50 protein-coding genes, 1 tRNA gene, 1 other RNA gene and 1 riboswitch are annotated in these 55,364 nt (G+C 35.4%); of the genes, 48 read left to right on the forward strand and 4 right to left on the reverse strand.

Annotated features, from left to right (window positions below):
• The first annotated feature begins 258 nt into the window (after positions 1-258).
• The 23 genes from KBI38_01340 to KBI38_01450 all read left to right on the forward strand — a co-directional run bounded on the left by KBI38_01340 (position 259) and on the right by KBI38_01450 (position 23,203).
• Entirely contained in the window at positions 259-2,193 is a 1,935-nt protein-coding gene (locus KBI38_01340; protein ID MBP8628705.1) for a [FeFe] hydrogenase, group A, read from the forward strand.
• Positions 2,194-2,205: 12 nt separating this feature from the next.
• Positions 2,206-2,841 (forward strand): DUF3298 and DUF4163 domain-containing protein, encoded by a 636-nt coding sequence (locus KBI38_01345; protein MBP8628706.1) that lies wholly within the window; start codon positions 2,206-2,208, stop codon positions 2,839-2,841.
• Between the two features lie 121 nt (positions 2,842-2,962).
• Positions 2,963-3,385 (forward strand): transcriptional repressor, encoded by a 423-nt coding sequence (locus KBI38_01350; protein ID MBP8628707.1) that lies wholly within the window; start codon positions 2,963-2,965, stop codon positions 3,383-3,385.
• Positions 3,386-3,400: 15 nt separating this feature from the next.
• Positions 3,401-4,348 (forward strand): zinc ABC transporter substrate-binding protein, encoded by a 948-nt coding sequence (locus tag KBI38_01355; protein ID MBP8628708.1) that lies wholly within the window; start codon positions 3,401-3,403, stop codon positions 4,346-4,348.
• On the forward strand, positions 4,345-5,133 hold the full coding sequence (locus tag KBI38_01360) for a metal ABC transporter ATP-binding protein (protein ID MBP8628709.1): 789 nt from the start codon (positions 4,345-4,347) through the stop codon (positions 5,131-5,133). Before KBI38_01355 ends, KBI38_01360 begins: the two co-directional genes overlap by 4 nt.
• Before the next feature lie 59 nt (positions 5,134-5,192).
• Entirely contained in the window at positions 5,193-5,957 is a 765-nt protein-coding gene (locus KBI38_01365; protein ID MBP8628710.1) for a metal ABC transporter permease, read from the forward strand.
• Between the two features lie 66 nt (positions 5,958-6,023).
• Positions 6,024-6,106: transfer RNA gene (locus KBI38_01370), tRNA-Leu, on the forward strand.
• Positions 6,107-6,304: 198 nt separating this feature from the next.
• The gene (locus tag KBI38_01375) at positions 6,305-7,420 is read left to right on the forward strand and encodes an efflux RND transporter periplasmic adaptor subunit (protein ID MBP8628711.1); all 1,116 of its coding nucleotides are present in this window, start codon (positions 6,305-6,307) and stop codon (positions 7,418-7,420) included.
• On the forward strand, positions 7,417-10,602 hold the full coding sequence (locus KBI38_01380; protein MBP8628712.1) for an efflux RND transporter permease subunit: 3,186 nt from the start codon (positions 7,417-7,419) through the stop codon (positions 10,600-10,602). Before KBI38_01375 ends, KBI38_01380 begins: the two co-directional genes overlap by 4 nt.
• A 5-nt stretch (positions 10,603-10,607) precedes the next feature.
• Positions 10,608-10,832, forward strand: a complete 225-nt coding sequence (locus KBI38_01385) for a DUF2892 domain-containing protein (protein ID MBP8628713.1) — start codon at positions 10,608-10,610, stop codon at positions 10,830-10,832.
• Positions 10,833-10,987: 155 nt separating this feature from the next.
• Positions 10,988-13,240 carry an EAL domain-containing protein gene (locus KBI38_01390; GenBank protein MBP8628714.1) on the forward strand — a complete coding sequence of 751 codons (2,253 nt, stop codon included), beginning with the start codon at positions 10,988-10,990 and terminating at the stop codon, positions 13,238-13,240.
• Between the two features lie 108 nt (positions 13,241-13,348).
• A riboswitch (cobalamin riboswitch) is annotated at positions 13,349-13,525 on the forward strand.
• 189 nt (positions 13,526-13,714) lie between these two features.
• Positions 13,715-13,951: an HD domain-containing protein gene (locus tag KBI38_01395; GenBank protein ID MBP8628715.1), complete on the forward strand. Its 237-nt coding sequence runs from the start codon at positions 13,715-13,717 to the stop codon at positions 13,949-13,951.
• A 113-nt stretch (positions 13,952-14,064) separates the two neighbouring features.
• A complete protein-coding gene (locus tag KBI38_01400) occupies positions 14,065-14,952 on the forward strand; it encodes a sirohydrochlorin cobaltochelatase (GenBank protein ID MBP8628716.1) in 888 nt (295 codons plus the stop codon).
• Between the two features lie 153 nt (positions 14,953-15,105).
• Positions 15,106-15,807: a precorrin-2 C(20)-methyltransferase gene (cobI, locus tag KBI38_01405; protein MBP8628717.1), complete on the forward strand. Its 702-nt coding sequence runs from the start codon at positions 15,106-15,108 to the stop codon at positions 15,805-15,807.
• 25 nt (positions 15,808-15,832) lie between these two features.
• Positions 15,833-16,792, forward strand: coding sequence for an ABC transporter substrate-binding protein (locus KBI38_01410; protein MBP8628718.1), 960 nt, complete (start codon positions 15,833-15,835; stop codon positions 16,790-16,792).
• Positions 16,782-17,786 (forward strand): iron ABC transporter permease, encoded by a 1,005-nt coding sequence (locus tag KBI38_01415; protein MBP8628719.1) that lies wholly within the window; start codon positions 16,782-16,784, stop codon positions 17,784-17,786. Before KBI38_01410 ends, KBI38_01415 begins: the two co-directional genes overlap by 11 nt.
• A complete protein-coding gene (locus tag KBI38_01420; protein ID MBP8628720.1) occupies positions 17,786-18,586 on the forward strand; it encodes an ABC transporter ATP-binding protein in 801 nt (266 codons plus the stop codon). Before KBI38_01415 ends, KBI38_01420 begins: the two co-directional genes overlap by 1 nt.
• Before the next feature lie 53 nt (positions 18,587-18,639).
• Positions 18,640-18,870 (forward strand): hypothetical protein, encoded by a 231-nt coding sequence (locus KBI38_01425; protein ID MBP8628721.1) that lies wholly within the window; start codon positions 18,640-18,642, stop codon positions 18,868-18,870.
• 32 nt (positions 18,871-18,902) lie between these two features.
• Positions 18,903-19,433: a hypothetical protein gene (locus KBI38_01430; GenBank protein ID MBP8628722.1), complete on the forward strand. Its 531-nt coding sequence runs from the start codon at positions 18,903-18,905 to the stop codon at positions 19,431-19,433.
• A 68-nt stretch (positions 19,434-19,501) separates the two neighbouring features.
• Positions 19,502-20,338, forward strand: a complete 837-nt coding sequence (locus tag KBI38_01435; protein ID MBP8628723.1) for an ABC transporter ATP-binding protein — start codon at positions 19,502-19,504, stop codon at positions 20,336-20,338.
• A 1-nt stretch (position 20,339) separates the two neighbouring features.
• Positions 20,340-21,080: an ABC transporter permease gene (locus KBI38_01440; protein MBP8628724.1), complete on the forward strand. Its 741-nt coding sequence runs from the start codon at positions 20,340-20,342 to the stop codon at positions 21,078-21,080.
• Positions 21,081-21,236: 156 nt separating this feature from the next.
• The gene (mdh, locus tag KBI38_01445; GenBank protein MBP8628725.1) at positions 21,237-22,175 is read left to right on the forward strand and encodes a malate dehydrogenase; all 939 of its coding nucleotides are present in this window, start codon (positions 21,237-21,239) and stop codon (positions 22,173-22,175) included.
• Between the two features lie 224 nt (positions 22,176-22,399).
• Entirely contained in the window at positions 22,400-23,203 is an 804-nt protein-coding gene (locus KBI38_01450) for an HAD family phosphatase (GenBank protein MBP8628726.1), read from the forward strand.
• 38 nt (positions 23,204-23,241) lie between these two features.
• On the opposite strand, the gene KBI38_01455 is transcribed toward KBI38_01450, so the two are convergent.
• Genes KBI38_01455 through KBI38_01470 form a run of 4 tightly spaced genes read right to left on the reverse strand, consistent with a single transcriptional unit; the run spans position 23,242 to position 25,995 of the window.
• Complete coding sequence (locus KBI38_01455) at positions 23,242-24,528, reverse strand: hypothetical protein (protein ID MBP8628727.1); 1,287 nt, start codon at positions 24,526-24,528, stop codon at positions 23,242-23,244.
• 3 nt (positions 24,529-24,531) lie between these two features.
• Positions 24,532-25,038 (reverse strand): hypothetical protein, encoded by a 507-nt coding sequence (locus KBI38_01460; protein ID MBP8628728.1) that lies wholly within the window; start codon positions 25,036-25,038, stop codon positions 24,532-24,534.
• Between the two features lie 14 nt (positions 25,039-25,052).
• Positions 25,053-25,532 (reverse strand): hypothetical protein, encoded by a 480-nt coding sequence (locus KBI38_01465; GenBank protein ID MBP8628729.1) that lies wholly within the window; start codon positions 25,530-25,532, stop codon positions 25,053-25,055.
• Between the two features lie 10 nt (positions 25,533-25,542).
• Positions 25,543-25,995 carry a prepilin-type N-terminal cleavage/methylation domain-containing protein gene (locus KBI38_01470; GenBank protein MBP8628730.1) on the reverse strand — a complete coding sequence of 151 codons (453 nt, stop codon included), beginning with the start codon at positions 25,993-25,995 and terminating at the stop codon, positions 25,543-25,545.
• 290 nt (positions 25,996-26,285) lie between these two features.
• Between KBI38_01470 and rapZ the strand changes: the two genes are divergently transcribed.
• The 25 genes from rapZ to ssrA all read left to right on the forward strand — a co-directional run bounded on the left by rapZ (position 26,286) and on the right by ssrA (position 55,364).
• Positions 26,286-27,191 carry an RNase adapter RapZ gene (gene rapZ / locus KBI38_01475; protein MBP8628731.1) on the forward strand — a complete coding sequence of 302 codons (906 nt, stop codon included), beginning with the start codon at positions 26,286-26,288 and terminating at the stop codon, positions 27,189-27,191.
• Positions 27,192-27,193: 2 nt separating this feature from the next.
• Positions 27,194-28,552: a YvcK family protein gene (locus KBI38_01480; protein ID MBP8628732.1), complete on the forward strand. Its 1,359-nt coding sequence runs from the start codon at positions 27,194-27,196 to the stop codon at positions 28,550-28,552.
• A gap of 2 nt (positions 28,553-28,554) precedes the next feature.
• Positions 28,555-29,520, forward strand: a complete 966-nt coding sequence (gene whiA, locus KBI38_01485) for a DNA-binding protein WhiA (GenBank protein MBP8628733.1) — start codon at positions 28,555-28,557, stop codon at positions 29,518-29,520.
• Complete coding sequence (locus KBI38_01490; GenBank protein ID MBP8628734.1) at positions 29,498-30,286, forward strand: polysaccharide deacetylase family protein; 789 nt, start codon at positions 29,498-29,500, stop codon at positions 30,284-30,286. The genes whiA and KBI38_01490 overlap by 23 nt, the downstream gene beginning before the upstream one ends.
• A 13-nt stretch (positions 30,287-30,299) precedes the next feature.
• The gene (locus KBI38_01495) at positions 30,300-31,361 is read left to right on the forward strand and encodes a copper amine oxidase (protein MBP8628735.1); all 1,062 of its coding nucleotides are present in this window, start codon (positions 30,300-30,302) and stop codon (positions 31,359-31,361) included.
• 118 nt (positions 31,362-31,479) lie between these two features.
• Positions 31,480-31,620 carry a six-cysteine ranthipeptide SCIFF gene (gene scfA / locus KBI38_01500; GenBank protein ID MBP8628736.1) on the forward strand — a complete coding sequence of 47 codons (141 nt, stop codon included), beginning with the start codon at positions 31,480-31,482 and terminating at the stop codon, positions 31,618-31,620.
• Entirely contained in the window at positions 31,587-33,053 is a 1,467-nt protein-coding gene (gene scfB / locus KBI38_01505) for a thioether cross-link-forming SCIFF peptide maturase (GenBank protein MBP8628737.1), read from the forward strand. Before scfA ends, scfB begins: the two co-directional genes overlap by 34 nt.
• Positions 33,054-33,303: 250 nt before the next feature.
• A complete protein-coding gene (locus KBI38_01510) occupies positions 33,304-33,957 on the forward strand; it encodes an MgtC/SapB family protein (protein MBP8628738.1) in 654 nt (217 codons plus the stop codon).
• A 222-nt stretch (positions 33,958-34,179) separates the two neighbouring features.
• Positions 34,180-35,193: a type I glyceraldehyde-3-phosphate dehydrogenase gene (gene gap, locus KBI38_01515; GenBank protein ID MBP8628739.1), complete on the forward strand. Its 1,014-nt coding sequence runs from the start codon at positions 34,180-34,182 to the stop codon at positions 35,191-35,193.
• Positions 35,194-35,253: 60 nt separating this feature from the next.
• Positions 35,254-36,441, forward strand: a complete 1,188-nt coding sequence (locus KBI38_01520) for a phosphoglycerate kinase (GenBank protein MBP8628740.1) — start codon at positions 35,254-35,256, stop codon at positions 36,439-36,441.
• Positions 36,442-36,521: 80 nt separating this feature from the next.
• On the forward strand, positions 36,522-37,268 hold the full coding sequence (locus tag KBI38_01525; GenBank protein MBP8628741.1) for a triose-phosphate isomerase: 747 nt from the start codon (positions 36,522-36,524) through the stop codon (positions 37,266-37,268).
• 17 nt (positions 37,269-37,285) lie between these two features.
• Positions 37,286-38,818 carry a 2,3-bisphosphoglycerate-independent phosphoglycerate mutase gene (locus tag KBI38_01530; GenBank protein ID MBP8628742.1) on the forward strand — a complete coding sequence of 511 codons (1,533 nt, stop codon included), beginning with the start codon at positions 37,286-37,288 and terminating at the stop codon, positions 38,816-38,818.
• 137 nt (positions 38,819-38,955) lie between these two features.
• A complete protein-coding gene (eno, locus tag KBI38_01535; GenBank protein MBP8628743.1) occupies positions 38,956-40,245 on the forward strand; it encodes a phosphopyruvate hydratase in 1,290 nt (429 codons plus the stop codon).
• Positions 40,246-40,502: 257 nt separating this feature from the next.
• Complete coding sequence (gene phnD / locus KBI38_01540) at positions 40,503-42,422, forward strand: phosphate/phosphite/phosphonate ABC transporter substrate-binding protein (GenBank protein MBP8628744.1); 1,920 nt, start codon at positions 40,503-40,505, stop codon at positions 42,420-42,422.
• 382 nt (positions 42,423-42,804) lie between these two features.
• Positions 42,805-44,430, forward strand: coding sequence for an anaerobic glycerol-3-phosphate dehydrogenase subunit A (glpA, locus tag KBI38_01545; protein ID MBP8628745.1), 1,626 nt, complete (start codon positions 42,805-42,807; stop codon positions 44,428-44,430).
• A complete protein-coding gene (gene glpB / locus KBI38_01550) occupies positions 44,420-45,664 on the forward strand; it encodes an anaerobic glycerol-3-phosphate dehydrogenase subunit B (protein ID MBP8628746.1) in 1,245 nt (414 codons plus the stop codon). Before glpA ends, glpB begins: the two co-directional genes overlap by 11 nt.
• Positions 45,665-45,680: 16 nt before the next feature.
• A complete protein-coding gene (locus KBI38_01555; GenBank protein ID MBP8628747.1) occupies positions 45,681-46,880 on the forward strand; it encodes an anaerobic glycerol-3-phosphate dehydrogenase subunit C in 1,200 nt (399 codons plus the stop codon).
• Positions 46,881-46,958: 78 nt separating this feature from the next.
• Entirely contained in the window at positions 46,959-48,377 is a 1,419-nt protein-coding gene (gene pyk, locus KBI38_01560; protein ID MBP8628748.1) for a pyruvate kinase, read from the forward strand.
• Positions 48,378-48,484: 107 nt separating this feature from the next.
• The gene (gene secG, locus KBI38_01565) at positions 48,485-48,709 is read left to right on the forward strand and encodes a preprotein translocase subunit SecG (protein MBP8628749.1); all 225 of its coding nucleotides are present in this window, start codon (positions 48,485-48,487) and stop codon (positions 48,707-48,709) included.
• A gap of 76 nt (positions 48,710-48,785) precedes the next feature.
• Positions 48,786-50,786, forward strand: a complete 2,001-nt coding sequence (locus tag KBI38_01570; protein ID MBP8628750.1) for a sodium-translocating pyrophosphatase — start codon at positions 48,786-48,788, stop codon at positions 50,784-50,786.
• Between the two features lie 115 nt (positions 50,787-50,901).
• Positions 50,902-51,627 (forward strand): alpha/beta fold hydrolase, encoded by a 726-nt coding sequence (locus KBI38_01575; GenBank protein MBP8628751.1) that lies wholly within the window; start codon positions 50,902-50,904, stop codon positions 51,625-51,627.
• Between the two features lie 15 nt (positions 51,628-51,642).
• Positions 51,643-52,038 carry a PaaI family thioesterase gene (locus KBI38_01580; protein ID MBP8628752.1) on the forward strand — a complete coding sequence of 132 codons (396 nt, stop codon included), beginning with the start codon at positions 51,643-51,645 and terminating at the stop codon, positions 52,036-52,038.
• Between the two features lie 33 nt (positions 52,039-52,071).
• Positions 52,072-54,456, forward strand: a complete 2,385-nt coding sequence (gene rnr / locus KBI38_01585) for a ribonuclease R (GenBank protein MBP8628753.1) — start codon at positions 52,072-52,074, stop codon at positions 54,454-54,456.
• A 17-nt stretch (positions 54,457-54,473) separates the two neighbouring features.
• Positions 54,474-54,950, forward strand: a complete 477-nt coding sequence (gene smpB, locus KBI38_01590; GenBank protein MBP8628754.1) for an SsrA-binding protein SmpB — start codon at positions 54,474-54,476, stop codon at positions 54,948-54,950.
• A 63-nt stretch (positions 54,951-55,013) separates the two neighbouring features.
• Positions 55,014-55,364, forward strand: a transfer-messenger RNA (tmRNA) gene (gene ssrA, locus KBI38_01595).

Genomic DNA, 55,364 nt, shown 5'->3' on the forward strand with positions numbered 1-55,364 from the left:
GACTTCGTTAATCTTTCCCGGGGTGTTAAAGGTTGATCAGAATTGTTACTGGATTGGACTGCTTGGTTGTGTTGTTGCAATAGTTTTAAGTTGGCTAAGATTACCATTAACAATGGTTATTTTAGGGGCAGTTTTAGCAGATGTAATTTTATATTGTTTGATGTAGTACTAAATATTCACCTTTTGCGGTTGTTATGGTACAATGCTATTAAATGTAAGTTTTATGACATTTAATAGCATTGATAGAAGGTGGATGAAGTGGAAGATCGAAAACATATTATTGCACAAGATTCAAAAATAACTATTTTTAGTGCGTTTAATGACAGTGAATTTGAGAAATATGCTCAAATTAGTGATAGATATGTTGCTGTTCAAGGAAAGGTTAACAACAAAGGATTTATTGATGTTCCCGAAAATGCCACGTTAAGAGATATTATTGATTTAGCTGGTGGGATGTATAACAAAGCCGCTTTTAAATTAGCACAGATTGGTGTTCCTTATGGTAGAGTCTTAACGGAAAGTGATTTGGACCAAGTTTTTGATTTTACATTATTTTTCAATGGTGTTAATAAAAACTTAATCATAATGTCGGAAGAAGATTGTATTGTTCAATATGCAAAATTTTATTTAGAATATTTATCAGGAAAAGTTCAAGAAGGTGTTTTGGAGCGATATCAAAACGTAAGCAAGGAAGTTGAGAAGATCGCGACAATTTTTGATCGAATTTCTAAAGGTAAGGCTAATTTGCGAGATGTTTATTTTACGCGAATTTTAGCAGATAAGATTAAAGATAAGATTAGTTCTGATTATAGTGTTATTTTAGAAATTATTGATAAATTTTACGATGAAGTTGTTGCTCATATTGAAGATCATCGGTGTTATACTGGCTCTTGTCCGCAACTAGTTAAACTAAGAATTACGAAAAAATGTATTGGCTGTGGCGCTTGTGTTAGAGTTTGCCCGGTAGATTGTATTGATGGAGTCTTGAAGGAACGGCATTATTTACATTTTAAGCGTTGTACTCATTGTGGTCAGTGCATAACGGTTTGCCCAGTTGGTGCAATTCATGAAGGTGACAATACTTTAAAATTTTTACGTGATATTGTTGTTTCTCATAAAACTGTAATAACACAAATTGCACCGGCGGTCAGAGTTACTATTGGCGAAGCGTTTGGTTTTGAACCGGGGACAAATGTTGAACGTAAATTAGCGACAGCATTAAGAATGCTCGGAGTTGATTATGTTTTTGATACAACTTGGGCGGCTGATTTAACGATTAGAGAAGAAGCGGCGGAACTTAAAGAACGCTTGATGGCCTTTTTAGATGGTGATAAAAATGTTAAATTACCTTTGTTGACTTCGTGTTGTCCGGCTTGGGTTAAATTTATCGAACAAAGTTATCCTGATATGCTGGATGTCCCATCTTCAGTAAAATCGCCAATGCAGATTTTTGCTACTATTGCTAAAGATATTTGGGCAAAATATCGTGGTATTAATAGAGAAGATATTATTTCTGTGGCGATTATGCCTTGTATTGCCAAAAAGTATGAAGCCTCTCGCGAAGAATTTTCTCGTGATGATAATTATGATACGGACTATGTTATAACGACCAAAGAATTAATCCAAATTTTTAAAGATGCCAATATCGATTTAAAAACTATCGAAGGGCAGGAGTTTGACAGTCCGCTAGGGGAGTATACTGGTGCCGGAATAATTTTTGGTCGAACCGGTGGGGTTATTGAAGCGGTAGCCAGAAGCGCGGTTGAAGAAATTACCGGCAGACCTGTTGAAGAAATGGAGTTTCATTGTCTACGAGGATGGGAAGGGTTCCGTTCTTGTGATATAAAAATCGGAGATTTAGATTTTAAAGTCGGCATTGCCCATGGTCTAAAAGAGGCTGGAAAAATGCTTGATAAAATTAGAGCCGGTGAAGAATTTTATCATGCGATTGAAATTATGGCCTGCACCGGTGGTTGTATTGGTGGTGGTGGCCAGCCCAAGACGCAAGGGCGTAAAATTGCCTTGGAAAAAAGAGCGGAAGGTTTAAATAAAATTGATGCAAAATTACGCCATCGCGTATCGCAACAAAATCAATCGGTGCAAGCGATCTATGATAAATATTTAGAATATCCAATGAGCCGCAAAGCTAAAGAATTAGTGCACACTAAATATTTTCCTAAGTTTAGAAAATAAAGGGGTGTCAAAGTGAAAATATTATGTAAACTATTGCTGTTTTGTAGTGCTATTTTTTTGATAAACTTTGTGAATCTAACTGAGGCTAAGGGTATGGATGATACTGACAAGGTTATTGAACGGTATTATATTAATGATAAATTTAATGTTAAATATCCTGAATTTATTATTGATGACCAAAAAATTGGTTTAGAGAAGGTTAATAATAAAGTTCGTAGCGTGGCTGATAAATTTATTAAGGATTTGACCAAGGAAGATAATCTTGTTACTGCTCAATTAGGATATGATATTCATTATTTTGCTAATGATATTTGTAGTTTTACCATTAATACTTATGTTTATACTGGTGGTGCACATGGGGTGTCTGAACTGAAAGGTTATAACTATAATATTAAAACTGGCGAAGCGTTGAGTTTTATAAAAATGTTTGATTTTAGGCCATCGCAAATTAATAAAAATATCTTTGCTAAAGCCAAAGGTGATAATTTGCTGTTGTTTGATCATTTTAAAGGAATAGAGGAATATCCGGAAAACTTCTATTTGTTAGATGCTAAAACGCCGATTATTATTTTTCAGCAATATGAAATTGCGCCTTACTCTTCTGGAATTATTAAAGTCCCAATTGTTGAAGAAACTGAACATATCTAAAAAACTGCCTTAGGGCGGTTTTTTTATTGTGTATAATAGTGTTAGGAAAATATAATTTGCTATTATCTGGTTATTGGCGTATAATACTAAATAAGAAAATTATTATTTAGGAGGTTTCTTAGTGGATGATATTTTGCTAACCTTGAAAGCGAAAGGCTATAAAATAACATCACAGCGACGAGCGGTTGTTAATGCGTTACTACAATATGAACACTTTGCAACAGCGCAACAGTTGTTAGAAGATGTCAAGGAAAGTAACCCGGATATCAGCCTTGATACAATTTATCGTATTTTAGGTTTATTAATGAAGCTTGATAAAGTGCATAAGGTTGATATGAAAAATTCTGAAGGGGCAGTTTTTGAATTGATTAAGGATGGACATCATCATCATTTAATTTGTTTAGAATGTGGTCAAACGCAGTGTGTTGAAATATGTCCGATTAATAAAGAGGTTATCGGAGTGTTGGAAGATAATCAATTTGAAATGTCAGGTCATACTTTTGAAATTTATGGACACTGTAAAAGTTGTCGTCAAAAAATATAATGAGGAGTTGATTTAATGAAAAAAATAGTTCTGTTATTTTTAATGGTGTTTAGTGTTACAGCCTTGGTAGGGTGCGGTAATACTAAAGAGCAAAGTAATGTACAAAGTAAAAAGTTTACGATTGTAACATCTTTTTATCCGTTGTACCTTTCAACGATTAATATTACGAAAGATATCCCTAATGTGGAAGTTATAAATATGACTAAAAGTCAAACCGGCTGTTTGCATGATTATCAATTGACGCCGGAGGACATGATTTTATTGGAAAAAGCTGATGTCTTTGTTATTAATGGTGGTGGGATGGAGAGTTTTCTGGAAAAAGTCATAACGGCCAATCCTAATTTAAAAATTGTAGAATCAGGGAAAAATATTCCCTTACTCAAAAGTATGGGACATAATCATGAAGAACACGAACATCATGGTGAGGCTGAAGTTAACAATGCTGAAGTTGATCCGCATTTATGGGTGAGTGTTTCTAATAATATTTTACAGGTTCGTAATATTGCTGAACAATTAGCAAGTATAAATCAAGAAAATGCTGTTAAATTTCAAGGTAATGCTAATCTTTATATTAATAAATTAGAACTGTTACGGGATGAAATGAAGAAGAAGTTAGCGCCGTTTAAAGGCAGTAATATTTTCACATTCCACGAAGCCTTTGGTTATTTTGCTAAAGAATTTGAATTTAATATTGTAGGTGTTATTGAAAGAGAGCCTGGCACAGAGCCAAGCCCGAAAGAATTAGAAGAGACTATTGAAAAAGTTAAGCAAACAAAAGTAAAAGCACTATTCACCGAACCACAATATCCGGCAAAGGCGGCAACCGTGATTTCACAAGAAACCGGAGTGAAGGTATATAGCCTTGATCCGGTGGTAACAGGTGAAAGTAATGCTCAAGCTTATGATGATTATCTTAACAAAATGAACGCTAATTTAAAGATATTACAAGAGGCGCTGCAATGAAAATAAATCATGTTATTGATAATAAAGGAATTGTCTGCGGTAAAATTTGTTGTACAAAGATTGAAAATTTTGGAGTGAATTATAACGGCAATCAGGTTTTTGAGAATGTGAATTTACATATTCATTGTGGCGAATTAACAGCTATCATCGGCCCTAATGGTGCGGGAAAAAGTACGTTGTTAAAAGCTGTTTTAGGTGAAGTTAAGCATAGTGGTAATTTAGCGTATGTTGATGCCAAAGGTGAGCGAACCGGCAATCCGCTAATCGGTTATGTTCCTCAACACTTGAATTTTGATATCACAATGCCAATCACTGTGTTGGATTTATTTAATGTTTGTTTAAGTAATGAACCAACGTGGTTGAATGTTAGTAAAAACATAAAAACTAAGGTGAATGAATTATTGATAAAAGTGAAGGCGGAGCATTTAATTAACCGCAAATTAGGGGCGCTTTCTGGGGGTGAATTACAGCGAGTGTTATTAGCTTTAGCGCTACAGCCTGTTCCGGACTTATTGTTATTAGATGAACCTGTTTCCGGTATTGATAAAAATGGGCTGGACTTATTTTATAATATTGTTTCTGATTTGCGGATGAAACATGATTTATCAATAATTCTAGTTTCTCATGATTTTAATTTAGTATCAAAATATGCTGATAGAGTTATTTTGCTTAATAAAACGATTGTTGCTAATGATTCCCCTCAGGTAGTCTTTGCCTCAACGGCAGTTCAAGAAACCTTTGGGCTATATGTTGAAAAAAAAGCTGAGGAGGAAAGTTTTTGTTAGATTTTTGTTATGGAATAATTGATTTGCTATTACCGTTTCCTTGGCTGGGTTATAATTTTATGAAAAATGCCTTTTTAGCTATTTTATTGGTAATGCCGTTGTTTGGCTTGCTAGGAACAATGGTTGTTAATAATAAAATGGCTTTTTTCTCTGATTCTTTGGGACACGGTGCTTTCGCTGGTATTGCTATTGGCACCTTGTTAGGTACCGCTAATCCTTTAATTGGGGTGGTATTATTTTCAGTTGTTTTTGCGATTGCGATTATTTTTATTAAAGATAAAAGTAAAGCGGCTACTGATACTGTCATTGGAGTGTTTTCTTCTACTGCAATTGCTTTAGGGATTATGATGATGTCGCGTGGCGGTAGTTTCAATAAGTATACCGGGTACCTAATTGGAGATTTATTAAGTATTAAAGTTAGTGACCTAGGGGTATTAATTGGTGTTTTTATTGTGATTGTTACGTTGTGGTATTTTTTGTTTAATAAACTTTTGTTAATCAGTGTTAATACTTCTTTAGCTAGTAGTAGGGGGTTAGCACCACTGAGAATTGAAATCTGTTTTGCGGTAGCGTTGGCGATTATCGTGGCAGTTAGTATTCAATGGGTGGGCTTGCTGATTATAAATTCGATGTTGGTTTTACCGGCAGCGGCGGCGAGAAATCTTGCTGTTAACATTAGACAATATCATTGTTACGCTGTTGGGATAGCGTTGCTCTCCGGCATATTGGGCTTGATGTTATCATATTATTTAAATACTGCTACCGGAGCAACAATTGTAATTATTGCAGCCTTTATCTTTTTTCTCAGCTTATTTAAAAAATAAGTATTGACACTATACAATCTCTATGATATTATATACAAGTAACGTGATGATATCGCTGTTGCTGACGCGGGAGTGGCGGAATTGGCAGACGCACCAGACTTAGGATCTGGCGGGTAACCGTGGGGGTTCAAGTCCCTTCTCCCGCACCATTTGTAACGTAAACACTGTAATTTATTACAGTGTTTTTTTTATTTTAAATAAAAGCAACAAAAAGACGCGGCTTAAGGCTGCGTCTTTTTGTACTCTTATATTGGGATTTTTTTATTTTTATTGACAAATACAAGGGTTTGAAATTGTTTTAGCGAAATATATAACTAATATATTTATCTTAGGGTGGAGGGGTTAAGATGAAGATTTTTTCTTACAATAGAAATTTCGCAATTTTCACAATATTAGCAATGGTATTGTTGGTTTTAGGCTGTGGAAAAGAAGCTGTACAAGAAAATATTACAACAATCAGTACGCCACTAGTAGCAAAAAATATCAAAGAAGAAAATCTACCGAAATACTATGAAACATCAGGCACTGTTAAAGCCAACATTATTAGTAAAGTTGCCCCAAAACTACTGGGGACCGTTTCAAGCTTATATATTAAGTCGGGTGATTATGTTCAAGCGGGTGCTATTTTAGCAGAAATTAAAGATGAAGATATTGTGGCGCAAATTAATATGGCGAAGGCTACTTATTTTGAAGCACAAACTGGCTTGGAGTTAGCTCGGCAAAATTTGACGCTGCAAAGTAGTACTTATAACCGTTATGAAAAATTATATCAAGAAGAAGCGATTTCCAGTCAACAAGTTGATGAAGTTAGAAATCAGTTTGAAATTGCTAAACTAGGTTATGAACAAGCTCAATTTTCTTATGATAAAGCCAGAGCCGGTTTTAATGCAATTAATACTAACAGTAGCTTAATTGCACCGATTAGCGGTGTAATTACCGAAAAAAATATTGAACTGGGTAATATGCTACAACCGGGAGTACCGGTTATTACAATTGAAGATAATACCTCCTTTTTGGTAGAGTGCAATATTGAAGAAAGCTTTCAGGCAAAGATTAATATTGGTTTAAAAGCAGACTTTATATTAGATAATGGAGTGAAAATTGCCGGTACGGTAGTTGAGGTTGTACCGGCGATAGATACTTTTTCTCGCAGTTTTTTAGTTAAAGTAAGGTTGCAGGGTGATAATTTAAAAACAGGGCAATATGGAAAATTATTATTGCCGATTGGCTATGAAAACAAATTAGCAGTACCTAAAACAGCAATTGTTACTAAGGGGCAACTGACCGGAGTATATGTTATTGATGCAAATAAAAAAGTTTGGTATAGATTAGTACGATTAGGCAGTGAATATAATAATTTAGTGGAAATAACTACCGGACTAAAAAATGGTGAAATGGTAATTATTGAGGGTTTGAGTAGTGTTGTGGATGGTGGTATCGCTCAGGAGGTGACTTTCCAATGAAAGTCTTAGGGCTAGCTGGGAAAATTGCCAAAGCTTTTATTGATTCTAAATTGACCGCCATTTTAGTTATAGCTTTTTTATTGCTAGGTGGCTTTGCCATTACTTTAACACCACGCGAAGAAGAACCACAAATTATTGTACCAATGATGGATGTGATGGTCAGTTATCCTGGAGCCAGTGCGGCTGAGGTTGAAAATGTAGTGACCAAGCCGATGGAACAATTGTTGTGGGAAATTCCGGGCGTAGAATATGTTTATTCCATAGCCAAACCGCAAAGTAATTTAACAATAGTTAGATTTAAAGTTGGAGAAGATAGTGAAGATAGTTTAGTTAAAATTTACAATAAGTTAATGTCTAATTATGATAAGATTCCTAATGGTGTATCGCAACCGTTGGTTAAAGCCCGGTCAATTGATGATGTTTCGATTTTAGCCTTAACGCTTTGGAATGGGGAAAATAATTATTCTGGCTATGAATTGCGACGGATTGCGACGGAGGTAGCAGAGCAACTGAAAAAAGATAATTTTGTCGCTGAAATTAATGTTATTGGTGGACAAAAAAGACAAATGCGAGTGGAACCTGATCTAACGAAATTAAAGGCGTTTAACATATCATTAGATCACCTTACTAACAGTATTAACCAAAACAATGTATTGTTAGAGAATGGGAAAATTCAACAAAACAATCAAGAATTAAAAGTGAAAACGGGACAGTTTTTAAGTGGAAAGAAAGATTTGGAAAATATAATTATTGGAGTTTACAATAATAAGCCGATTTATTTGAAACAAATTGCCAAAATCATAGATGGGCCGGCTGAATATAGTCAATATGTTTTTAACGATATTGCTAAAGGTAGTACTAACTTTCAAGAAGGATTTAATGCGGGTCCGTATGAAGCGGTGACGATTTCGGTTGCAAAGCAACAAGGGGCGAATGCTACTGACATCGCTACTAGAGCTTTAGCTAAGGTTGAAGCTTTACGCGGTGATATTTTACCGCAAGATATTAAGGTTGAAGTTACCAGAAATTATGGTGCAACAGCCAAAGAAAAGTCGGATGAATTACTGGATCATATGTTGATTGCTACTATTTCGGTAGTTATTTTGATTATGATTACTCTGGGGTGGCGTGAAGCCGGAGTCGTTGGTGTTGCAGTACCGGTAACATTGGCGATGACTTTATTAATAACGTATTTATTAGATTATACGCTAAACAGAGTAACGCTCTTTGCTTTGATTTTTTCAATCGGGATTTTAGTTGATGATGCGATTGTAGTTGTGGAAAATATTCATCGACATTTTATTTTAGCCGGTAAAGCTAGCAAAGAAATTGCGATTGAGGCAGTAAATGAGGTTGGTAATCCTACAATTTTAGCAACTTTTACGGTTATTGCTGCGTTACTACCGATGGCGTTTGTTTCAGGGTTGATGGGACCATATATGAAGCCAATTCCAATTGGCGCCTCAGCTGCAATGTTATTTTCTTTAATTGTGGCATTTGTAGTTAGTCCGTGGCTAGGTTATATTTTACTAAAATCAGCAAAACATAATGCAGTAGAAAAAAATAGTGAAAATAAATTTTATAAAAAAATATTGACGCCACTATTACAATCAAAGCAAAACCGCAGAAAGGTCATTGGTGGTATTGTTTTATTGTTGTTGGTATCGATGTTGACACTGCCTTTAAAATTAGTAGAAGTAAAAATGTTGCCGTTTGATAATAAAAGTGAATTGCAAGTAATTATTGATATGCCGGAAGATAGTACCTTAGAACAAACGGCAGCATTGACCAAAGAAATAGGAAATTATTTAAAACAAGTGCCAGAGATAATGAATTTTCAAACGTACGTCGGTACTTCTTCGCCATATAATTTTAATGGTTTGGTTAGACATTATTTTCAAAGATCCGGTAGTAGTAGTGCTGATATTCAAGTTAATTTTTTACCGAAAGCAGAGCGGAGTTTACAAAGTCATGATTTAGCAAAAATGTTGAGACCGGAAATAGAGAAAATAAGTAAACCTTATCAAGCGCGGATTAAAATTGCGGAAGTTCCGCCGGGGCCACCTGTTTTAAGCACAATCGTAGCAGAAGTATACGGCCCGAAGCAAAGTGGGCAAATTGAATTAGCACAGCAAATAAAAAATGTCTTCCAGACTACACCAGGAGTGGTTGATGTTGATTGGTATGTTGAAACTAATCAAGAGCAGATAACTTTAACAGTTGATAGTGAAAAAGCGGCATATCACGGTATTAGCCCGGCGCTAATTAGTACCACGTTACAAACGGCGATTAGTGGTAGTAATCTTGGGTTGGTACATTTACCGCAAGATAAAGAGCCGGTGGAAATATTATTGCGACTACCTTTTGAACAACGCAATAAGGTGCCGGAACTTGAATTGCAACAAATTTATTTGCAATCCAAGACCGGTCAGCAAATTGCGTTGAGTGAATTGGTGAAAAAGAATAATAATGCGGAAGAAAAAACTATTTATCATAAAAATTTAAAACCGGTAACTTATGTCATTGGTGATGTTGCTGGTGTGTTAGAAAGCCCGGTTTATGCAATTATGGAGATGAAAGAGAAAATAGCACAGCTAAAAACTTCGGAAGGTTACAGTATTGAACAGTTTTCTGCAGTGCAACCTTGGTTAGAGCATAATTACAGTATGAAATGGGATGGCGAATGGCATATTACTTATGAAGTCTTTCGCGATATGGGGATTGCCTTCTTAGCGGTCTTAATTTTGATATATGTCTTAGTGGTGGCTTGGTTTAAAAGTTTTCTTACACCGATAGTAATTATGGCACCAATTCCTTTAACCTTAGTCGGTATTTTGCCAGGACATTGGTTATTTGGTGCATTTTTCACCGCTACTTCGATGATTGGATTTATTGCGCTAGCTGGAATTATTGTCCGCAATTCTATTTTATTAATTGATTTTGTGGAAGGTGAATTAAAGAAAGGGTGTGATTTAAAAGAAGCATTAATTGATGCTGGGAGTGTGCGATTTCGTCCGATTGTGTTAACGGCAGCGGCCGTAGTAGTAGGATCATTTGTGATGTTATTTGATCCTATTTTTCAAGGCTTGGCAATAGCGATGATGTTCGGCGCAGTAGTGGCAACTGGATTGACGCTATTGATTGTACCATTATTGTATTTTGAATTTTTTGGACGGGAGTGATTTATATGTATTTAGCTAATACGAAGAAATGGTATTTGGAACGAGTTATTTGGTTAGTAGCGGGGTTTTTTACATTGCTAAGTGCGGTGCTGGTCCATTTTTTTGGCAAAGGCTGGCTTATTTTAACCGCGATTATTGGCTTCAATCTAATGTTTTTTGCAATAACCGGTTATTGTACAATGGCTAATATTTTGTATAAACTAGGGTTTCGTTCAATAAAAGATGAATAGTAAAAGGGCAGCTTTAGCTAATTGAGCTAAAGCTGCTTTAATATGAGAAAAGTCAATGTGGAAAAAAAACCATATTGTAATATAATGATGTTATAAGAAGTTTTGAAACTTTGCATTAAGGCTGTAAATTAATTTATAAATTAGGTTGTGATATTATGTTACCAACGAAAAAAACAATCTATCCCATAATATTGGCGGCAATAATTTTGGTAAGTTTTTTTGTAATGGGTATTTTCTATATCAACAATACGGCACGAGTGTTAAACGAGAATATGCAAAGGCAATTATTAGAGATAGCCGATCAAGGGAAACGGAGATTAGAGGATAATATTAATAATAATTTATCGTTACTCCATACTTTTACTACTGAATTGACTCAAGAAAACTTAATAGAAGAAGATGTTACGATTAGTCGACAGCTACAAATTATTAAAGAGCAAACAAAAAAAACTGGGTTTGTAAGGTTTACTTATATTGAACCGAGTGGTAAAGGTGTTAACACAGATAATAACAGTATTTATTTAGCAGAAGAAGAATATTTCAAACACTCTATTAAGGGTGAAGAATATATTTCTATCGATATAAATGAGAGAATGGGTTATGAAGGTAATACAGTAATCGTTTTTAGCGTTCCGGTAAAAAAACATGGTGTGGTGGAAGGTGTTTTGGCAGGAACATACTTATTAAATCGTTTAACTGACAATTTGAATATTAAATTTTCTGAAGGTTTAGGTTATTCTTATGTTATTAATAATGAAGGGAAAATAATCATTCATCCGAACAAAGAATATGTCGGTAAAAATCTTTATGCGTTACTTAAAATAGATAATGAAGATAGCATCATTGATGGGCTTAAGGCCAATTTACTAAATAACCAAAATTGTCTGGCAAATGTTAAAATAAATGGATTGAATAAGACCATTGCCTATTCTAATATTAGTATTTTAAATAACTGGAAATTTATATCGACTTTGCCAACGGGGGCGGCGTTAGAAGAATTAAGTAGCTTCAAAAAAATTGCTAGTTATTTGACGATGTTATTGGGTGCTTTATTTGTTATGTTGGTGTACTATGTCATCGTTAGTACTTATAAAAATAAAGAGATAATTTACAACTTGGCTTATGTTGATAATATCACTAATATTTATAATCTTAATAAGTTTAAGTTGGAGACTTATACTTTACTTAGTAAGCGGGGCGATAAAAAATATGCCTTAATATGTTTTGATATAGATATCTTTAAATTGATAAATGAAACTTTCGGCTATGATTTTGGTGATTGTATTTTGAAAATAATTGCTGAAACGTTAAAAAGTGAATTTAAAGATAATATTTATGCCAGAATTCAAAGCGATCACTTTGTCGTATTATTTAAATACGAAGAAGAAGATGAGGTAGCGCAAGCTGTAAATAACTTCTTCGAAGACTTTTATCGTCGTAAAGTTACTAATGATATTAGAATTGATGTGGTATTATCATCAGGAATTTATTTGATTCCTAATGATGAAACGCTACCGGATGTCAGAACAATGATTAGTTATGCTTATACTGCTGCTAATACGATAAAAGGTATTAATACCGAATTTAAGTATGCCTTCTTTGACTCTAATATCAGAAATAAAATGGTTGAAGAAGTTAAAATAGAAAAAGAAATTAAACTGGCATTAGAAAAAAATCAGTTTAGAGTTTTTTATCAACCGAAAATTTCGTTATTAAATAATAATAAAATTTCTGGTGCGGAAGCGTTGATTAGGTGGATTCATCCGGAACGGGGCATTATCAGTCCGATGGAATTTATTCCGGTAGCAGAAAAGACGCAATTGATTGTAATGATCGGTCGCTTTGTTTTTGAAGAAGTTTGTAAAACTTTAAGTTTTTGGAGTAAAGAGTATAAAGAAATTTATCCGATTTCAGTTAACTTTTCGATGGTTGAGTTATATCAAAGTGATTTGATTGATTTTATCAAGTATATGATTGCTAAGTATGATTTAAATCCGAAGTATTTGGAAATTGAAATAACGGAATCATCTGCACTGGGTGATTTAAAATATGTAGTGCAGGTCATTAACGAGTTAAAAGGGATAGGGATTAAAGTATCAATGGATGATTTTGGTACAGGCTTTTCCTCCTTGAGCTATTTGAAAAATATTCCGATTAGTATTGTTAAGTTGGATAAATCATTTTTTAATGAATTTGAAACTGATAATCGTAGTAAAAACATCATGAAATCAGTTATTGAGTTATCTAAATCTTTAAATTTAGTAGTTGTTTCCGAAGGTGTTGAAACAAAAGAGCATGTTGAATTTTTAATTGAATGCGGTTGTCACCTGGCACAAGGGTTTTATTTTTCTAGACCAATACCGCAAAATGAGTTTGAACAATTGTTATTTAATAATCAGGAAGCTTAACTTTATAGAAAAAGACCTAAAGGCAAATAGTTATAGTTGCTTTTAGGTCTTTTTCTTACGGTAAGACGGTTTGACAAAAAAGATAATAAGTTATAAAATTAACAAAGAATTAAATATTGCGGAATAGGTGTCCTACGGACTTAATAGGGAAGATCGGTTAGAAGCCGACGCGGTCCCGCCACTGTAAAAGGGAATGAACCCACGATATGCCACTGAGAGATTGGGAAGGTGTGGAAGTAATTATGATCTTGAGCCAGGAGAACTGCCTATTTGACAATCACTGTTTGACCTGCGAGCGATGGGGAGGGGATTTATGTAAGTATGTTAATACAATTATTAAACATTACGATTAAATAAATCCTTTTCTATATAGTGTATAGAAAAGGATTTTTGTTTTATCACTTAAAATAGTCCATAGATTATAATATTTATTAGAAATTTACTTTAGAAAAAGCAATGAGATGAGGTGGACTTTTGTTTAATAAGGAATCACTAAATGATACTTTAGAAATGGTTAATGCGTTAAGCGTGGCGTTGGACTTGAAAAGTGAGTATACTTGTAATCACTCGGCAAGAGTGGCGGAATTATCAGTATTATTGGCAAAAGCATTGCATTTACCGCTAGAAGAACAAATAAGAATTAATTTAGGGGCACATCTTCATGATATTGGTAAAGTTGGAATTAAAAGAGTTGAAAAGGTGTGCCGGTAAGCAGTTTGAAGAAGGGTTAGTCGATGTTTTCATAAAATTAGCATACGCTGATTTATATAGAGAAATTTTAAATTAGTAGGAGGTTTATCGTGAAAAATTTATTAGTAGGAGCTATGATGATGATGACAACAATAGGTATGATATTAGGTAGTAGCAATGATGTCTTAGCTTGTGGTAAATGTGGTAATGAAAAAAATCATCAAGCTATTGTAGTAGTGAGTTTTGGGACAACATTTGATGATGCTAGAGAAAAATGTATTGAAAGCGTAGAAAATAAGATTACGGAAATGTTTCCGTTTTATGAAGTTAGAAGAGCCTTTACTTCTAATATTGTGATGAAGAGGTTGGCGGAAAAAGGAATTATGGTTGATAATCTGGAACAAGCTTTGACAAAATTGAAAAATGAAGAATATACCGATGTTATTATTCAATCAACACATTTAATTCCGGGAGAGGAGTACAATACTAAAATTTTAGAAGTTGCTGCAAAACATAAAAATGATTTTCAAACAATTAAAATTGGCAGACCGGTTTTAACTTATAGTGGTGATAATAATACTAATGATTACAAAGAATTTGTCAAAGCCTTGAAGAAACAATTGCCGCAAAATCAAGGTAAGGATACACAAATTATTTTTATGGGTCATGGTTCTAACCATGAAAATGGAACAGTTTATAGCAAATTGCAACTGGAGCTTGATAAGCAAGGGGTTAAAGGTTATGTGGCGGTTGTTGAAGACGGAGCAGAACCAAGCTTTGATAGTGTTTTAAAGAAATTGGCTAATAATAAAGAAACTAAAAAGGTTTTATTAATGCCGTTAATGTTAGTAGCTGGTGATCATGCTAATAATGATATGGCCGGTGAAGAAGAAGATTCCTGGAAAAGCATTTTAACAGCCAAAGGTTATGCTGTGGAAATTTATATGCATGGCTTAGGGGAAAATAAAGCTTTTCAAGATATTTATGTAGAGCATATTAAAGATGCAATAGCGGGAAAATAAAATTTCAAGATAACATTCTCTGAGGTTGCATTATTAATTTTATAAATGATAGAATAATTAAGCAGTCTATATAGACTGCTTAAAGTAATTTTTGCTATTGGCATAAAAATATAGTAGACTACTTAAGTAAGAATTTTTGAGGGGGATATTTAAATGTCAGGTATTTTTTATGGAATTGGTGTAGGACCGGGAGATCCGGAACTATTAACGTTAAAAGCAATAAACATCATTAAAGAAGTGGATGTAATTATTGCACCGAAAACTGAGAAAAAAGAAGATAGTGTCGCTTTATCAATTGCCAGACCTTATTTGAAAAGTGATGTTAATATAGTAAAACAAGTTTTTCCGATGGTTGTTGATTTTGAAAAATCACCGGAAAGTTGGGAAGCTAATAAACAAGAAATTTTAACTTATTTGGAACAAGGGAAAAAAGTTGCATTTTTAACTTTAGGTGATCCAATGTTCTACAGTACTTATATTTATATTTATCGTCTATTAGAAAATACCGGGATTAATATTGAAACTATTCCAGGGGTTAATTCTTTTTGTGCAATTGGCAGTAAATTAGGCTATCCATTAGTCGAAGGTAATGATATTTTAACGATTATTCCTGCGACAGCACCACAAGAAAAAATAGAGCAAGCGATTGCTTTATCCGATAATGTCGTTTTAATGAAGGTTTACAAAAATTTTGCGGAAGTAGTCGACAGTTTAGAAAAGCATGGCTTAGTTGATAATTCAGTGATGATTAGCCGTTGTGGGTTACCGGAAGAAGAGATAATTTCAGATATTAAATTGGCAAAGGATAAGAAAGTTAATTATCTTTCTACTATCTTGGCGCGTCGTAAAAAATAACTTCTGTTAAGATTGGAGTATCATTATGACGAACTTACAATACAATAAAATTAAAGTTATTTTAATGATAATGTGCATTTTTGCACTGGTCGGATCAGGGTGCGGTGTTAATAAGCCGGCAGAGAGCCTAAGTAGCAGAACTTTTCAAGATGATGTCGGACGAAGAGTTCAGATTGAAAAAACTGATAAAATTGTTGCATTATCAAATTCGTTTTTAGATATTTTACATGGTCTTGATGCTAAAGTTATTGGAATCCCTAATACCAAAGAAACAGACTTAAATCAGTATTTTTCAACAGCTGAAAAGGTTGGATTTGTTTATAATATTAATATTGAAAAAGTTGTAGCATTACAACCGGACTTAGTAATTGCCTATCAAGGGATTCATGATAAATTTATTCCGATATTAGAAGCTAATAATATTCCGGTGCTAGTTATAAAAATGAAAACCTATGATGAGGTTTTGACGAAAATTAAACTATTAGCTGAAATTTTAAACAATAAAGAGAAAGGTCAAACCTTGATTGAAAATTTGACTAATAGTGTGGCGACGATAAAAAGTAAATTGCCAAGTCAGAGTAAAAGCATAGTGATACTACATAGTACTGCTCGTGATGTTACCGTAGAACTAGAAAGTAGTATTGCCGGCTGTAGCGCACAGACTTTAGGATTAAAAAACTTAGCAAATAATCAAGAAGCTTTAAGTAATAATCCAGAAATGACTCCGTATAGTTTGGAAAAAATGGTAGCGATGAATCCGGAAATAATCTTTGTGACGATTATGGGCAAAGAAGCTGAATTGAAGACGAAAATGTTGGCGGAAATGAAAAACAATCCGGCGTGGGCGTGTTTGCAAGCAGTAAAAAACAATCAGGTTTATTTTTTAGAGCAGGATTTATTTCAAATTAATCCGGGCTTACGCTATCCTGAGGCAATAGCAACAATGGCAAAGTTAGCTTATCCCGAGGTTGATTATGGCAAATGATAATGATGGTAAAATTAAGTCTAAAACATGGCGAATTTGTGCGATTATAATATTAGTGCTAATTGGTGTAGGTGGTATTTTACTAAGTTTAGCAAAAGGTGCGGTAGAAATACCGATTACTGAGCTTTTAAATATTTTATTAGGACAAGAAAATAATATTAATAGCCAAATTATCTATAATATTAGATTGCCACGGACGATTGTTGCGATTTGTGTAGGGCTTAATTTAGCAGTAGCAGGGGCAATACTGCAAGCGATTATGAGAAATCCGTTGGCTGATCCGCATATTATCGGAATCTCCTCCGGTGCCGGGTTAGCTGGAATTGCGACGATGATTATTCTGCCTAAATTTGAATATTTAATAACGCCGATATCGTTTTTAGGAGCAATGTTGGCGGCTGTAGTTATCTATATTTTAGCCTGGAAAGATGGTATTAGACCCGTGCGGATTATTTTAGCCGGTGTTGCCGTATCAGCTTTTTTTGGCTCAGGAATATCGGCATTGATGATTTTTTACAGTGATAGAATCCATAGCGCTTTAATGTGGATGGTGGGCGGTCTAGCGGCCAGAAGTTGGCCTCATGTTGAAATTATTTTGCCTTATACGATTTTTGGTTGCATTGTAGCATATTTAGGAGCACGAAACCTCAATATTTTGCAATTAGGCGATGATATAGCAAGAAGCTTAGGCTTAAAGGTGGAAGTGGTTCGTTTCAGTATGACAGCAATAGCGGCTATCCTGGCGGCTAGTTCTGTTAGTGTGGTCGGGTTATTAGGATTTGTGGGGCTGATTGTTCCACATGCGGCTAGATTATTAGTCGGTTCTGATTATCGATATTTATTACCGGCTACTGGTTTTTTAGGAATTGCAGTTATTACACTTAGTGATACTTTTGCTAGAGTGGTGTTTGCACCAATTGAATTACCGGTAGGGATTATTATGGCCTTTATCGGTGCTCCGTTCTTCTTATTTTTATTAAGGAGGGAGTTGTAATGTGCTTAATTGAAGCGACTCAGATTAAAGTTTGTTTTGCCGAAAAAACAATTTTAGCCGACCTTAATTTAAAAATTCCAGCTGGTAAAATTACGGCGATTATTGGTCCGAATGGTTCAGGAAAAAGCACCTTGCTGAAGGCTTTGACTGGATTGGTTAAAGTTAAACAAGGGCAGGTTTTATTTAAAAATAATCCTTTGCAGAAGATTAGTAGTAAGAAGTTAGCGCAGCAAATGGCTTTTTTGCCACAGTCACCTTTAGTGCCGGCAGATTTAACCGTAAAAGATTTAGTGGCTTATGGTCGGTTTCCTCATAGAAGTTGGTGGCAGAACAATGAGGGAGAAGACGCTAAGATTATTGAATGGTCATTGGGTGAGACTGGGATAGAATATTTTAAAGACCGTTTGGTAAGCACTTTATCCGGTGGGGAGCGACAACGAGCATGGATTGCGATGGCGCTTGCACAAAAACCGCAGTTGTTAATGTTAGATGAACCAACTACTTATCTTGATATTGGACATCAATTAGAAGTGTTAAATATCATTAAAAAATTAAATATTGACCATAAAATTTCGATTGTGATGGTAGTACATGATTTAAATCAAGCGCTACAATATGCTGATAATATTGTTGTGATGGCTGAAGGAAAAATTGTTGCGAGTGGTAGCCCGCAGAGTGTTATTACGAAGGATTTATTAAAAGGTATTTTTGGGGTGGAAGCAGACGAAATCATCAATAGTTTAGGCTATAAAAATTTTCTGCCACTTAAATTGGTGAAGCCGAAAAATAAACAAGACTAAATATTGTAAAAATAGTATAATTAACTTAAATATCTTTTGATGTGAGGTGTACTATGAATTTTTGCATTTTTTGTGGGCTGGAAATGCCTAAGGACGCAAAATATTGTCAGATGTGTGGCAAACGTCAGCCGAAAAATAATAATGATCAACAAGAAGTTCAAGAAAGCGAAGATAAAAAGAGCTTGTTGGAGTCACCGCAAAAATTAATTGTGATTGGCATAGGAGCTTTTATAGTTTTGATTGCAATTATAACAGGAATTATGATGTTGTTGTTGAAAAAGTAATGATATTGATAAAAGCTGATTGAGGTGATTATATGTATTGTCCTGCTTGTGGCGTTGAAATAAGTGATGAAGGTAGTTTTTGTGCTAGCTGTGGCAAAAATATTGCTTATTTAACCATTGATCGACAAAGTTATGTTGGGAAATTAAAACAAAATACTGTGACAGCCAAAAAAGAAACAGTAGCTACAGAGACTGAACCATCGCTGAAAATTAGTCCAATGGAGTTGGCGTCGTTAGAAACGGTCACTGATGAGCTTGCACCGGCAGAGGGCGAAGTTGCTGGTACAAGCGAAGTAACAGAAAAGAGTACGGTACCACAAGTAGTGGCAGATGAAGAAACTGTTATGCCGAAGGGCTTTTATTGTAATAACTGTGGTTCATTTTTGTTTCCGGAAGATAATTATTGTTATGATTGCGGTAAGAAAACGCAGAAAAAATATTACCATAATGTGGTCAGCTCGAAAAAGAATATGAAAGGGCTACTGCTTGGTTTTAGTGCTTTATTGCTACTAGCGTTAGCTTATTATATTGTTGTTGCTGTTTTATTAAATGGTATTGAGTAAATTATAGTGTGAAAATTACCCTGAAGAGTTTAGACTCTTTAGGGTAATTTTGGTCTAGTGGAGGAAAAATGATTATTATTGAAAATTTAGTTAAAAATTTTGGCAGTAGAATAGCAGTGAACAAGCTAAGTTTTCAGGTTGCTGAAGGTGAAATTTTTGGTTTGTTGGGACCTAATGGTGCCGGCAAGACTACAACAATAAAAATGTTATCAATGTTGTTAAGACCTACTGCCGGTGAAATTGCCATCGGTGGGTTTAATCTCAAGCACAATGAGCAAGAGATAAAAACGATGATTGGGGTTGTACCGCAACATTTTAATTTGGATTATGATTTGACAGTGTGGGAAAATCTGATATTACATGGTAAGCTTCATAAAATGGAGGCTAGTTATATCAAACAAAGAAGTACGGAATTACTAGAATACGTAGAATTATTAGACCGCAAGGATGATTTTGTCCAAAAATTATCCGGTGGAATGAAACGTAGACTGATGATTGCTCGAGCGCTAATGCATAATCCGAAAATTTTATTTTTGGATGAGCCGACGGTTGGACTAGATCCTCAAGTGCGAAGAAAACTATGGGATTTGATTAGAAAAATGCACAATGATAATGTGGCAGTATTATTAACGACACATTATATTGAAGAAGCTGAAAATTTATGTAATAGAGTAGCAATTATGGAGAAAGGTTCATTAATAGCCTTAGATAGTCCGAAGGAATTATGTAATATGGTTGGAAAATATGTAATAGAATATGAAATAGAAAATAAACTAGAATATAAATTTTTTGATACCAGAGAAGAAGCGTCAAATTTTGCGTGTACTCTTGTCGATACTGCGATTATCAGAAAATCAAATTTAGAGGATGTATTCGTAGAATTGACAGGAAGGACGGTGAATTAATATGTTACAAGATATTATGACGGTCTTTTGGCGGGATTGGTTAGTTTTAAAAAGACGACTTGTAAAATTTATCTTTGCGAGAATGGTTACTCCGATGTTATATCTAATAGCCTTTGGTTGGGGACTAGGTAAAAATATCAATGTTCAAAGTGGCAGTTATCTTGACTTTTTAGTGCCGGGCATTCTTGCTTTAAATTCTATGAATATTAGTTTTAGTGGAGTGGCTCTACCGCTTCATACTAGCCGGGTTTATCATAAAACTTTGGAAGAATACTTGGTAGCACCGATTAAATCGATTTCGTTCATTATCGGTAAATTACTCAGCGGAGTTTTAAGAGGCTTAATATCTTCGGTGATTATTATTATTATGGCTTATTTATTTGGTGCTAGCTTTGTTATAAATCTAAAATTTGTTATGGTATTGGTTTTAAACTGTTTAATTTTTTCAGCAGTAGGGTTTATTGCCGCGTTATTAATTGATGCACACGAAGATATGGGTAATTTTAACACCTATATTTTATTGCCAATGTCATTTTTGTGTGGAACATTTTTTTCTACGGAAAAATTACCGCAAATAATTCATTACTTCTTAGAACTATTACCATTAACGCATGCTAGTAATGCCTTGAGGGTTTTGGGTAGTAATGGGGATATTACCATTTTCCCAGTAGCAGTATTGGTAATTTATGCATTTGGTTTATCAATGACCTGTTGGTGGTGTATGGAAAATTTGAAAAAATAAAACCAAGTGACAATTATTGCTTTTTAAAAATTGATTTGTTATACTTTACATAAGGAACTTCATCCCATGCTTATGGCTTGTTGTTAACAAGAAGGTGCTGATCCTTGCTTTTTTTTGTGCAAGAAGGTACCTCTTAAATAAAAGGAGGGTCTTATAATTATGAAAGTTACTGTTGTTGGAGCTGGTAACGTTGGTGCAACTTGTGCTAATGTGATTGCGCTAAAAGGTTTTGCTAGCGAATTGGTGTTATTAGACATCAAAGAAGGTATCTCAGAAGGTAAAGCTATGGATATGATGCAAACGTCTCATATGATGGGCTTTGATACAACTATGATTGGTTGTACTAATGATTACAGCAAAACTGCTGATTCCGCAGTTGTTATTATCACTTCCGGTATTCCTCGTAAACCGGGTATGACTCGTGAAGAACTAATTGGTACTAATGCTGGTATTGTTAAAAGTGTAGTTGATCAAATTTTGAAATACTCACCAAATGCAATATTTGTAATTATATCAAATCCAATGGACACAATGACTTACTTGGCATTAAAAGCAAGTGGTGTTCCGAAAAACCGTATTGTTGGTATGGGCGGAATGTTAGATAGCAGCCGTTTCAGATACTATATCAGCCAAGCATTAGGATGCACTCCTACTGACGTTGATGGCATGGTAATTGGTGGTCATGGTGATACTACAATGATTCCATTAATCCGTTTTGCAACTTATAAAGGAATTCCTGTAACTGAACTTTTAGATAAAGAAACTTTAGATAAAATTGTTGCAGATACTATGGTTGGTGGCGCTACTTTAACAGGCTTACTTGGTACTTCTGCTTGGTATGCTCCTGGTGCAGCCGGTGCAACTGTTGCTGAAGCAATTGCTACTGATGCTAAAAAACTTATCCCTAGCTGTGTATACCTTGAAGGTGAATATGGCGAAGAAGATATTTGTATTGGTGTTCCAGCAGTGCTTGGTGCTAATGGCGTTGAGAAAATCATCGATGTTAAATTAAATGCTGAAGAAAAAGCTTTATTTGATAAAAGCGTTGCAGCTGTTCGTACAATGAATGCTGCTTTAGCAGATGTTTTAAAATAATTAAATTTAAAAGCAGCCGAAAGGCTGCTTTTTCTTGCTTTTTCTTGGGTAATATTGTAAAATATAACTTGTGATGGCTATTAAAAATGATAAGATAACAATTTTATTTTAGAACTGTTGTTCAGTGGGGAATTTTAAAATAATAATCTTACTTAGAGATACCGCTAACCTTAGCGGTTTATTTCTATTTTGATAGCTGATGTTATATTTTAGGAGGTTTAGTTATGGCGATAAAATTATTGGCAACAGATTTAGATGATACTTTGTTAAATGATCAATTTATGGTATCACAGCAAAATAAGGAAGCTATTTTTAAAGCCGTTGAACAAGGCGTTATTGTAACTATTGCAACCGGAAGAATGTTTAGTTCGGCCTTGCCATTTGCTAAGCAATTAGGGATTAATGTACCGATTATAACTTATAATGGAGCCTTGGTTAAATATTGTAATACTGGTGAAGTTTTATTTGAACAACCAATTGATCCAGAAGTTGTCGGTGAAATTTTAGAATTATTTCGTGAAAAAAATTGGTATATTCATTTATATGTTAACGATATTTTGTATGTAAAAGAACATTGTGAAAAAGCACAAGGTTATGAAAAATTAGCTGGGATAAAGGCTGAGGTTGTCGGTGATAAGATCTATGATTTTCGCGAAGGAATTTTAAAGATGCTCGCTATTGCGGAGCCAGAGCAGATGAAAGAAGTGGCAAAAACCGTGCAAACTACTTTTAAAGGTCGTGTTTTTGCGCCACAATCCAAAGAAAATTACTTGGAAATTGTTGATCCTAATATTAATAAAGCCATTGCCTTGGATTTTTTAGCTAAAAAACTAAATGTAAGACAAGAAGAAGTTATGGCAATTGGTGATTCCAATAATGATTTGGATATGATAAAATATGCCGGGTTTGGAGTAGCGATGGGCAATGCTTTTGAAACAGTAAAAGCTGTAGCAGACGTAGTTACCTGTAGTAACGAAGAGTCCGGAGTAGCCGCTGCTATTGAAAAATTCATATTGCAAGCAAAATAAAAAATACTGTAACCAGTTTGCTGGTTACAGTATTTTTATTATCGCTCGATTTCCCAGCTTCTGATAATGATGGGCTGAATACCGGCAGAGCCATAGTTTTGAAATTCTGCGTTAGCATTCCAGACTCTTAGACCCGTTAAGCCGGAGCTAAAAACTCTATCGGGCTTGGTGTCTCGATCAATGAAGCGTAAAATTGGTAGACCATCAAGACTAATAGTGTGTATAACTTTCCCAGAAGCATCAGGCCTAACATCGATTGTTAAAATATGACTTTGGTTAAGCATAGTATTGTTTTTATTGGTAACCTTATTTAATTGGTTAAGGGCGGTGCTCATCGGGATACTCATGGTGTCCTGGCCATTAAGTGGATTAGTATTTAAATTATAAGAATTATCGCTATTTTTACTCCAGGTAGCAGCTTTAGTGCTCTTTTGCCAAGACTGGTTATTGTAATAATTGTTGGAATAAAGTTTCTCGTAATTATTGGAAATTATTTCATTATACCAAGGAGTAGTAGTGCTTTTATAATCAGCAACTACTTTTTTTACGAGAATCTGATCTGGTGTTAGACCGGGATCGTATTGCAATACATATCCTGACAGATTATTAGGATTGCCATTAGCGAGATAATATATACCATAACCACAATCATTAGGATTAGTAGAGCTTGTTGACTTTAAATTTACTTTGTAATTTAATGTAAAGCCGAGGTTGCCGGTAGGGTCTAAGTGATTTTCATCATTAGAATAGACTTTTTGGTTGAAGAGAACCTGATAATAATTTTTACCATCGGGAGCAGTGGCTGAAGCATTTTCGCCGGAACCAGAGATAGACCAAGGTTTATCGGAAAAAGCGGCATTGTTAAAATATGAAGTTAAGACTGGTGGAGTGGCGGATGGTATTAATAAATAAGCCACAACAGTTTTGCTGGTACTACCGACGATACCGGTGGAGCTAACTTTATAATACGAATCATTAGCTGTTACTCCAGCGGGAAGATTTGTTGTTATTTTAGTAATGCTAACAGTAAAGGTTGGAGAATTATCGTTAGTGTTATCAATTTTAATAGGATTACTACTAAGAGTGGCTGTATTCCACACTCTGGTATTGTCGGGGGTGTTTTCTAAAGCGTGAGCCCAGACGTATTGAATACCGGCTTCAGCAACAGCTTGAGCAGAATTTTGTTGGCCGTAATTAAAAGAAAAAGTTTTACTTAAGCCACTGATATTTTTATTGAAATAAACGCCGGCTAAGGACGTCATAATTAGCAACGAGACCATAGCAAGTACGGTCACAGAACCATGCTGGTTTGATTTAGAATGCATTTATTAATTTCCTCCTAACCGAGCTGAATTGTTCATTAGAAAAATAGTTTCAGTAATGGTTTGAGTAACTGCACCAGTTGTAAAGGTCATAGTTAGCTTAATAGCTGAATTATTAATATTTTTCACGACAAAGTCGTTATTATTAATGCTGGCGATTGTAGCGTTAGTGATAGGAACTTTTTTTCCACTGCCGACCTGGCGAGTGAGTTCATTATTTACAATAGCATAAGTGATAGTTTGGGTTAAATTATTGGGTTTGACAAAAGTTAGGCTATGACCTTCAAAGCTGTTAGAAGGCGTTGAAATACTGTAGCCTGACTTGATATCTTCAGACATTAAGCTCAGTGCCCAGCGTGATTCTTGTAATAAATCGATATTGTTTGTTCCGGTTTGAATGATATTAATGGTATTTCCTAAAGTTACAGCAGTGGTGGTAATAATGATGATTGATACTGCTAGACCAATCAGTAATTCGGCTAAACTAAAGCCTTGTTGATTTGTTTGTTTCATATAAAACCTCTATTTTAAGATTTGCCAGAAAGATCGCGGAGGTAGTATTTATCAAGATAAATATTTTCATTTGATTTAGTATTAATAGCAGTTATTTTAGCGTGAATTAGGCGTTCTGCAACATTATTAATATTAGCAATCTTAGCAGTTATGATGATCTTGGTATTAACAGGGAGTTTGTCAGGATTAAAATTATAGCTTTCGAGCGTGCTCCTTATTAGGGTATCTGAAGAATTTGGTGCTGTTGAGTTATACAGCTCGGTAAAATCATCTTGCTCAAGAACTAGGTTATGCCAATTATTAATATTGATAGTTTGTAAAGCCTCACCGTAAGAAGTTGCTAATTGATATAATTGAGTTTGCGAATTGTTTACTCCGAAGGTTTTGCTACTGGTGAAAATTAATAGCAAGATTGCCAGTGAAATTGTAGTAAGCAATAATCCAAGGAGTGAGTCTACTAAGACAAAGCCGTTATGTGGTGATAGTTTAATCATAAGAACCTCATTAATTTTCTTCGGATTTATAAGTAGGATTGCTTTCATTTGATATTCTAATGCGATGGGTTGTTTTCGCTAAAATAATATGTTGCGATTTATTACTGGTGTTATCCGTTATAGTGATGATATAAGGGGTATTGTTGGTTAAGTTTTTAGCATCAAAGCTTAATGTTAACGGCAAAGTGCCGTTGTTGTTACTTAGCTTTAAAGTTTGAGGTAAAGGCTGAGTCTTTATGACGACGTTATTGGTTAGTAGTTGATAATAAGTTTCGGCTAACTTTAACTGGCAGGTTTGAGTGGTGTTGTTTTCAAGTGCTTGGAATTGTAAATTTCTGATATCGGCAGCTAATTGTTCAGTGCTAGTTGTTAAATAATTATTATTAACTGATTGTTGACCGGAAAATAAGGCAAAGCTACAGATTATTGCTAAAATTGCTAAGGTTATTAGAACTTCCGGCAAGGTATAGCCATATTGTTTCGTAATAAGCCCCCCTAATTTTTAAAAGTTAATTTTACCTTCTACGTAATGAAAAATTTTCCTTTAAGTCTACGCAGTCAGTCTGTTTAGTCAGTTTTTTTAATAAATAAGAGGAGTAATTTTTGAAAAAGTTGGTGATGATAATTATTAATTATCACCATAGCGATAAATGATAAGCTAGCAGGAGTAATTTTGATTTTTTAGTGAATTTAGCATATAATTATTAAATTAGATTAGAAAATTTGTGTTAAGGTAAAATAGAGGTGAATATAATGGAAGAAGTGCGCTTGGTTATTATCACAGGAATGTCTGGTGGCGGAAAAACACAGGTCAGCAGAATTATGGAGGATCTGGGTTATTTTTGTGTTGACAATTTACCACCAATGTTTATTCCGAAATTTACGGAACTTTGTAAGCATTCATCTGGTAAAGTCAATAAAGTTGCGTTAGTAATAGATACGAGAAGTAGAGAGTTCTTTAATGCCTTAGTGCATATTTTAGAGGAACTTGATGTTACCGGTGTACGATATGAGATGTTATTTATGGAAGCCAATGATGAAGCCATTATCAGAAGGTATAAAGAAACCAGAAGACGGCATCCGATGGCACAACATAATCGAATTGCGGAGGGCATCGCTAAAGAACGGGAAATACTGAAAAAAGTACGAGCGAAAGCGACCCATATTATTGATACCTCTTGTATGCCTAAAGGCAAATTAAACGAAACTATTTTAAAGCTTTTTTCTGAAGAAACCGAAACCGAAAGAATGAATATTAATATTGTTTCCTTTGGGTTTAAATACGGTATGCCAATTGATGCCGATATGGTGTTTGATGTGCGGTTTTTACCTAATCCGTTTTATGTTGAAGAATTAAAACGGAAAAGTGGAGCAGTGCCGATCGTGGGAGAATATATAGCGAAATGGCCCGTAACCAAAACTTTTTTAGAAAAATTATTTAATATGCTAGAATTTTTAGTGCCTAATTATGTGATTGAAGGGAAGCCCCAATTGGTAATTGCTATTGGTTGTACCGGCGGAATGCATCGTTCGGTTTTTACAGCAAATAAGGTTTATGAGTTGCTAAAAAGTAAAGGCTATAAAGTTAATTTAGAACATCGTGATCTTATGAAAAACAAAGTTGAAGAACATATTGAAGAATACAAGATAGAGGGATAAATATGCAGTTTTTAAAATGGCTGTATCCCGGAATGCGCTTTAAACGCTGGCTAGCATTATTTGCAGTTGGTGTTATGATGGCGAGTATCGGGTTGGCAATTGCGTTAAGTTATAAATATGTCGGCAATATTGAAGAAGCAATTTTTCGGGCGGTTTATATGACTACTGGAACGTATTATTATACAGTTACAGTAGTTGTTGGAATTTCTTTATTAGGGGTAGGAATAGTAATGATGATCCTATCGTCCCAAATGATTGTTCGTTCGGTAACTAGTGTTATTATTCCGGATAGCTCAGAAAAATTAGTTGATTTAATGTTTGAAAAACGGAAATTAAATAAAGGACCAGCTATTACTGTAATTGGCGGTGGAACAGGCTTGTCAGTGTTACTTCGTGGGCTTAAGTGCGTTACCAGTAATGTTACGGCGGTTGTTACGGTTGCTGATGATGGGGGTTCGTCCGGACGAATCAGACAAGACTTAGGAATAATTCCGCCGGGCGATTTAAGAAATTGTTTGGTTGCGTTAGCGGACACTGAACCGTTGATGGAAAAATTATTTCAGCATCGCTTTGGTGGAAAAGGCGATTTGGCCGGACATAGTTTTGGGAACTTATTTATTGCGGCAATGGCTGAGGTTCTAGGTGATGTTGAAAAGGCATTGAAAGAGTCCAGTAAGGTTTTGGCAGTAAAAGGAAAGGTTCTACCTTCTAGTACAGAAACAGTAAGGCTATTTGCTGAAATGGCTGATGGAACTATTGTAGAAGGCGAGTCTCAGATACCTTTAGCCAATCAAAAGATTAATAAGGTTTTTTTAGAGCCGGCAGACGTTGCTCCGGTGAAGAGTTCGTTAGATGCACTAAAAGAATCTGATGCGATAATTTTAGGTCCGGGCAGTTTATATACCAGCGTTTTGCCTAATTTATTAGTAAATGGTATTGCAGAGACAATCAAAAATAGTAAAGCGATTAAAATTTACATTTGCAATGTTATGACGCAACCTGGAGAAACCGATGACTATACCGCTTCAATGCATATTAAGGCACTATTAGATCATGTCGGCCCAGGGATTATTGATTATGTTATAGTTAACTCTAAAGAAATATCATTAGCAGCGCAAGAAATGTACGCTGATCAAGGTGCGAAAGTTGTAAAAATTGATGAAAGTGAAATTGACAAGTTAGGGGTCAAATTGGTCAAAGCTAATATTATTAATGAAACTAATTTAGTGCGACATGATCCGGTTAAATTATCACGAACGATTATGAAAATGGTATATGATTTAAAATCAAACTCTGAGCGCATGAAATTATTAGATTATTACTTGATTAATGATAATGTTAAAGAACAAAGGACTGAATAAAGGTGTCATCTTTTTCTGCTGAAGTAAAAAATGAACTGGCTCGTGCTAATAATAAAAAGTCTTGCTGTGATGTTGCAGAGTTGGCATCACTGTTACGTATGGGTGGAAATCTGTTGATTGGTACCAATAAGAGCTTTGGTATTAATTTTACGACTGAAAATGCCGCAATTGCTCGCAAGACTTTAACTTTGATAAAGCAGAGTTTTAATTTAAAAACTGAAGTAATGGTTAGTCGGGCTCGCAGACTTAAAAAAAATAACAGCTATTTAATTAGAGTTGTTCCGGAACCAAGAGTAAGCGAATTATTGACCTTATTGGGGATTTTACAAGGTGAGAGTTTTAATGCCGGTAAAGATAAAGGGATTTTACGTAAGAATTGTTGTAAAAGATCTTATTTGAAAGGTGCTTTTTTAGGTGGCGGGTCTGTTAGTAAGCCTGAATCTGATTATCATCTAGAATTAGTGACCGGAAGTTTTTCTTTTGCCGAAACTATCGTTAATATTATGAAAAGCTTTAATTTGCCGGTTCGATTAACCGATCGAAAAAATGATTATATTATTTACCTCAAAGATGGTGAGGCGATAATTTCGTTTTTACGTAATGTCGGAGCTAATAGTGCACTTTTGGATTTTGAAAATGTCAGAGTAGTAAAGGAAATGCGTAATCAAATAAATCGAATCGTCAATTGTGAGACGGCAAACTTACAAAAAACAGTGAATGCTTCTTTTCGCCAAGTTGAAAAGATCAAGTTAATTGATAAAATTATGGGGCTAGATAATTTGCCTGATAAATTAAAAGAAGTAGCCAGACTTAGACTTTCTTTTCCAGAGGCAACCTTGCAAGAGCTAGTGGCGTGTAATGAACATAAAATTAGTAAATCGGGGATTAATCACCGCTTGCGTAAGTTGGAAGAAATTGCAATTAGTTTAACAAAGGATGAAATTAATGAAAAAGGTAAGAATGAATAATAAGATAAAAGTTGGTTTGGCACTAGTATTGTTATTAGGTTTAGGTTGGTTATTTAATTATGTATCAAAACCGGCGCAAGGCATGCCGATACTGTTATATCATATGGTTAATGATGGCAAAAGTTCTTATGCTATTACGCCTACTGAATTTGAAGAACAAATGAAGTACTTAAAGGAAGAAGGCTATACAACGATATCGTTGTTAGAATATGTTAAAGCACGCAAAGGAAAATTAAATTTGCCGGAAAAACCGTTGGTAATTAGTTTTGATGACGGGTATCTTGATAACTATACTGTAGCGTTGCCGATTATGAAAAAATATGATTTTAAAGGGACGGTTTTTGTAGTCGGAAATGATATTGGGAAAAAAGGTTATTTAAATTATGAAGATATTAGAAATTTACAAAAACATGATTTTGAAATAGCTTCGCATACTGCCAATCATTTACCACTAAGTAAGTTGTCCTTTGAAGAAAAGAAACACGAAATTGAAATATCAAAATTATTTTTAGATTGGAAAACTGATAAAACAGTGTTCTTCATGGCCTATCCTAATGGAAGTTATGATCAGGAATGTCTTGATATTTTAAAACAAACTAATTATTTAGGGGCGTGTACTACTGATAGTGGTCTTAACACTTTTACAACGGATTTATATGAACTTAAAAGAATCAGTATTCCTAAACCGATGTTTGGATTAACTGAATTTAAATTGAGATTTTGGCGAGCTAATGCTTATGCCAGGTTAAATGAATTATTTAATTAACTGGAGGAATATTGTGAAATTATCCAAAATTAAGGTACTTATTTATGCCTTGTTAATAATAGTTTGTTATAGTAGTATAGCTTGGGCTAAAGCAACTACTACCGAGCTTAATAATATTGGACAGCTTGCAGTTACCAGCATTGATAACGGTGGTAAATTGCTATTTTCCGATAGCCCGGAATTAGTTGATAAAGATGGAATTATGTATGCTGATACTATTCAAGGTATCGCTAGACTTTATTGTTACCATGTTAATAACACTAATAGCCCAAAAAGAATTTTTATTTTATTAGAAAACAATAGTGCTGAGGGGGTTAGTGTTGAAGTTGGGAAATATGGCTTAGCGCAACCTAGTGCCGATTATTTGGCAGTAGGAAAACAGGTTCAAGTAGATTATTTTAAAAGTCGTAATTCCTATATTGTCTATGTACCACCGAAATCAGTACGAGTCTTGTCTAAAGATATGGCGAAGATGATTGCCACTAAAGATATGTTAGTACACGGAATGTTTGATATTAACGCTGAAAAACCTATTACAGTAAAGTTTGTAATGATGGCGGCTAATGGTGAAATTGAAAATTTGGCTAAAAATTTAAAAATATTACCAGCAGATCAATGGCGCTTGAGAGGAACTTTTGAGCATATGAATCGCCTAATAATAGGCAAGGGTAAATATGATAATAACAATAAACCGGTATTAATTAATTTGGCGGATAACAATTTTGATAAATATATTGAAGGAATTGATGCTACTGATGGTAGCAAAACACAAAATTACGGCAATTATGGTTTGCTATATCGTGTTTATATTCCTACTAAAGGACAAGGTTCTATTAATTATTACTTGCAACCACGGGGCGGGGTTTATGCCGGAGCATTAAAAATTGAGCAAAATTATAGTAAAAACATTCTTAAATTAACTCCGAGTAAGCAAACTTGCTTTGGTGATAAGGATATGTTGGATATGGAATGGTTGGGCGAGTATGTCGTTGGTGAACCATTGAGCTTTTATTTTATGCCACCGGGGGCTTCTAATCTACCGGTAGCGTTGGCCTTAGTACCAAAGAAATCATAATAATACTTGAAAAAAATTATAAATAAATGTAGACTTATCTTATTGAAAAAAGATATTTAAACTGGATTTATCCAGCTTAAACATATATTGATTAGCCAAATGGCGAGGAGGGATTACAATGGCTAAACGCATTAAAACTGTAAACAAGGCTTCTCTACAAGCTACTGCTCATACTGGTGGTTGTGGTGAATGTCAAGCATCTTGCCAATCAGCTTGCAAAACTTCATGCACGGTAGGCAATCAAGCTTGCCAAAAATAAGGCACGCAAGGAGATCCTCTTGCCACTATGGTGAGAGGATTACTGTTTTCTTAGAGAAGTATGTTGTAAAGAGGAGTTTTGAAGTGAAAATTCATAAGTTTCAACTAAATGGCATGTATATAATGCTAGATATAAATAGTGGTGTTGTCCATATTATTGATGAGATGATTGATAAGATTATGGATATCTATAATGGTAGTAATAAGGCAGAGGTTATTGATGCTTTATCCACCTTTTATCCTGAGAGTGAATTAAATGAAGCGTTACTTGAACTGGATGAATTAATTGATAATAAAGAATTGTTTGCCGAAGACTTATCGCTTCCTCCAACTTTTAGTGAGGAGCCACTGGTAAAATCATTGTGTCTACATGTCGCTCATGATTGTAATTTGCGTTGTCAATATTGTTTTGCGAGCACCGGTGATTTTGGGTTAGATCGTAGTATGATGACTACAGACATTGGTGAAAAGGCGGTTGACTTTATTATTGCCAATAGTGGCAATCGAACTAATTGTGAGATGGATTTTTTTGGTGGCGAGCCACTGATGAACATGCCGGTGGTAAAGCATGTTGTTTCTTATATTAGAAAGCGTGAAATTGAAAGTGGGAAAAAATTCAAACTTACGTTGACTACGAATGGTGTTTTGTTAAATGATGATAATATTAATTATTTAAAGGATAATGACATCAGTTTGGTGTTGAGTTTAGATGGACGGAAAGAAGTCCATGATAAAATGCGTCCGAATATGGCGGGACAAGGTAGCTATGAGAAATCATTAGCTAATTTTAAACAAGCAGTAGTGGCTAACAATGGGCAAAATTATGTTTTGCGCGGAACGTTTACAGCGTATAATTTAGATTTCATGGCAGATGTGCTTGATATGGTAGATAAAGGCTTTGCTAATGTTTCAGTTGAGCCGGTAGTATCTAAAGATGTTCCTTATGCCTTAGAGCAAGAACACTTACCACAACTTTTTGCCGAGTATGAAAAATTGGCGATTGAATTTATCAATCGCAAAAATACTGATAAAGACTTTGCTTTTTTCCATTTTAATATGGATATTCATAACGGCCCTTGTATTGCAAAACGCCTTAGTGGCTGTGGCGCCGGACATGAATATTTCGCAGTAGCACCAAATGGTGATTTATATCCGTGTCATCAATTTGTTGGTCGAGAAAATTATCTAATGGGTAATATTTTTGACGGTGTGAAGAAAAAGGAAGTTTCAGCAGATTTTCGTAACGCTCATGTATTAAATAAAGAAGAATGTAGCAAGTGTTGGGCAAGATTTTTCTGTAGCGGAGGCTGTCACGCTAATGCTGATTTATTTAATAGCAATATCTATCAACCATATGAAATAGGTTGTGAATTGCAAAAGAAAAGATTAGAATGTGCACTAATGATTCAAGCTCAGCTGGCAATAGTCGATTAAATGAGCTTTAAATAATAACTTAGGAAAGTTTGCTCTAGGTTATTATTTTTTTCAATAAAGACCGGATGTTAAAGATTTTTGCATAAAAAAACAGATAACCTAGTTAAATAAGCAAGAAATTAATTATAAGATAATTGATTTTTATGTTACTTTTTTGTTATTATATTTAGGAGAGTTAACATAAGATGAGCTTGAATATTTTTCTTTGTTAAAGATTAATGAGTTTTATTAAAAGCAAAGGAATTTTTTTATGAATTTAGAATGGGATTTGGCACTGCGCATTGTGTTATCAGGAATTTTAGGTGCAGTCATCGGCTATGAACGACAAGCTCGGCATAAAGCGGCAGGACTGAGAACTCATATGCTGGTTAGTATGGGCTCTTGCTTAATTATGATTTTATCATATAAAATTTATTATATGGTGGAAGGTCATACCAATGCTGATCCGGCGAGGTTAGCGGCACAAGTGGTTAGTGGTATTGGTTTTTTGGGTGCAGGCAGTATTATGAAGGACGGACTGAACGTTCGGGGCTTGACTACTGCTGCTAGCTTATGGGTAGTTTCAGCCGTAGGCTTAACTGTGGGAGCTGGTTTTTATGAAGGGGCAATCTTCGTAACAGTGATGATTTTAGTAGTGCTTGGGATTTTAACTAAAATTGAATATCGTACATATGATTCCAGTACTTTTTTATTAATCGTAGAAGGTGATGAAAATGAGGAGTTGTTAGGGCAGATTTGTAAAACTCTGGTCGAACACAATGTGGCAATTTTAGATGTAAAAATTGAAAGTAAATCACCATTTGTGGCAAGCTTCTTAATAAAGTCTTCTAAAGAATTTAAAAACCAACAAATTATCGCACAAATTTTAACAATTGAAGGGATTAGAGCTGCGAGAAGAGAGTAAATTTTTATAAAAACATAAAAATATATAATGAAACGCTGAAAAATTGGCAGGATTTTAGATTTTAATGTCGAATTTGATTAAGGTATCAGTAAAATAATAATAAACTAGTTTACGTCTGAATGATTTGGTGTTAAGCTAAAAATGTTAATTGACACTAAGTCAGTCAGTCAATTATATTAATCTGGAAAAATCCAGAAAAATTTTTAGGGGGTAATTTTTATTATGGCAGTAAAAGTAGCGATCAATGGTTTTGGACGTATTGGACGTCTTGCGTTCAGACAAATGTTCGGAGCAGAAGGATATGAGATTGTAGCAATCAATGACTTAACAAGTCCTACAATGCTAGCTCACTTATTAAAATACGATTCAGCTCAAGGCAGATACGCATTAGGTGATACAGTAGTAGCTGGTGAAGATTCAATCACAGTTGATGGCAAAGAAATTAAAATCTATGCAAAACCAAACCCTGAAGAATTACCTTGGGGCGAATTAAACGTAGATGTAGTACTTGAATGTACTGGTTTCTTCGCTTCTAAAGACAAAGCAGCAGCTCACATTAAAGCAGGCGCTAAAAAAGTTGTTATCTCAGCTCCAGCTGGTAACGACCTTCCAACAGTAGTATTCAATGTTAACCATGAAGTGTTAAAAGCTAGCGATACAGTTATTTCCGCAGCTTCTTGCACAACTAACTGTTTAGCTCCAATGGCGCAAGCTCTTAACGACTTAGCTAAAATCAAAAGTGGTATCATGTCAACAATTCATGCTTACACTGGCGACCAAATGGTTCTTGATGGCCCTCAAAGAAAAGGTGACTTAAGAAGATCCCGTGCGGCTGCAGTTAATATCGTTCCTAACTCCACTGGTGCTGCAAAAGCTATCGGTTTAGTTATTCCTGAATTAAATGGTAAATTAATTGGTTCTGCACAACGTGTTCCAACTCCAACTGGTTCAACTACTATCTTAGTTGCTGTTGTAGAAGGTACTGTTACTAAAGATCAAGTTAATGCTGCTATGAAAGCTGCTGCTAACGAATCTTTCGGTTACACTGAAGAAGAATTAGTATCAAGCGATATCATCGGTATTAAATTTGGTTCATTATTTGATGCAACTCAAACAATGGTTTCTCCAATGGATAACGGTTGCACTCAAGTTCAAGTTGTTTCATGGTATGACAATGAAAACAGCTACACTAGCCAAATGGTTCGTACAATCAAATACTTTGCAGAACTTGCATAATTATTAAATAATTAAGGTCCGGCCGTGTTGGGCCGGACCATTTTTTTAGGAGGAAGAGAAATGCTAAACAAAAAAAGCATTAGAGACATTGATGTAAATGGTAAAAAAGTTTTTATCCGTGTAGATTATAATGTACCAATGGATGAAAACCAAAACATTACTAATGATAAAAGAATTGTTGCTACATTACCTACTTTAAATTATTTATTGGAAAATAATGCGGCACTTATTATTGCGTGTCATTTAGGTCGTCCAAAAGGTGAAAGAGTTCCTGAGTTTTCAGTTGCTCCGGTTGCTAAAAAATTAGGCGAAATCATGGGCAAAGAAGTTAAATTTGCATCTGATTGTGTTGGTCCGGAAGCTGAAAAAATGGCTGCAGACTTAAAGCCTGGCGAAATTTTAGTATTAGAAAATCTTCGTTATCATAAGGAAGAAGAAAAAAATGATCCTAAATTTGCTGAGCAATTAGCTAAATTAGCTGATATTGTAGTAAATGATGCTTTTGGTGTTTCGCATAGAGCCCATGCTTCAGTAGAAGGAATTACAAAATTCATTCCTGCTGTTGCTGGTTTCTTAATGGAAAACGAAATTAAATTCGTTGGACAAGCGGTTGCTAATCCTGTTAGACCATTCGTTGCGATTATTGGTGGAGCTAAAGTTTCTGATAAAATTGGTGTAATCTCCAACTTGTTAGAAAAAGTTGACACTTTGATCATTGGTGGCGGCATGGCGAATACTTTTGTTGCTGCTCAAGGCTTCAATACAGGAAAATCTTTAGTGGAAGCTGATAAATTAGAACTTGCACGCGAGCTAATTGAAAAAGCAAAAGCGACTAAGGTTAATTTATTATTACCAACTGATATGGTTATTGCTGATAAATTTGCTGCTGATGCACAAACAGCAGTAGTTGGCTTAGATGGTATTAAAGATGAGTGGATGGCACTTGATATCGGACCTGAAACTGCAAAAACTTATGCTAAATCTTTAGTTGATGCGAAAACTGTAGTGTGGAACGGACCAATGGGCGTATTTGAAATCGATGCTTTTGCTAAAGGTACTGAAGCTGTTGCAAAAGCTGTTGCCGATTCAAGCGCAACTAGTATTGTTGGTGGTGGCGATTCTATTGCTGCCCTTAAAAAGACTGGTCTTTCTGATAAAATTTCTCATATTTCCACAGGTGGCGGAGCTTCCTTGGAATTCTTAGAAGGTAAAGTATTACCTGGTATTGCAGCACTTGCTGATAAATAATTTAATAGGTTTAGATGCTTAGTATCTAAACCTATATTTATAATTTTAAAAATAAATATAAATTTTAGGGGGATTTTATAATGCGTAAACCAATAATTGCTGGTAACTGGAAAATGCACAATACAATGGCTGAGGCTAAAACTTTAGTTAAAGATTTAGCGGCATTAGTAGCTGATGCTCAAGCGGAAGTAGTAGTATGCGCGCCTTTCACTGCTCTTGCAGCAGCTAAAGAAGCAGCTCAAGGTACTAACGTTAAAGTTGGAGCACAAAATATTCATTGGGAAGCTAAAGGTGCTTTTACTGGTGAAATTTCTGCTGCGATGTTAAAAGAAATCGGCGTAGAATATGTTGTAGTTGGTCACAGCGAACGTCGTCAATACTTTGCTGAAACTGATGAAACTGTAAATAAAAGAACTAAAGCGGCATTAGCGGCTGGAATTATTCCAATCGTATGTTGTGGTGAAACATTAGAAGAGCGTGAAGCTAATATCACTGAAAAAATCGTTGGCGATCAAGTTAAAGCTGATTTAGCTGATTTAACAGCTGCAGAAGTTGCAAGCTTAGTAATTGCTTACGAACCAGTTTGGGCTATTGGTACAGGTAAAACTGCTACTGATGATCAAGCTAATGAAGTTTGTACTTTTATCCGTAAAACAATTGCTGATCTTTTTGGTCAAGAAGCTGCTGATAAAGTTAGAATTCAATACGGCGGTAGTGTAAAACCTGCGACTATTAGCAACCTAATGGCGAAAAGCGATATCGATGGTGCTTTAGTTGGTGGTGCTTCTCTTAAAGCTGAAGACTTCAGTCAAATCGTGAAATTTTAATTTAGGTGGATGAAAATATGAGTACATTAAAAGCTCCGGTTGCTTTGGTTATTTTAGATGGATGGGGTCTAGGTAAACAAGATGATCCATCAAATGCCATTGTTGCTGCTAAAACGCCTAATATGACAGCATTACTACAAGAATATCCAACAACTGCGCTTGAATGTTCTGGTGAAGCAGTTGGCTTGCCGGATGGACAAATGGGTAACTCTGAAGTTGGTCACTTAAACATCGGGGCAGGTCGCGTAGTATATCAAGAATTAACTAGAATCACTAAAGCAATTCGCGAAGGTGAATTTTATAATAATGATGTTTTAAAATCAGTAGTAGAAAATGTTAAGAAAAATAATTCTGCACTTCATTTAATGGGGTTGGTATCTAATGGTGGTGTTCATAGCCATATTAATCATTTAGTTGCCTTGATTGAGTTAGCAAAAAGAAATTCCGTTGAGAAAGTTTATATTCATGCCTTTTTGGATGGACGCGATGTTCCGCCGTCTAGTGCAGAGAAATTTGTTGCTCAATTGGAAGAGAAAATTGCTGAAATTGGTGCAGGACAAATTGCTACTGTAGCAGGTCGTTATTATGCAATGGATCGTGACAAACGTTGGGATAGAGTTGAAAAAGCATATTTAGCAATAGCTTGTGCTGAAGGCAATAAAGCTCTTAGTGCAACTGAAGCTGTTAAAGCATCGTATCAAGCTGAAGTTACGGATGAGTTTGTTCTTCCGACTGCTATTGGTAATTATGACGGGATGCAAGAAAATGATGGTGTTATTTTCTTTAACTTCCGTCCGGACAGAGCTAGACAATTAACAAGAGTGTTTACTGATCTTGAATTTGACGGTTTTGCTCGCAAAAAAGGCTATTTGCCACTTGCTTTTGCTACATTAACTCAATATGAAGATGGACTGAATGTTGAAGTTGCTTACAAGCCACAACGTTTAACTAATACGTTAGGTGAGGTTTTGGCAAAAGAAAATTTAAAACAACTTCGTATTGCGGAAACTGAAAAATACGCTCATGTAACTTTCTTCTTCAATGGCGGAGAAGAAACAAGCTTGGCAGGTGAAGAAAGAATTTTAGTTTCCTCACCGAAAGTTGCAACTTATGATTTGCAACCAGAAATGAGTGCGATTGAAGTAACTGATAAAGTTGTAGCAGAAATAACAGCAAAAAATCATGATGTTATTATCTTGAATTTTGCTAACTGTGATATGGTTGGTCATACTGGTGTTATGAGTGCTGCGGTGAAAGCTGTAGAAACTGTTGACACTTGTTTGGGAAGAGTTGTAGCAGCAATGCAAGACGTTGGTGGAGCGGTATTTATTACAGCTGACCATGGTAATGCAGAGTTGATGGAAGACCCTGTAACGCACGGTCCATTCACTGCTCATACAACTAATAAAGTTCCATTTGTGGCAGTTGGCGAAACTTTAAAAGGCAAAACTTTACAACCAGGTAGTTTAGCTGATATTGCACCAACAATATTGACGTTTGCTGGTGTAACTGTTCCAACTGAAATGACTGGAAAAAGTTTAATAAAATAGTATTGTTACTAAAAGGTTATGGAAAAATTTATTTTTTCATAACCTTTTTATTTTAATAATTATTTTTAAATAGGTCTTAAAATTTTCAGAAAAGTGTGATATATTTAAAAAGAAGTTATTTATAGGAGGAATGTAAAGTGACGATAATAAATGACATTTTTGCAAGAGAAATCATGGATTCAAGAGGCAATCCGACAATTGAGGTAGAGGTGTTTTTAGAAGATGGGACTGTTGGTAGAGCTGCTGTTCCGTCGGGAGCATCAACTGGTGTTCATGAAGCGGTTGAATTACGTGATGGAGATAAAAGTCGCTACTTAGGAAAAGGTGTATTAAAGGCGGTTGATAATGTCAACACAATAATATCACCGGAATTAATTGGCTTTGATGCTACTGATCAAGCAGGGATTGATTTATTAATGATTGATCTTGATGGCAGTGCTAACAAAGGTAAATTAGGAGCCAATGCTATATTAGGAGTATCGATGGCTGTAGCAAAAGCGGCAGCACAATCTTTAGGATTACCGCTATATCAATATTTAGGTGGTTTTAATGCTAAAGAATTACCAGTGCCAATGATGAATATCTTAAATGGTGGCGAACATGCTGATAATAATGTTGATATTCAAGAATTTATGATAATGCCTGTGGGTGCACCTACTTTTAGAGAAGCTTTAAGAATGGGAGCAGAAGTTTATCATAGCTTAAAAGCGGTATTAAAGGGACGCGGTCTAAATACTGCAATTGGTGATGAAGGTGGATTTGCGCCAAACTTATCATCAAATGAAGAAGCACTAAAAGTTATTATTGAAGCGATTGAAAAAGCTGGCTATAAACCAGGTGAAGATATTTTCTTAGCAATGGATGTAGCATCATCGGAAATTTATCAAGATGGTAAATATAACTTAGCCGGTGAAGGTATTACGAAAACAGCAGCGGAAATGGTTGCTTTTTATGAAGAGTTAGTAGCTAAATATCCAATCATTTCGATTGAAGATGGGATGGCGGAAGATGATTGGGAAGGTTGGAAACTTCTTACTGAAAAACTTGGCGACAAAATTCAATTAGTAGGCGATGATTTGTTTGTAACAAATACTAAACGCTTAAAAATGGGTATTGATCAAGATATTGCAAATTCTATCTTAATCAAAGTTAATCAAATTGGAACATTAACTGAAACTTTTGAAACGATTGAAATGGCTAAAAGAGCAGGTTACACTTGCGTTATTTCACATCGCTCGGGTGAAACTGAAGATGCAACTATTGCTGATATTGCCGTAGCGGTTAATGCCGGACAAATTAAAACCGGAGCTCCAACCCGTAGCGATAGAATTGCGAAATACAATCAATTATTACGAATTGAAGAAGAATTATGTGTTGTTGGAAAATATGAACAGAAGAATGTTTTTTACAACTTAAAAACTAAATAATAGCAGTTTTTAAGGTTCAAAGGATAAATGTCGAAAATTAGCAAAAAACACAATGCTATTTTCGACATTTTTTCTATTTTTTAATACTTTTTTTGATTAATTAGAAGGAAAAATCAAAAACGCGTATAAATATATATTAAAGATAAAAATAAGGTTAAAAGACCTATAAATCCCTCATAGTTTACTAGTTAGTGAAGGAGGCTTTTGACAAATAAAATCTTCTGTCTTGATATTTAACAATTTAGGGGGTAGAACAAATGCAAATCGCGGTTAAACAAGCAATAGTTACTATTGTAGTTGGCATTATTAGTATTTTTACTTATGGACAAACTAATAGTTTTATGGCAGCACTGGCCTTATTAGTAATATTGGCAGGTGTAGTAGCTTTTTTTGTGAATAAAAATGAACCAGCTCCACCAATCAAAGCCGAAGTAAAACCTGTTTCTTCAGCTCGACCAATGGTGAAAAAATCAACAAATGAGATATCAGATTTTAATATGTTGGATATGGCTGAAAATTTAGCATTTTCATCACAACAATTAGCGTGGGGTGTTAATCAATATAAAGCATTGTTAAGTAAGGTTGCTGATTTATCAGTTTCGATCAGAAATCAAACTGAGGTAAATGCTAGTAATATTGAAGAAGCAACTGCAGGGTTAGAAGAAATTGCTTCTTCTGCCGGCAATGTTTCAAAATCATCGCTGGAAACCTTTGAACAGTGTAAAGCATCATCAAGCTTGGCTCAAAAACACCAAGTTCATATTAGCGAAGTAAGTCAAACAATGCAAAATGTTACTAACATTGTGCAAACGGCAGTTAATGATGTAGAAAAGCTAAATATTGCCTCGGCTAAAATTAATGACTTCGTTGTTAAAATAAGAGGAATTGCCAGCCAAACAAATTTATTAGCACTTAATGCGGCGATTGAAGCAGCACGTGCCGGTGAAAATGGCAGAGGGTTTGCCGTAGTGGCGGATGAAGTTAGAAAACTTGCCGGTGAAAGTGAATTGACTACTAAAGAAATTGAAGATATCGTTACCGAAATAACTTCACAAACTCAAGAAATTACGAAAAACATGCAAGCTGGTAATAACAAATTAAAAGAAGTAGAAGAGTTAACAAGAAATTCAGCTGATGCAATGCGCGGTTTGGTTAGTGATGTTCACACGATGGAAAATACAGTAAATGGCTTATGTGAGCTTTCGGAAAATCAACGCGAAACGACTGAACAAATGGCTAAAGTGATTGAAACAATTGGCCATGCTACTGTAGAAATTGCCGGTAGCACTCAAGAATCATTAACAAGAGTTCAAGGGCAAGAACAAAGTATTGAAGATATCTTAGGCTATGCTAAAAGCATGCTAGTTACCTCCGATACTTTACAAGAAATAGCTGTTAAATTTAAGAAAGATAATGAAATCATCTTTGGGGTAAATCCGTTTGTGGCGCCAAGTGTGATTAAAGAACAATATGTACCGATTTTAGAGTTAGTAGCAGAAAAAATTGGCTATAAAGCAAGAGTTATTATCGTAACTGATTATGATGCCTTAGGCCGTACCTTATTACAAGGAACGGTTGATATTGGTTGGTTCTCGCCATTTGCTTATGTTTCTGCAAAAGAAAAAGGAAACGTATTACCATTGGTTACTCCGATTGTTAATAAAGCAACATCATATACGGGCTATATTATTGCCCGTAAAGATAAGGGTTATAAAACCATTGATGATTTAAAAGGAAAACGTTTCGGTTTTGTTGACTCGAAATCTGCTTCTGGGTATGTATATCCTAGAGCATTATTAGCAGCTAGTGGTAAAGATCCGAAATCTTTCTTTGGCGAAACTTTATTTGTGGGTAGCCATGATCGAGTAATCGAAGGTGTATTAAATGGCTCGTTAGATGCTGGCGCGACGTACTCCGAAGCATTAGAAAGAGTTGGTGCGTCTGGTGTTAACTTAAATGATTTTGAAATTATCTCCAGCACTGATCCGATTCCAAAAGATGCGATTGCGGCTAGACCTGGCTTTGAGCAAGAATTGGCAGATAAAATTAATGAAGCCTTTATGGCAACAACAGATAAAGAAAATCCATTTATGACTAAAACTCATATTAATGGTTTCGTAAAAGCAAAAGATGCCGATTATGAAGTAGTAAGAAAAGCGGCAGCCTTAGTGAAATAATTTCATTTTAATAATAATGAAACAGGGGATTTACCCCTGTTTCGTTTTGTGAAAGTTTAAAAATCCTTATATAATAAAGATTTTGCAACCGATAATTTAAGTTATTTATTTACAACGCTTTAAAATGCTAAAATAATGAATAATTTAAGATAAAAGTATTGCCCTAAATTACATAACCTATTATAATAATATATGGCGTAAATATTTGCGCTAAATAAGACTTTATAATCCGAAACGGACAACATTGTTGTCTTGTTTTGGTTTGCTTATTTTGCAGGTTGCAGTGAAATAAGACAGTATTAACTTAATTAAGAGCAAGCGTTAAATTATTAATTAAAAATTAATATGTTTGTTCTATTTTTTTACAAAGGAGAGTCAAAGAATGCAAAAAGCAACAGTTGTGGTAATTGGTGGTGGAGCTACTGGAGTTGGTATCCTTCGTGACTTATCAATGCGCGGAGTTGATGCTCTTTTAATCGAAAGAGATGATCTTGGCTACGGAACAAGCTCGAGGTACCATGGTTTACTTCATAGTGGTGGTCGTTATGCAGTTAAGGATGCAGAAGCGGCAAGAGAGTGTATTGAAGAAAATACAATCTTACGTAGAATTGGTAAGCACTGTGTAGAGGCTACAGAAAGTTTATTCGTACGCGCTCCGGAAGATGATGAAGCGTTTGAACACGAATGGTTAAAAGCTTGTGCTGCAGTAGGTATTCCAACTATCCCTGTTACAATGGAAGAGGCTTTCAAAATGGAGCCAAACTTAAGCCGTAAATTATTATCAGCATATCGTTTACCGGGTGCTGCTATTGATGGCTTCAGAATGACTTGGCAAAATGTTGAGTCAGCAAAAAAATATGGCGGTCGTTGCATAACTTACAAAGAGGTTACTAATGTTGATAGCACTAATGGTGTAGTAACTGGCGTAACGATAAAAGATCGCTTTACTGGTGAAGTTGAGAAAATTGCCTGTGACTTTGTTATTAATGCAGCTGGCTCTTGGGCCGGAGAAATTGCTAACATGGCTGGTATTAAAGTTAATGTTAAACCGGATAAAGGTACATTGATTGCGTTCAATCATCGTATTTGTAACCGCGTGGTACATAGACTACATAAACCATCTGATGCAGATATCTTCGTTCCACATGGTTCAATAACTATTTTAGGTACAAGTTCAATTCCAACGACTCCAGATGATACGTCTTCAACTACTGAAGAAGTAATCAAAATGATGGAAGTTGGTAAAGTAACTTTCGAAAATATTTATGATTATCGTATTTTACGTGTGTTTGCTGGTACTCGTCCACTTTATAGTGCTGACCCTAATGCAGCAGGTCGTGGAGCATCACGTGGTTTCGTATGCTTAGATCATGCTCATGATGGTGTTAAACACTTTATCAGTGTATGTGGTGGTAAATTCACAACTTATAGATTAATGGCAGAAAAAGTATGTGATTTAGTATGTGGTCAATTAGGCAATACTGTTAAATGTACTACTGCTGAAGTGCCAATCGTTGAAGATCCAAGCCGTGAGTTAATGGGTAAAGCGAAAAAAGTATTCCCAGCTTATGCTTCTGAGCTTGCTGCTTCACGTTTAGGTAATGAAAGATTAGAACGAGTTATCAATCGCATGAATGAGAAACCAGAAACAAAAGAATTGGTTTGCGAATGCGAAAACGTAACTATGGCTGAAGTTGAAGAGATTGCTAAAGAATCTCATACTAGAACAATCAGTGACATTCGTCGCAGAACTCGTATCGGTATGGGAACTTGCCAAGGTGCATTCTGTGGTTATCGTGCAATTGGTGTTGTTGGTGACTTAGATGCAGTTGATTTAAAATCCAAAAGTAAGATGGATACTAAAGGTCTATTTAAAGACTTCGTAGAGCAACGTTGGAAAGGTATTCGTCCAGTCCTTTGGGGTAATATGGCTAGAGAAACAGAACTTACGCGCGGAATTTATGATGCGACTTTAAACATAAATGGAGCGATTGATAATGAAGAATAATGATTTAGTTGTTATTGGTAGTGGTTTATCCGGATTATTAACTGCTTGTGTTGCAGCAGGAAAAGGCAAGAAAGTAACTGTACTTAGCTATGGTGCTGGTACATTAACAATCGGTGGCGGTATTGTTGACTTTATCGGTTATGATGATAATGCTCAACCTGTTAAAAATCCGTTAGCGGCTTTAAATGAAATCAACCCTGAGCATCCTTATGCAAAAGTTGGTAAAGCAGTAGCAAGTGCAGCGTTCAATGATTTCAAAAAAATCACTGAAAATGAAGGCTATGCTTACTTAGGTGATGTGAAAAAAAATCGTTGGGTTCCAACAGCAGTTGGCTCCTTTAAACCAACTTGTCTTGTGCCAAAAACAATGGATACTGACGCTTTAAAATCAGCTAAAGAAGTTTTAGTTGTTGGCGTAAATGGCTTAAAAGATTTCTATGCAAAATTAGTAGCTAAAAACTTACAAGAGTTTTATGGCGAAGCGAAAAAAGTTACATTTGTAAATGTTGGCTTAGATCTTACTAATGGTCGCGATATCAGTTGTATGGATGTGGCACGTTACTTAGATACTAAAGAAGGTCAAACTGAATTTGCTGATAAATTAAAAGCAACAGCTAAACCTGGAATGGTATTAATTGTTCCTCCAGTATTAGGAACTAAACCAGATTACAAAGTTTTAAATACTTTAGAGCAAGGATTATCATGTCGCTTTGTAGAAAGTGCAGCAGTTCCTCCATCGGTAACTGGTTACAGATTATGGACGATGATGACTAATTATGCTAAAAAATTAGGCGTAAACATTGTAGAAAAAGCTAAAGTTGTTAGTGCTCACGTTGAAAATGGTGAATGTGTTTATGTTGAAACTGAAGGTTTTGACAGAAAACGTAAATATTATGCTAAATCCTTTATTTTAGCTAATGGTGGAGTTTACGGTGGTGGCTTGGAAGCTCAAATCGGTAAAATGGTAGAACCAATTTTTGGTTTTGACATTCCAGCACCAGCAGACCAAGTTCAATGGTCCAATAAAGATTTGATTTCCAATAAAAAACAATTGTTTGCATTGATGGGTGTTAAAGTTAATACCGGTTTAGTGCCAGTTGATGAACAAGATATGGAAGTAGTTAAAAATGTAAAAGTAGTTGGTCGTAGCTTAGCTGGTTATGATTTCTGCTTTGAAAAATCTGGTAATGGTGTCGCAATAGCAACTGCTTATAAAGCAGCATTATCGTTATAAGGGGTGCACAAGAGAAATGAGTAAACATTTGATTGATCCAGATAAATGTACTGCTTGTACAGTATGTGTTGCACATTGTCCTGTAACTGCAGCAACAAGAAAATTCCGTGGACCGAAAATAACTGGTCCAGCTTTAGAAAGAATTAGAATGCAAGTAACGGATGAAGATAATTCATTACAATACTGCTCAAACTGTAAAAATTGCGATATGTCCTGTCCGTCAGGAGTACCAATTTCTACATTAAATATGATTGCTCGTGCAAATTACCATAAAAAACATAAACAACAAACATGTGATGATATGTTAGCACATGGTGAAGGTATGGGTAAACTTGCAACAGCTGTACCTGGTTTATCTTCAATGATTAACTTAGGGATGAAAGTTGGTAAAGGTTTAGGAATGATGGGTGTTGTTGGTCTTGCTAACGAAGCACCACTTCCTCCATTTGCTAGTGAATCGTTCTATGCAAAATTCAAAAGAATTAAACAAACTAGCTTCCCACAAAAAGTTGTATTTTATCCAGGATGTTTCATTAATACTAACCAACCTGAAGTTGGCGTAGCATTAGTGGAAGTATTCCAAAAAAATAACATTGAAGTTATTGTTGATGAAGACTTTGTTTGTTGTGGTTCTCCATTAGTAACTGGTGGTTATTTAGATGAAGCAAAACAAAATGCTGACAAAAATCTTTCCATCATTAAAAAATGGACTGAAAAAGGATATCCTGTTATTACGGCTTGTACTAGCTGTGGCTTAATGCTTAAACAAGAATATCAAGAATTATTCCATTTAGATGCTGATGAAGTAAATGCTAAGAATATGTATGATGCTATTGAATATCTTGAAATCTTAAATGAAGAAGGTAAATTAAATACAGAATTTAAAACAACAAATGCTAAATTAATGTACCATCCTCCATGTCATTTAAGAGCACAAGGTTTTGGTTTACCTTCAATGGAAGTATTAAGCTTAGTGCCAGGTGTAGAAATTGAAAACGCTGATGCTGGTTGTTGCGGTATCTCTGGAAGCTATGGTATGAAAGCTGATAAATACGAAATTGGTATGAAAGTTGGTTCCAAATTATTTAATCGTATTAAGGAATCAAGTGCGGAAACTGTTGTTTGTGAGTGCGGTACTTGCCGTATTCAAATCACTCATGGTTCCGGTACGAAAGCAATTCATCCATTACAATTATTAAACCAAGCTTATAAATAAAATATGCTGTTAAACTTCTGGCTTTGAGTTATGCTCAAAGCCAGAATAAATTAAAAATAATATAAAGAGGTTATTTGAATGCTTAAAAAAACAAAAATCGTTTGTACAATGGGTCCAAGTACAGAAAAACAAGAAATTATTGAGAATTTATTAAACTCCGGTATGAATGTTGCTCGTTTCAACTTTTCACATGGTGACCATGCTGAACACGGTAACAGAATTAACTTAGTAAAAGCAGCTGGTAAAGCTACTGGTAAAACAGTTTCTTTAATGCTTGATACTAAAGGTCCTGAAATGCGTCTTGGTAAATTCGCTGCTGGTAAAGTGCAATTAGTTGCTGGCAAAAAATTAATCCTTACAGCAGATCAAGATTTCGTTGGTGATGAAACTAAAGTTGCAGTTAGCCATAAAGGTCTGTGCACAGAAGTTAAACCTGGCGATACAATCTTACTTTCTGATGGTTTAGTAAGCTTAACAGTTGAAGAAATTCAAGGTACTGATATCGTTACTACTATCATGAACAGTGGTATTATGGGAACTTTAAAAAGAGTTGCAGCACCTGGCGTGTCTGTAAACTTACCACCACTTTCTGATAGAGACGTGAAAGACGTTATTTTCGGTATTTCTCAAGATATGGACTTCATTGCCGCTTCTTTCGTACAAAGAGCAGCTGATGTTAATGCAATCCGTAAAGTTATTACTGATAACAACGGCAAAATGGAAATCATCTCTAAAATTGAAAACATGGAAGGCGTTGACAATATCGACGAAATCATCGAAGCTTCCGACGGAATCATGGTAGCTCGTGGTGATCTTGGTGTTGAAATTCCTGCTGAAGATGTACCATTAATTCAAAAAATGATTATTAATAAATGTAATACTGTTGGGAAACCAGTTATCGTTGCAACACAAATGCTTGAGTCCATGATTAATAATCCACGTCCAACAAGAGCAGAAGCAAGTGATGTTGCTAATGCTATTATGGATGGCACTGATGCAATCATGTTAAGTGGTGAAACTGCTTCCGGTGATTATCCTGAAGAAGCCGTAAAAACAATGAATAAAATTGCTAACCGTATTGAGTCTTCATTACAATACAATGCATTATTATTAAACAAAGGTATTGCATTACAACCTACTACAACTGATGCAATCAGCCATGCAACAGTACAAGTTGCTTATGAAATTGATGCTAAAGCAATTGTTACCCCTACTGAAAGTGGTTATACAACTAAAATGGTATCAAAATATCGTCCAAAAGCTCCAATCATTGCTGTTGCTCCAGACGAAAAAACAGCTAGAAGCTTAAATCTTCGTTGGGGTGTATATCCAATTATCGGTTCTCGTTGGAGCGATACTGACGAAATGATTATTGGTTCAGTACAAAACTCCGTTGAAGCTGGTTACTTAACATCAGGTGATTTAGTAGTTGTAACTGCAGGTATCACTTTAGGTGCTCCTGGCAACACTAACATGATTAAAGTTCACACAGTTTAATTTTAAGTTATTATTTAGACCTCTACTATGTAGAGGTCTATTTTATTTGCTAATTTATTGTAAACTGTGGTAAAATATATAGAGAAGATTTTGAGGAGGTGCGAATTTTGAGCACAGCTTTAATGGTGATTGAAGCAATTCTTTGTATTGCTTTAATAATAGTAGTTGTAATGCAATCAAGCAAAAGTGCAGGAATGTCCGGTTCTATTGGCGGTGGTGCTGAATCTATTTTTGGTGGCAAAGCAAGAGGACTTGATGCAGTACTTGCAAAAGCAACGATGATTTTAGCAGCAGCTTTTGCAGTAGTAACAATTCTTTTAGCAAAAAATTAGTATAAAATATTTGGCATTTACGCTCATAGCAACTAAGGTTAGCATTATGAGCGTTTTGTTTTTATGGAGGGATTTTATGGAACTAGTATATTTGGCACCATTAGCAGGATTAATTTCTTTACTTTTTGCTGCCTGTTTATTGAAAAATGTTTTAGCTCAAAATCCTGGCAATGAAAGAATGCAATATTTATCAAATATAATATTTCAAGGAGCGATGACGTTTTTAAATCGGCAATATAAAACTTTATTGCCCTTTACACTGGTTATTGCAGTGATTTTATTAATAGTGGGAAACTATAAAATTAGTATTTCTTTTGCAGTTGGAGCGTTGTGCTCAGCCTTAGCAGGCTATATTGGAATGACTGCAACTACAAAAGCGAATGCGAGAACGGCTCAAGCTGCAACTGTGGGTATTAGTCAAGCCCTGAGTGTTTCTTTTAAAGCCGGCAGTATCATGGGGATGTCGGTTGTCGGGTTAGGCTTATTAGGTGTATCAATGCTGTATATAATTTTCAGAGATACTGTAATTATCAATAGTTTTGCTTTTGGGGCAAGTGCAATAGCTTTTTTTGCTAGAGTTGGTGGTGGGATATTTACCAAAGCAGCTGATGTTGGTGCTGATTTAGTTGGAAAAGTTGAAGCTGGTATTCCAGAAGACGATCCTCGTAATCCCGCAGTAATTGCTGATAATGTTGGTGATAATGTCGGTGATACGGCTGGGATGGGGGCAGACTTATTTGAATCTTATGGTGCTACTACTATTGCCGCTATGCTTATCGGTAATAGTGTTTATGGCCTTAATGGTGTTATTTATCCGCTCTTATTGGGCGCTATTGGGATTATGGCAACTTTAATTAGTTTCTTTTTTGTTAATCTTAATGGTGATACTAATGTTCAAAGAGCTCTTAATACAGGGATTTGGGGAACAAATTTAATTACAGCTCTGGCGGCATATGTCTTGGCAGTTGATATTTTCGGCAATAAGGGGCAAGAAATATTTTTAGCAATTGCTGCCGGTTTATTTGTTAATTTTACAATTGGCTTAGTGACAGAGTATTATACCTCAAGTGCTTATAAACCTACGCAAAAAATTGCCGAAGCATCACAGATGGGGGTAGCTACCAATATTTTAAGTGGTTTATCAACCGGTTTAAAAAGCACAGTAATACCGATTATTGTAATTTTAGGAGCAACTTTATGGTCGTTTCACTTTGCCGGAATTTATGGTATTGCGATGGCGGCAATGGGGATGTTATGTACAGCCGGAATGGTGGTGGCAATTGATTCGTTTGGTCCGGTTGCTGATAATGCCGGGGGCATTGCTGAAATGGCAAAACTAGATTATAAGGTAAGAGTGGTGACCGATAAACTGGATTCTGTTGGTAACACCACCGCCGCGATTGCGAAGGGCTTTGCAATTGGTTCGGCAGCATTGACGGCAATGGCCTTATTTAGCGCGTTTGCGGAAGAAATAACGAAAAACCATAACTTAAAAAGCTTGATTGTGGATGGTCATTTCACAGTTAATTTACTAGATCCCGGTGTGTTTATTGGGGTGTTTTTAGGTGGAACTTTACCGTTTTTAATTTGTGCACTAACGATTGAAGCTGTGAGCAAGGCCGCTTATGAAATGATTGCTGAAGTACGGCGACAGTTTAAAGAAATTTCGGGACTGTTTGAAGGTGAAGAGAGTCCCGATTATGCTAAATGTATTGATATCAGCACTAAAGCTGCGATTAAAGAAATGATGATTCCGGGGTTATTAGCGGTAGCTACTCCGATTATTGTAGGGTTCTTGTTAGGATCAAAAGCATTAGCTGGTTTTTTAGTAGGAATAACAATTACTGGAATCTTATTAGCAATATTTATGTCAAACGCCGGTGGGGCTTGGGATAATGCTAAAAAATATATTGAAGCGGGACAATATGGCGGTAAGGGTAGTATTGCTCATAGTGCAGCCGTTATTGGAGATACGATTGGTGATCCTTTTAAAGATACAGCAGGCCCGGCCATGAATCCATTAATAAAGGTTGCCGGGACTATTTCATTGATTATTGCACCATTTTTACTGTTCTAGTAAAAAGCAGATTAACTTACTTTGCAAGTTAATCTGCTTTTAAATATAATATTATTATGATGAAGTTAAAGAAATAGAGATAGCTTACATTACTTTGGAGGTTTTTATATTGTCGATCTTAAAAGGAGCAGAGCCGTTTATTTTAAAAGGCGGCAATACTGGGATATTATTAGTACATGGCTTTACCGGTTCACCGGCGGAGATAGCACTATTAGGTGAATTTTTACATAATCATCAATATACAGTTATGGCACCACGATTAACCGGACATGGTACCAGCGTTGAAGATTTGGAACATACAACCAAAGAAGATTGGTATAACAGTGTAGTAGATGCTTACCATTTATTAAAAAATTGTTGTAATGAAATTCATGTGATGGGTTTATCAATGGGGGGCTTATTAGCCATTAAGTTAAGCCTTGAATTTAACATAAAAAAAGTACTGGTGATGAGTACGCCTTTTAATATTATTACTAGAGGACGGGAGTTGCCACCAAAAGAGTATTGCCAAGGTCAATTTATTCCCAAATTAAGACGTGAATTTGCTGTTGAACCGAAATACTTAGTGGCCTATAACCAAATGCCATTATTATCAATTCATCAGTTGTTTGAGTTGGTAGCAGAAACAAAAAATAGCTTGCCGAAATTTAATAATAAGATTCTTATTATGCAAAGTAAAAAAGACCATACGATAAAAGTAAACAGTGCAAAATGTTTATATCAAAATATCGCTTCAACTGAGAAAAAAATAGTATGGCTTGAGGAATCAGGTCATGTAATAACCTTAGATAAAGAACGTGATATTGTCTTTAAGGAAGCCTTAAGATTTATCGAAAAATAAAAGAGGGTGAAGATTGTGGCACAAGGAGCAGAAAATAGCAATTGTTTTGTTTGTGGAGAAAATAACCCAATTGGCTTGAAATTAAAATTTCGCGAAGAGAATAACAAGTATTTGGCTGATTTTATTCCTACTACTAATTATCAGGGCTATGATGGTGTTTTACATGGTGGCATTGTCAGTACGCTTATTGATGAAATAACAGCCGGCTATATGTACTATAAAGGTTATAAAGCAGTTACTGCTAAGCTGGAGGTGCGCTTTCGGCGACCAACGCCGATTGGTGAAAAACTAACAGTACAAGGTGAAGTTATCAATCAAAAAGGAAAAATGGTAGAGATGCTAGGCAAAATAATTTTAGCCGATGGTAGTGTTACGGCTGAGGGAAAAACTATCGTAGCTCTACAAGATTAAAAGAAAGCTAGGCGCTAGCCTGGAGGAAAGTATATGAATTTAAAAGAGAAGATTCTTTTATTTATGCAAGAAAGTGCTTATAAACCGTTAAATGCCGAAGATTTAGCACTGGAAATGGAAATTAGAGGCAAAGAATTAATAGAATTTTGGCGTGCACTGGAAGAATTAGAGCATGACGCTAAAATATTTAAAACACGCTATGATAAATATGGGATACCAGAAAAAATGAGTTTGGTAGTCGGGCGTTTAAGTCTTAGCAGTAAGGGCTTTGGGTTTGTTATCCCTGAAAATCCATTAACTGAAGATGAAAGTGATTTATATATTGCGCAAGATGATTTAAAAACCGCAATGCATAATGATGTTGTTATTGCCAGAGTTAATCGACAAAATTTAGCCGGACGTTCACGCGAAGGTGAAATTGTTCGGATTGTAAACAGAGCCAATAAAAAAATTATTGGAACCTTTGATGCCAGTAAAAACTTCGGCTTTGTAATTCCCGATGACAAAAGAATTGGTCAAGATATTTTTGTTGCTCGAGAAAACTTTAACAAAGCCAAAGTTGGAGCAAAAGTAGTTGTTGAAATTATTAATTGGCCGGACAAACAACGTAGTGCCGAAGGGAAAATTGTAGAAGTTTTAGGCTATAAAGGTGACGTTGGTATTGAGATTTTGTCAATAATTAAAAAACACGATTTAGCAATGGAGTTTCCAGCTGAAGTTGAGCAAGAAGCTAACAAAGTGCCGGAGCAGGTACTGGTGGATGAGAGTGAGAATCGTCGGGATTTGCGCGATAAGATCATTGTAACAATTGACGGCGATGATGCTAAAGATTTGGATGATGCAATCTACATTGAACGACTAGCTAACGGCAATTTTTTACTGGGAGTTCACATTGCTGATGTTAGTTACTACGTTAGAGAGAATACGCCACTTGATAAAGAAGCGAGAGAACGAGGAACTAGTGTATATTTAGTGGATCGAGTATTACCAATGTTACCGCGCCGATTATCAAACGGAATTTGTAGCTTAAATGCCGGTGAAGATAGATTGGCAATGTCAATTGAAATGGAAATAGATTATCGTGGTAAAGTTTTAAAATATGAGATTTTCCCTAGTATTATAAAAGTTCATACTAGATTAACCTATAACATTGTTCGGCAAATATTAGTTGATAATGATGAAGCCTTACGCCAAGAGCATGCTAAGCTAATGGAACCACTAGAAAATATGGAACGACTATGTCATATCTTGCGTAATCATAGAATGCAACGAGGCGCGGTAGATTTTGATTTCCCGGAAATAAAAGTGAAGTTAGATGATACCGGAAAACCGATTGAACTAGTAAAAAGAGTTCGTTCCCTTTCAGAATCAATTATTGAAGAGTTTATGTTAATTGCCAATGAAACTATTGCGCAACATATGCACAAAATTAAAATGCCATTTGTTTTTAGGGTTCATGAACAACCGGAGCAAGGGAAAATTGATAAGTTAAATAACTTATTACATAACTTTGGTCAAAATATTCCGAAAAGTGATGAAATCAGACCAAAGGAATTGCAAAATATCTTAAAAAAGGTTGCCGGTAAACCGGAAGAACGAATTATCAGCACTGTAATGTTAAGATCATTAAAGCAGGCGCGGTATGAGGCTGAAAATATTGGTCATTTTGGGTTGGCAGCCACATATTATACGCACTTTACTTCACCGATCAGGCGTTATCCGGACTTAATTGTCCATCGCTTATTACGTGAAACTTTTAGAACCGGTGATATTTCCGAGAAGCGCAAACAAAAATTAACAGCAATTTTACCGGAAATAGCCCTTCACGCTTCACAACGAGAACGGGCTGCAGCTGAGGCAGAACGCGAAACTGTTGACTTGAAAAAAGTGGAGTATATGACGCAATTTATTGGTCAACATTTTATGGGTATTATCAACGGTGTTACAGCCTTTGGTATCTTTGTAGAATTAGAAAGTGGTGTTGAAGGCTTGGTACGAGTTTCTTCAATGCAAAATGATTACTATGTATATGTGGAAGAGCAATATGCCTTAATTGGAGAACATACGAAAAAAGTTTACCGTTTAGGCGATCAAGTCGAAATAATCGTTGCAAATGCTAATATTGAAGAACGCAATATTGATTTTATTATTGCTGACAATGGTCAATATATTCCAAGACCAATGCCGGAGAAAAAATTCTTAGGAAAATCAAAATCAGCTAAGAAAAATAAAGATGATAACAAGCAAAGGCGGAGTAATGGTAACAAACCTAAAGCAAGTGGCGATAGCATAATTGTAGATTTTGGTGAAGCCAAAGAAAATAAGAAAAACTATAATGGTATCAAACCTAAAGTTAAGAGTAGTAAAAAACAGAAAAAACGCAAACCACTACCGCATAAAAATAAGAAGAAAAAATAATTATAAATGGTGATAATATGGAAAAGAAGAAAGATGGAATAAAAATCGCAACAGAAAACCGCAAAGCACGCCATGATTTTCATATCCATGAAGTGTTTGAGGTCGGCATGGTTTTAACCGGTACCGAAGTAAAATCACTACGTGCCGGCAAAGCTAATTTAAAAGACAGCTTTGCCTTGGTGCGAGATGGTGAAATCAGCTTGCATAATATGCACATCAGCCCGTATGAAGAAGGAAATAGATTTAATCATGAACCGCTGAGAATAAGAAAGCTGTTAATGCATAAAGCCGAGATTATAAAATTATTTAGTCAAACCAAAGAAAAAGGTTATACTTTAGTTCCGCTAAAGATTTACTTTAAAAAAGGTAAAGCTAAACTGGAATTAGGCTTAGCAAGCGGTAAGAAAAATTATGACAAACGACAAGATTTAGCAGAAAAAGATGCTAAGCGTGAAATTGATAGAGCGTTTAAAGAACGACAACGCGATTATTAAGCTAAGTTGTCTTTTAAGCTTAAATATGGTATATTTAGTAGGCAATGAAATGTTGCACCACCTGGGGGCGTAAAGGTTTCGACAGGGGTAGGTGTAGCATAGGTAGCGAGTCGGGGGTTCATCAACCCGTTAGTAAGGTGAAACTTTTATTAAATATAAAAGCAAACAACGAATACGCTTTAGCAGCTTAATGCTAACCCTTTGTTTATCTAATCCCGCGGGATTTACAAAGGGCCAATAGTGGGATACCTAATAGCCAATTCTCGGAGGCTACCATGGGAATTTTATCGAGATAGCAACTAAGAAGCCTGTTTGTAGGCGTCAAAGGAGCGAATTTCAAAATACAAACTGCACTCGGAGAAACTTATGATACAATGCTTTTGGACAGGAGTTCGACTCTCCTCGCCTCCACCA

The organism is Negativicutes bacterium, assembly GCA_018052945.1.
Taxonomy (GTDB): domain Bacteria; phylum Bacillota; class Negativicutes; order JAGPMH01; family JAGPMH01; genus JAGPMH01.

Bases quoted from the DNA above. Each gene is read 5' to 3' on its own strand.
- KBI38_01450 (MBP8628726.1), top strand. From the start codon at position 22,400: ATGGCGATAAAATTATTGGCAACAGATTTAGATGATACTTTGTTAAAT.
- KBI38_01360 (MBP8628709.1), top strand. From the start codon at position 4,345: ATGAAAATAAATCATGTTATTGATAATAAAGGAATTGTCTGCGGTAAA.
- KBI38_01415 (MBP8628719.1), top strand. From the start codon at position 16,782: ATGGCAAATGATAATGATGGTAAAATTAAGTCTAAAACATGGCGAATT.
- rapZ (MBP8628731.1), top strand. From the start codon at position 26,286: ATGGAAGAAGTGCGCTTGGTTATTATCACAGGAATGTCTGGTGGCGGA.
- cobI (MBP8628717.1), top strand. From the start codon at position 15,106: ATGTCAGGTATTTTTTATGGAATTGGTGTAGGACCGGGAGATCCGGAA.
- KBI38_01430 (MBP8628722.1), top strand. From the start codon at position 18,903: ATGTATTGTCCTGCTTGTGGCGTTGAAATAAGTGATGAAGGTAGTTTT.
- KBI38_01510 (MBP8628738.1), top strand. From the start codon at position 33,304: ATGAATTTAGAATGGGATTTGGCACTGCGCATTGTGTTATCAGGAATT.
- KBI38_01385 (MBP8628713.1), top strand. From the start codon at position 10,608: ATGTATTTAGCTAATACGAAGAAATGGTATTTGGAACGAGTTATTTGG.
- KBI38_01465 (MBP8628729.1), bottom strand. From the start codon at position 25,532: ATGATTAAACTATCACCACATAACGGCTTTGTCTTAGTAGACTCACTC.
- KBI38_01390 (MBP8628714.1), top strand. From the start codon at position 10,988: ATGTTACCAACGAAAAAAACAATCTATCCCATAATATTGGCGGCAATA.
- glpB (MBP8628746.1), top strand. From the start codon at position 44,420: ATGAAGAATAATGATTTAGTTGTTATTGGTAGTGGTTTATCCGGATTA.
- KBI38_01435 (MBP8628723.1), top strand. From the start codon at position 19,502: ATGATTATTATTGAAAATTTAGTTAAAAATTTTGGCAGTAGAATAGCA.
- KBI38_01530 (MBP8628742.1), top strand. From the start codon at position 37,286: ATGAGTACATTAAAAGCTCCGGTTGCTTTGGTTATTTTAGATGGATGG.
- phnD (MBP8628744.1), top strand. From the start codon at position 40,503: ATGCAAATCGCGGTTAAACAAGCAATAGTTACTATTGTAGTTGGCATT.
- KBI38_01455 (MBP8628727.1), bottom strand. From the start codon at position 24,528: ATGCATTCTAAATCAAACCAGCATGGTTCTGTGACCGTACTTGCTATG.
- KBI38_01355 (MBP8628708.1), top strand. From the start codon at position 3,401: ATGAAAAAAATAGTTCTGTTATTTTTAATGGTGTTTAGTGTTACAGCC.
- KBI38_01400 (MBP8628716.1), top strand. From the start codon at position 14,065: ATGATGATGATGACAACAATAGGTATGATATTAGGTAGTAGCAATGAT.
- glpA (MBP8628745.1), top strand. From the start codon at position 42,805: ATGCAAAAAGCAACAGTTGTGGTAATTGGTGGTGGAGCTACTGGAGTT.
- KBI38_01555 (MBP8628747.1), top strand. From the start codon at position 45,681: ATGAGTAAACATTTGATTGATCCAGATAAATGTACTGCTTGTACAGTA.
- KBI38_01525 (MBP8628741.1), top strand. From the start codon at position 36,522: ATGCGTAAACCAATAATTGCTGGTAACTGGAAAATGCACAATACAATG.
- KBI38_01375 (MBP8628711.1), top strand. From the start codon at position 6,305: ATGAAGATTTTTTCTTACAATAGAAATTTCGCAATTTTCACAATATTA.
- scfA (MBP8628736.1), top strand. From the start codon at position 31,480: ATGGCTAAACGCATTAAAACTGTAAACAAGGCTTCTCTACAAGCTACT.
- KBI38_01480 (MBP8628732.1), top strand. From the start codon at position 27,194: ATGCAGTTTTTAAAATGGCTGTATCCCGGAATGCGCTTTAAACGCTGG.
- rnr (MBP8628753.1), top strand. From the start codon at position 52,072: ATGAATTTAAAAGAGAAGATTCTTTTATTTATGCAAGAAAGTGCTTAT.
- pyk (MBP8628748.1), top strand. From the start codon at position 46,959: ATGCTTAAAAAAACAAAAATCGTTTGTACAATGGGTCCAAGTACAGAA.
- KBI38_01425 (MBP8628721.1), top strand. From the start codon at position 18,640: ATGAATTTTTGCATTTTTTGTGGGCTGGAAATGCCTAAGGACGCAAAA.
- KBI38_01380 (MBP8628712.1), top strand. From the start codon at position 7,417: ATGAAAGTCTTAGGGCTAGCTGGGAAAATTGCCAAAGCTTTTATTGAT.
- KBI38_01460 (MBP8628728.1), bottom strand. From the start codon at position 25,038: ATGAAACAAACAAATCAACAAGGCTTTAGTTTAGCCGAATTACTGATT.
- gap (MBP8628739.1), top strand. From the start codon at position 34,180: ATGGCAGTAAAAGTAGCGATCAATGGTTTTGGACGTATTGGACGTCTT.
- KBI38_01410 (MBP8628718.1), top strand. From the start codon at position 15,833: ATGACGAACTTACAATACAATAAAATTAAAGTTATTTTAATGATAATG.
- KBI38_01520 (MBP8628740.1), top strand. From the start codon at position 35,254: ATGCTAAACAAAAAAAGCATTAGAGACATTGATGTAAATGGTAAAAAA.
- KBI38_01440 (MBP8628724.1), top strand. From the start codon at position 20,340: ATGTTACAAGATATTATGACGGTCTTTTGGCGGGATTGGTTAGTTTTA.
- scfB (MBP8628737.1), top strand. From the start codon at position 31,587: ATGCACGGTAGGCAATCAAGCTTGCCAAAAATAAGGCACGCAAGGAGA.
- smpB (MBP8628754.1), top strand. From the start codon at position 54,474: ATGGAAAAGAAGAAAGATGGAATAAAAATCGCAACAGAAAACCGCAAA.
- KBI38_01420 (MBP8628720.1), top strand. From the start codon at position 17,786: ATGTGCTTAATTGAAGCGACTCAGATTAAAGTTTGTTTTGCCGAAAAA.
- KBI38_01365 (MBP8628710.1), top strand. From the start codon at position 5,193: ATGAAAAATGCCTTTTTAGCTATTTTATTGGTAATGCCGTTGTTTGGC.
- KBI38_01490 (MBP8628734.1), top strand. From the start codon at position 29,498: ATGAAAAAGGTAAGAATGAATAATAAGATAAAAGTTGGTTTGGCACTA.
- KBI38_01570 (MBP8628750.1), top strand. From the start codon at position 48,786: ATGGAACTAGTATATTTGGCACCATTAGCAGGATTAATTTCTTTACTT.